This window comes from Rhodococcus sp. P4_B6, from assembly GCF_056402215.1.
In genome coordinates this window covers 1-56,569 of the sequence record NZ_JBFUHV010000031.1, presented here as the reverse complement: position 1 = coordinate 56,569, position 56,569 = coordinate 1, and the positions used below count along the sequence as shown (strand labels likewise).

Sequence of the window (56,569 nt, the reverse complement as noted above, 5' to 3'; positions counted from 1 at the left end):
CTGGGAGAACGCTGCGTGCACGCTGGAAGGGCACTGTCAGCGCGGTTCGGGCCGCTCCTGGTAGCACTTGAAGCTCAGTGCGAGACGGCCACGCCCGTGCGTCATCGAGCGCAGGGCGACCGGGTAGTCGGTGACCTCGCTCGTGGGCACCGAGGCGATGACAGTGACCTCGCCGTCCCCTGCCGGTTCGGTGCCCTCGATCTGGCCGCGTCGCCGGCCGAGATCCGCCATCACGTCACCCTGCAGCGTCGAGGGCACGGTGACCTCGACGTGGTCGACGGGTTCGAGGACGAGAGTGCCCACCTTGTCGATGGCCGCACGGAGGGCGAGCGCCCCTGCCATCCGGAAGCTGAAATCGTCGGAGTCGACCGAATGATGCTTGCCGTCGAGGACGGTGGCGCGCAGGTCGACGAGCGGAAACCCGTGCCTGCCTCCGCGTCCCATCGATTCGGCGATCCCCTTTCCGACCGCGGGAATGAGGGATTTGGGTATCACACCGCCACGGGTCTCGTCGACGAACTCGTAGCCCTTGTCGCGGGGGAGCGGCTCGAAGCGGACCGTCGCCACCCCGAACTGGCCGTGGCCGCCGCTCTGCTTCTTGTGGCGGCCCTCCGTCTCCACGGTGCCGAGCAGTGTCTCGCGGTACGCGATCTTGACCGGTTCGGTCAGAAGGGTGATGCCGTACCGCCGCTTCAACCGGGTCAGCGCCACCTGCACGTGCACGTCGCCGGCGCCCCGGACCACCGTCTGGTGGGTCTCGCTGTCGCGCGTGACCTCCAGCGTCGGGTCGTCGCTGACGAGTTCGGCCAGGGCTGTCGCGAGTTTGTCCTCGTCGCCGGCGCTCTCGGCGGCCACCGCGAGTCCGTAGACGGGACGGCGGTGCACGATCGGGGGGACGGTGAGCGGTGAGCCGATCGGCGCGAGGGTGTCGCCCGTCGAGACATCGGTGAGTTTGATGGCGCCGACGATGTCGCCGGCCTCCGCGCTGTCGATCGGGGTGTGTTTGCTGCCGAGGACGCGAAGGAGATTGTGCAGGCGCTCCTTCGCGCCGGTGCGCTGGTTGATTAAGACATCGTCCGCGTGCACGCTGCCGGAGAGGATCTTCAGCAACGCCACCTGCCCGACGTATTCGTCGGTCTGCGTCTTGAAGACGTACGCGAGCGGGTCGCCGGACGGATCGCACCGCACCTCGGCGACCCGGTCCCCGTCACCGCGGACCTCGATGCCCGGGACCTCCGACGGTGCCGGCGCGATCCGGCACACGAAGTCGAGCAACCGGTCGACGGCGATCGCATCGACGGCCGACCCGCACAGCACCGGCCACAGCGAGCCCGCGGCGAAACCCGCGCGGAGCGCGTGCTCGAGTTCGGACACGGAGATGTCCTCGCCGTCGAGGTACTTCGAGAGCAGGTCGTCCTCGATCTCGACGACGTCCTCCACGAGATGCTCGTGCTGTTCGTGTTCGCGGTCGGCGATGTCGGCGGGCAGTTCGTCGCTCGTGTTCGCGGACCCGCTGTCGTAGAGGATGACGTGCTCGGTGAGGAGGTCGGCGACGCCGGTGAACGCGGACGCCTCGCCGACGGGCAGGTCGACCGGTTCGACTCCGGACCCGAAATGGTCGCGGATCCCGGCCAGGACGGCGTCGAACGACGCCCGTTCCTTGTCCATCTTGTTCACGAACAGGATGCGCGGGATGGCTCGCTCGGTGGCCGCCTGCCACAGCAGTTCGTCGTTCACCTGCAGACCGCTGACCCCGTCGATCACGAACACGGCGACGTCGGCGACCCGGAGCGCCGTCATCGCGTCGCCGGCGAAATCGGCGTAGCCCGGCGGGTCGAGAAGATTGATCCGGTAGTCGTTCCAGGAGAACGAAGCCAGGCCGAGCGTCAGCGACTGGGTGCGGTCGTGTTCCTCCGGTTGGGTGTCGAGCACGGTGTTGCCGCTCTCGACACGTCCGGGTCGCGTGACGACACCGGCGCGGAAGAGCATCGCCTCCGCGAGCGTCGTCTTCCCGTTGCCCTGATGCCCCACCAGAGCGATATTGCGGATCAGATCCGTCTCGGTCGTCACTGCTACCCCCACCATGTCGTACGGGTCGCTCCCGACGATACCGCGCGCGCGACCGGTGGCGAGGCGTTATCTTCCACGTGAAGAGGTGGTCGCGACCTCGGTCCGCCACACCCGACACCGAATGGAGACCGCATGGCTTCGGCCGAGTTCCTCGTCGAACGTTCCACCGTCATCGATGCGAGCCCCGACGTTGTTCAGCCCCTCCTCGACGACTTCCGGAAGTGGCAGGCGTGGTCGCCGTGGGAGGACGTCGATCCCGATCTGAAGCGCACGTACTCCGGCCCGGATTCGGGAGTGGGCGCATCCTACGCCTGGGAGGGCAATCGCAAGGCGGGTTCGGGACAGATGGTGATCACCGAGTCGGTGCCCGGCTCGAAGGTCGTGCTCGACCTGACCTTCCTCAAACCGTTCAAGGCGGAGAACGTCACAACGTTCCTCCTCGAACCGAACGGCGCGGGCACGACCGTCCGCTGGCAGATGACCGGCAAGAACAACCTTTTCTTCAGGATCGTGGGAGTCGTCTTCCCGATGGACAAGATGGTGGGTAAGGACTTCGAGAAGGGGCTCGCGCAGCTGAAGGCGGCGGCCGAGCAGCGTCAGTAGTCCTTTCCCGTTGCCAGTTCGAGGTCGGTCATGGTCTTGAACCGGGGTGTGCCGTCGCTGTCGTTGCGGGCCTGTTCCATCACGAGGCGGGCCGACCTTCCCTTCAGGTGGAGGGTCGCCACCTGATCACCGAAGAACGGTCCGGCGACCTTGGACCAGTCGAGAGGAACGGGCGGCACCCGCGACACCCGGCCCAGGATGAAACGCACGGTCCGCTCGGTGGCGCGCCGCCACGAGATCCGGAACGTCACGTTCATGGCGGCCGGTACGTAGTTGTGCAGGGGCGAGCACGTCAGCTGATAGACCAGTGACTGCAGCGGTTCGGGGTAGTGCGCCTGCGCGGCGTAGGCGTGGTGGACGTCGCCGGACAGCACCGAGATGGTGGACGGCGCGCGCCCACCCGGCCCGGCCCGGTGACCTCTGCCGACGTCGGCGAGGAGCCGGGCGAGCCGGTCGAACGAGTCACGAAACGCAGCCCAGTGCTCCAGGTCCGCCGCGCGCCGGATCTTCTCGGCCCAGGCCGCCACCCGCGGGCCGCGGGATCCGGCGGCGAGGCGTTCGTCCCAGGACTCCAGGTCGTGGAGGGCGCGGGGCAGCAGCCACGGCAGCGACGTCCCGACGAGCAGGTGGTCGTAGTCGCCCTCGGTCTGACGCTCGATCCAGGAGAACTCGGGGTCGGACACCATCTCGCGGCGACCACCGCAGAGGATGCGCCCGCACCGCGAGTCGATGACGAGCAGCCTCGCGACTCCGAGGTCGCGGCGATACGACCACTGCGTGCCCTTCGCGCCGTCCGCCTCCTCGTCGGCGGCGGACGCGAACTCCCGGAGCATCGGTTCGACGTCGCCGCCGTGCTTCCGAACACGTTGGTACAGATCGTTTTCGGCGAGGAGGCTCGGCGACAGGTTCCCGAGGTGCTGATAGACCCAGTACGACGACAACGCGCCGACGATACGCTCCTCCCACCACGACGTCGCCTCGACGTCGTCGCGCCAGGACTCGGAGGTGTTCCAGTCGTCCCGCACGTCGTGGTCGTCGAAGATCATCGACGTGGGCACCGTGGACATCAGCCAGCGCACCTGAGGGTCCGACCATGATTCGGCATACAGCCAGGTGTATTCCTCGAAGTTGCGCACCTGCGGGCCGGGTGGCTCCTTCACGTCGTGGATCTCGGCGACGCGCGCCTCGGTCTCGGGGGAGAGTTCGTCGGCATACACCTGGTCCCCGAGCAGCAGCAGGGCGTCGGGCCACCGGTCCGGGGACTGTCCGGCCATCCGCACCGCGTAGGCGTCGAGGGCGTCGGCGCCGAGGTGCCGGTTGTCCTCCGTCGTGGACATCGTGGCGAACCGGCACGATCCGAACGTCAGGACGAGGGTGTCGTCGTCCTCGCGGAGCGTGCGGATCACCGACGGGACGGCATTCGGCAGCGGCCACACCGGACGGCCGTCGAGGGTCACGTCGTACGGAGTGGTCGATCCCGGTCCCAGATCGTCCACGACGACGAGCGCGTAGTGGTGACCCGAGACGTTCCACGTGCGTTCCTCGTGGCCGAGGACCCGGACGGTGCACGGCTCCGACGTCTCGACCCACACCGTCGCGTCAGATGTGCCGACATGTCTGAGCAGCGGTCCCAGAATCAGCTCCGCCACTTTCGTCACCCTGCCGGATTCTTCGCGCGTGACCGGTACATGCGATAAGCCTACGGATCCCCGCGCGACCGCGAGGAAGCTTCTGCCCGAAGGTGACGTTCGGCGGAATATTTGTTTCACTAGGCGGAGTCGAGGCTCGGTAGCTGGGTGAAGTCAATGCCGATCTGATGTTGCACAGGGTTCGCCGGGCAGACCCATTTCAGCTCAGATAGACCTTCCACGGGTTGGAGACGCATGTAACGCTCGGTCGGGCACCAAAGGCAGCGTGCCCTCGGAACTGTGAGAAAGGTCTGTCCTTCGGTGTCCCTCTCGAGGGCATAGCCTGGTAACCCGAACCGAAATGGTCGAAATCTTGTTGCGCTCAATGTGAGATTTATCGTCAGGGCAAATCCGCTCAACGCGACAATTGCACAGGCCACGATGGTCGCAATGTAGTTGCTTTGATTCGACTTCAGATTCACGATGGCAACTAGAATTCCTAGTGACACACCGACGACTGACAACCAATTATCCGGTAACCACACGCGGCGTTTCACTTGACGGTGCATCTCAGTTCGGTGTTCGAACGGATCGTTTGGAGTCTTGCCGACGATGAAGTTGCCGCCGGCAGTGATGTCGTTACCTGCCTGTATTCCGTCGTTGTTGGATCCGAAGTGGAGCGTCGGTGGCAGCACCTCAGTGGCGGAGGAAAATCCTAGATTTGGTGAACCGCAACCGCAGTATTCGTAGTCCGCCGGTGGTGTACGTCCGCATTCGCATTCGATCGACATTCTTCCCCCAAGTTTCCAAAGATCTGATGTAAGTAATCGGCGATATGTTGACAGACGTGACCGACAAGTACGGTCGCGAGGCCGGTCCCGCGCGAGGACGAAACGCTGCTGTTGGTTAAGTCCTGATCGAAGGTCGGGTTACAGGGCCAGCTGCTACCACTTTGGTATCATCGGCATATGGCCATGACATTGCGACTGACGGAGGAGCAGGAGCGTGCGCTGACGCTTCTCGCCGACGCTCAAGGCGTCAGTAAGCAGGAAGCGACGGTTCGCGCGATCCTGGAGGCTGCCGCTCGGCACACCCATGACGAGCGGGTTCGCGCTCTGTCCCGCCGCGGCCGCGACCGGTACGCCACCTTGCTGGACCGCCTCTCGCGGTGACGATCGACTATCTGACTCTCGAGGACTTGCTCTCGCTGGCTGAGGATCTCGGCGTTGCGTCGGTCCGGGATCTCGGGCTGCTCGACTCGGCGGCCCACCGTCCGCAGGCGTCGTTGCTCGGCCAAGAGGTGTATCCGTCGATTCACGACAAGGCGGCCGTCCTGCTCGAGTCCTTGACGAGGAATCATGCCCTCGTTGACGGGAACAAGCGGCTGTCCTGGTTGGCGGTTCACGTGTTCTACGGATTGAACGGCTATGACCTGGATGCTCCCGAAGGTCCGGCATACGACTTGGTCATCGCTGTTTCGAGCGGGGAGTGGGGGTACCGGGAGGTGTCGCCCCAGCTCGCCGAATGGGCACATTCCGTCTGAGTGTCGCTTCCTGAAGATGCTTGTCGGACAGGATGTGTCGGCGGGTTCCGCTAGCGTGTCGCGCATGGCTGAACCAGTGAAGGGTCCCGCGTCCTATTTCCCGTCGATCGAGAAGAAGTACGGTCGGCCGATCAGTGAATGGCAGACGCTCATCCGGTCGTCCGAGCTGACCAAGCACATGGAGTTGGTGAGTTGGCTGAAGTCCGAGCACGGCCTCGGTCACGGCCACGCCAACGCGCTGGTCGCGCACACCCTGAAGGAGGACGCCGCCGGCTGACGGGCCACCGGCGGAAGCTCGCCGCGATGAATCCGGAATTTTGCCGCGGGATATCATTCCGACGAATCTGGTGTCGAGGGTTCTGCGTTCGAAGGGAATCGAAGTGAGCACGAAAATCGAACAACTGGAGTTCCAGGCGGAGACCCGCCAGCTCCTGGACCTCATGATCCACTCGGTGTACTCCAACAAGGACTCGTTCCTGCGGGAGCTCATCTCCAACGCCTCGGACGCGCTGGACAAGTTGCGTCTCGAAGCGTTCCGCAACAAGGACCTCGACGTCGACACGTCGGATCTGCACATCGAGATCGAGGTGGACGCGGAGAAGCGCACGCTCACGGTCCGCGACAACGGCATCGGCATGTCCCACGAGGAGGTCGTCGACCTCATCGGCACGCTGGCCAAGTCCGGCACCGCGGACCTGCGCCGCAAGTTGCGGGAAGCGAAGGACGCCGCTGCCTCCGAGGAACTGATCGGACAGTTCGGCATCGGTTTCTACTCGACGTTCATGGTCGCAGACAAGGTCACCCTGCTGACGCGGAAGGCCGGCGAGAGTGAGGCCACGCGCTGGGAGTCGAGCGGCGAGGCCACGTACACGATCGAGGCCGTCGACGACGCCCCGCAGGGCAGCTCCGTCACCCTGCACCTCAAGCCCGAGGACACCGAGGATCACCTGCACGACTACACGTCGGTATGGAAGATCAAGGAACTCGTCAAGCGTTACTCCGACTTCATCGCGTGGCCGATCCGGATGGACGTCGAACGCACGGTCCCCGCGGAGGGCGACGGCGGGGACGAGGTCACCACGACGTCCGAGACGATCAACTCGATGAAGGCGCTGTGGGCGCGCTCGAAGGACGACGTCTCCGAGGACGAGTACAAGGAGTTCTACAAGCACATCGCCCACGCCTGGGACGAACCGCTCGAGGTCATCCCGATGAAGGCCGAGGGCACGTTCGAGTTCCAGGCCCTGCTGTTCATTCCGTCTCACGCGCCGTTCGACCTGTTCATGCGGGACGGGAAGACGGGTGTGCAGCTGTACGTCAAGCGCGTCTTCATCATGGACGACTGCGACCAGTTGATGCCGGAATACCTTCGCTTCGTCAAGGGTGTGGTCGACGCTCAGGACCTCTCCCTCAACGTCTCCCGTGAAATCCTGCAGCAGGACCGGCAGATCCGTGCCATCCGCCGCAGGCTCACCAAGAAGGTCCTCACCACGATCAAGGACCTGAAGGCCGAGCGGCCCGACGACTACCGCACGTTCTGGGCAGAGTTCGGCCGCGCGGTCAAGGAAGGCCTGATGTCGGACAGCGACAATCGGGATGTGCTGCTGGGTATCTCGTCGTTCGCGTCCACCCACAGCGAGGAGGAGCTGACCTCGCTGGAAGACTACGTGTCGCGGATGAAGGACGGTCAGGAGCAGATCTTCTACGCGACCGGCGAATCCCGGCAGCTGCTCGAAAGCTCACCGCACATGGAGGCCTTCCGTGCGAAAGGCTTCGAGGTGCTGCTGCTCACCGACCCTGTGGACGAGATGTGGGTCGGTGCGGTTCCGGAATTCGAGGGCAAGTCGTTCCAGTCGATCGCCAAGGGTGAGGTCGATCTCGACACCGAGGAAGACAAGAAGGCACACGAGTCGGAGCGGGAGGAGCAGGAGAAGGACTTCGCGGGCCTGCTCTCCTGGATGGCCGACGCGCTCACCGAGCAGGTCAAGGAGGTGCGGCTGTCGACGCGGCTGACCACGTCACCGGCCTGCATCGTCGGCGACGCGTTCAGCATGTCCCCGGCACTCGAGCGGATGTACCGGGCGTCCGGGCAGCCGGTTCCCACTACGAAGCGCATCCTCGAGCTGAACCCTGCCCACCCTCTCGTCACCGGGCTGCGGGAAGCACACGGCGAGCGCAACGAGGATCCCGCGCTGGGGGAGACCGCGGAGCTTCTCTACGGGATGGCGTTGCTGGCCGAGGGCGGCGAACTCGACGATCCCGCCCGGTTCACCACGATGCTCGCCAACCGTCTCGCCAGGACGGTGTAATTCCCCTTGCTGGTATTGGTCACGGGGGGAACAGGTTTCGTCGGGGCGTGGAGCGCGAAGGCGGCGGTGGACGCCGGTCACCGGGTGCGCTTCCTCGTGCGGGATCCTGCTCGCCTCGTGACCAGCGCGGCGGCGCTCGGGCTCGACACGTCCGATCACGTGGTCGGTGACATCACGGACGCCGCGTCCGTGCGGCGTGCCCTGGACGGCTGCGATGCCGTCATCCACGCCGCGGCCGTCGTCGCGGTCGACCCGCGTCGCGCGGAGGAGATGCTGCAGACCAACCTTGCCGGCGCGCAGAACGTGCTGGGAACGGCGGTCGAACTCGGCCTCGATCCGATCGTCTACGTCTCGAGCATCGCCGCGTTGTTCCAGCCGGGGGCCCGGCTGCTCACCCCCGACCTCCCGGTGTGCGGGCCCCCCGACGCCTACGGCCGCAGCAAGGCGCGCGTGGAGCAGTACGCGCGTGACCTGCAGGCCGACGGCGCACCCATCGCGATCACCTACCCGGGCATGATCGTCGGCCCGCCCGCGGGAAAGCAGTTCGGCGAGGCCGCCCAGGCAGTCGAGGCCGCCGTCCACCTGCGGGGTCTGCCCGGGCGGGGCGCCGCATGGACGATGGTCGACGTGCGTGAGGTGGCCACAGCGCACGCCGCCCTCCTCCAGTCGGGGAGCGGCGCCCGCCGGTTCATGCTCGGAGGTCCCCGGATCCCGATCGCCGGGATCGCCGACATGCTGGCCACGATCACCGGCAGACGGATGGGCGTGTACCCGGTGCCGGACGTCGCGTTGCGTCTGGTGGGCAGACTCGTGGACGCGATCGACCGGTTCGTCCCCTTCGGCACTCCGATCTCTGAGGCCGCGATGGAGTACTACACGCGGATGCCCGACACGGACGACCGGCCGAGCGAAACCGAACTCGGGGTGAAGTACCGCGATTCGGCGGAGACCCTGGCCGACACCGTCGCCGGGCTGACGGAGGCGGGCCGACTGTGAGTGCGGAGGCGGGCCGACTGTGAGTGCGGAGGCGGGCCGGCTGTGAGTGCGGAGGCGGGCCGGCTGTGAGCTTCACCCGCGCGGAGTTGGAGTCGTTCCGGGACGCCGAGGTTCCGGACCTCATCGGACCGGGCTGCCGCCTGCTGTTCGTCGGTATCAACCCGGGACTGTGGACGGCCGCGACCGGGGCGCATTTCGCACGTCCGGGCAACCGCTTCTATCCGGCTCTGCTGGGCGCCGGGATCATCGAGCGACCTATCGATCCGACGGCAGGCATGTCGGACGCGGATCGCGACCACCTGATCGAGCGGGGCGTCGGCATCACCAATCTGGCCCCGCGTGCCACGGCGAAAGCCGACGAACTGACCGGCGAGGAACTGGCCGTCGGCGCCGAGCGCCTGCGCTCCTTCGTCCGCGACACCGCTCCCAGGGTGGTCGCCGTAGCCGGAATCACCGCCTATCGCACGGCATTCGGTGAGCGTGCAGCGAAGAAGGGCAAACAGCCGAGCACCCTCGAGGGTGCAGAGTTGTGGCTGGTGCCCAATCCCAGCGGGCTCAACGCCCACGAAACCGTCGCCACCCTCGCCGCGTCGTACCGGGAGGCGGCGATCGAGGCCGGAATCGTCTCGAGCTGACCGGGCAGGTCGCTAGGCTGCGGAGATGACCGTCGTCTACAACCTCCTCTTCGTCTGCCACCTGCTCGGCATGGCCGCCCTCGTCGGCGGCTATTTCGCGGTGCTCGCAGCGCCGCGGATCTCCGAGGTGATGGTGTGGGGTGCGCGGCTCCAGTTCGTGACGGGACTGATCCTCGTCGGGCTGGGGGAGGCCGCACTGGACAAGGACTACAACCACATCAAGATCGGCGTGAAGCTTCTGCTCTCCCTCGTGGTGGTCGCGCTCGCCGAGATCGTCCGGGGCAAGCAGAAGCGAGGGCAGGAGCGCCCGAACCTCGTGCACGTGGTCGGTGGGCTCGGCATCGTCACCGTGCTCGTGGCGGCCCTCTGGACCTGATCCCGCGCCCGTTCACTTCTTCGGTGGGGCAAGGAACTTCATCGCCAACCGCTGCGCGGACTCGGGCATCCGGTCCTTCACGGACATCGCGAACTCGCCGGCCTTCGTGCGCACCGACGTGCCCCTCCCGAACAGCCGGTTGAACGCGGATCCTTCGGTCGGCTGATCGAAGTGCAGCGGCGGGGCGCCGTCCGCGGCGCCGAGTGCACGCCCGATCACCATCCGCTGAATCTCGCTGGTGCCCTCGAAGATGGTGTACAGCTTGGCGTCCCGATACCACTTCTCGACGGGATGGTCACTGATGTACCCCCACCCGCCCATCGTCTGCAGCGCACGTTCGGTGGTTCTCACCGCCACCTCCGACGCCGCGAGCTTCGCCATCGAGCCCTCGCCGTGACGGAACTCCACGCCTGCCGCCGCCATCCACGACGCCCGCCACGTGAGCAGCCTCGCGGCGTCGATCTGGGTCGCGAGGTCGGCCAGCGGAAACGCGATGCCCTGGTTGTCGATGATCGGACCGCCGAACGCCTCCCTCCGGTTCGCGTACTCGGTGGCGTACTCGAGCGCGGCGCGGGCGATGCCCAGCGCCTGAGCCGCGACCATCGGACGTGTCTGCTCGAACGTGCCGAGGGTGGCCGATTTCCGCCGCGGCGCGCCGGTGGCCACCTCCTCCTGCACCTCACGGGCCTTCCGCATGCGGTGCTGCAGTTTGTCGTCGCCCCCGAGCAGGTGGTCGGCGGGCACCCGCACCCGGTGGAACTTCAGCTCCGCCGTGTGCGACGCACGGCAGCCCAGCTTGTCGAGCTTGCGGACGAGTTCGATCCCCGGGTTTCCGCCGGGAACCACGAACAGGGCCTGCCCCCGATGCCCCAGCTCCGGGTCGACGGTGGCGTTCACGACGTGCACGTCGGCGATGCCGCCGTTGCCGATCCACATCTTGTGGCCCTCGATCACCCAGTCGTCGCCGTCGCGCGTCGCGGTGGTCCGCAGATTGCGGACGTCGCTGCCGCCCTCGGGTTCGGAGATGCACAGTGCGGCGAGTTTCAGGTCGCCGGGCTCGCCGAAGCATTCGGGTGCCCAGCGCAGCATCTGCTCCGGCGTCGCGGCCTGTCCGATCGACGACAGCGCCAGCGCGGGCATCACGATGGCGAGGCCGATTCCGGCGCATCCCCAGAACAGCTCCTCCATGAACAGGGGGAGGGACAGGCCGGTCGGGTCGCCGATCAGGTCGCGATAGAACAGCGGACTGTAGAAGCCCTCTTCCGCGGCCTTCTCGAGGACGTCCCACGGGAACTCCTGCGCGCGGTCGTGCTCGGCGGCCACCGGCCGGATCACGTTCTCCGCGAAAGCGTGCGTCCGCTCGACGAGGTTCTTCTGCGCGGGGGTGAGCGCGAGGCTGAAAGTCATGGCAGTCCCTCGGTTGCCGTGTTGGTGTGCACCAACGTAACACTCACGGTCTTCGAGAACCGTGGATCACAAAATCCTGAGGAGTAGGACAGCAATCCCATTATCTGATCGGAGTTGCTAGCGTCGAGGGATGGACGGCGACGAGACGGTCTACACCCACGGCCACGACGAGTCGGTGCTGCGGAACCATCGATGGCGCACCGCCGAGAACTCCGCCGGCTACCTGCTTCCGCATCTGCGCGGAGGCCTGACGCTGCTCGACGTCGGGTGCGGGCCGGGCACGATCACCGCCGACCTCGCGGGACTCGTCGCGCCCGGAGCAGTCACCGCCGTCGAGATGAACGACGAGGCGCTCTCGCTCGCGCGCAACGAGTTCACCGAGCGGGGAATCGCGAACGTCCAGACCGTCGTATCGGATGTCCACGCACTCGACTTCCCCGACGACAGCTTCGACGTCGTGCACGCGCATCAGGTCCTGCAGCACGTCGGCGATCCGGTGCAGGCGCTGCGCGAGATGAAGCGGGTGTGCCGACCCGGCGGAATCGTTGCCGCCCGCGACGCGGACTACGGCACCTTCACGTGGTATCCGCCGACACCCGAACTCGACGAATGGCTGGCGCTCTACAAGGCCGTCGCCCGGGCGAACGGCGGTGAACCCGACGCCGGCCGTCGCCTGCGGGCGTGGGCGCACGAGGCCGGTCTCGGCGACGTCGTGAACACGGCGAGCACGTGGTGTTTCTCCTCCGACGAGGATCGCGAGTGGTGGGGTGGGTCCTGGGCCGACCGCTCGCTGCGGTCGGCCTACGCGGACCGGGCGCTCGCGCTGGGGCTCGCCACCGAGGCAGACCTCGACCGCATCGCGGCCGGCTGGCGTGCGTGGGTGCGGGAGAACGACGGCTGGTTCGCGCTCCTGCACAGCGAGATCCTCTGCCGGGTGTAGTGCACCGCGAAGCGAAATTCTCGCGACCGGCGCCCGGGAATGGAACACTCGCCCCATGACGACGTTGCGCGTGGGTCGACTGTGGTTGCCGGGGCTGATGGTGATTCTGATCGGGCTGGTGTTCGCGCCCGGTGCCTCCGCGGCCCCGGATCGAGCGGTCTTCTCCGGAGACTCGGACCAGGTGATCACCGTCTACGCCCCGTCGGCGGGGTCGGTGAGCGCCGAACTGACCGCCTGGGAGCGGGGCTCGGACGGCACGTGGCAGGTGTTCGCGGGTCCCGTCGCCGCCGACGTCGGCGCGGAAGGAATCGGTGCGGCGAACGAATTCTCCACCCGCACCCCCGCCGGTGTCTTCCCGCTGTCGCAGGCGTTCGGCCGGCAGCCCGCTCCGGCGACGGCGATGCCGTACTTCCAGTCGGATCGGCGTGACTGGTGGGATTCGAATCCGCTCTCGCCGACGTACAACACGCACGTCCGGCAGGACGCGAGCCCCGGCGGTAACAGCGAGAACCTCTACTCGGCCGGACCGCTCTACGACTACGCGCTCGCGATCGGGTACAACGCCGCCCGCATCCCCGGCCTCGGTTCGGCGATGTTCCTGCACGTCACGGACGGCACCACCACTGAAGGGTGCGTCGCCGTCGACCGCGGCACGCTGACGACCCTCCTCGGCCGGCTCGACCCGGCAAAGAATCCGGTGATCGAGATCGCCGTAGGCGCTTCGCACCCGTGAGTGGTTGACGAGTGTCTGGACTCGTCAACCACTCACGGGCGGCGGAGCCGCCTACAGGCCGGGGCGCTTGCCGATGGTGAGGGTGGGGGTGGAGACGCCGGCGAAGAAGTCCTCGCCCTTGTCGTCGACCACGATGAACGCGGGGAAGTCCTCGACCTCGATCTTCCAGACCGCTTCCATGCCGAGCTCTTCGTACTCGACGATCTCGACCTTCTTGATGCAGTCGAGGGCGAGACGCGCCGCGGGACCGCCGATGGACCCCAGGTAGAAGCCGCCGTAGGACTTGCATGCGTCGGTGACCTGCTTGGACCGGTTGCCCTTCGCGAGCATCACCATGGAGCCGCCCGCGGCCTGGAACTGATCCACATAGGAGTCCATTCGACCGGCGGTGGTGGGGCCGAAGGAACCGGACGCCATGCCGTCGGGGGTCTTGGCCGGACCGGCGTAGTACACCGGGTGGTCCTTGAGGTACTGCGGCATCTCCTCGCCGGCGTCGAGCCGTTCCTTGATCTTGGCGTGGGCGATGTCGCGGGCGACGACGAGCGGGCCGGTGAGCGACAGCCGTGTCTTCACCGGGTGCTTGGACAGCTCGGCGAGGATCTCGGGCATCGGCTTGGTGAGGTCGATCTTGACGGCGGCGCCCTTGCCGGTGCCGGAGATGCCGTCGGTCTCGGCATCGAGCTGGGCGTCGGTGACCTCGGGGAGGAACCGGCCCGGGTTGAACTCCAGCTGCTCGAGGAAGACGCCCTCGGGGGTGATCTTCGCTTTGGCCTGGCGGTCCGCCGAGCAGGACACGGCGAGAGCGACGGGCAGCGAAGCGCCGTGGCGGGGGAGGCGGATGACGCGGACGTCGTGGCAGAAGTACTTGCCGCCGAACTGTGCGCCGATGCCGATCTGACGGGTCAGCTCGAGCACCTTCTCCTCGAGTTCGAGGTCGCGGAAGCCGCGACCGGTGATCGCGCCCTCGTTGGGGAGTTCGTCGAGGTAGTGCGCGGACGCGTACTTGGCCGTCTTCAGCGCGAACTCCGCGGACGTGCCGCCGACGACGATCGCGAGGTGGTACGGCGGGCAGGCTGCGGTGCCGAGGGCGCGGATCTTCTCCTCGAGGAACCGCATCATGCCGTCCGGGTTGAGGATCGCCTTGGTCTCCTGGAACAGGTAGGACTTGTTGGCGCTGCCGCCGCCCTTGGCCATGTACAGGAACTTGTACGTGTTCTCGTGGCCGGTCGCCGTGTCGGCGTAGAGCTCGATCTGGGCGGGGAGGTTGCTGCCGGTGTTCTTCTCGTCCCACATCGTGATCGGCGCGTTCTGCGAGTACCGCAGGTTGAGCCGGGTGTAGGCGTCGTAGACGCCGCGCGCGACGGCCTTCTCGTCGTCGCCGGGGGTGAGGACGTGCTGGCCGCGCTTGCCCATGACGATCGCGGTGCCGGTGTCCTGGCACATCGGCAGCACGCCTGCGGCGGAGATGTTGGCGTTCTTCAGCAGGTCGAGCGCCACGAACTTGTCGTTGCCCGACGCCTCGGGATCATCGAGGATGCTCGCGAGCTGCGTCAGATGGTCGCTGCGCAGGTAGTGCGAGATGTCGTGGAGTGCGGTCTCGGTGAGCAGGCGCAGCGCCTCGGGCTCGACGGACAGGAAGGTGCGGCCGCCGGGTCCTTCGACAGTCGACACCCCCTCGGTGGTCAGCAGCCGATATTCGGTGGGGTCCTCACCGATCGGCAGCAAGTCCTCGTAGAGGAAGTCGGCCATTCTATCTCCTGGACAGCTGGTTGTGTGAAGTTCGTCTTCAGGCTAGACGCGGGCTCCGGCGGCCCTGTGACGCGGGGGCATGCTTTCACCTGCACAGTGGCGTGGCTCACAGAGTTCTCACAAGTAAATCCGTACACTTGACTGGATGCTTGAACACGGAACGAGATCGGCCGGCCGAATGACCCTTGCAGTCCAGGACGCCGGAGCCGCCGACGACGAGACGTCCGGTGCACGTGCCAAGCGGCCCGTACTGCACGCCTACCTCGACATCGCGATCGTGGTGGTCGTCCTCGCGGCCACGAATCTGATCGCGCACTTCACCACCGCGTGGGCCAGCATCGCGACCGTTCCCATCGCCGCCGTCGTGCTGCTCGTGCTCACCCGGCGCCGCGGACTCGGCTGGGCAGAACTGGGGCTCTCGCCCCGGCACTGGCGCAAGGGGTCGCTGTACGCCCTCGCGGCGATGGGCCTCGTGATCGGCGTCGTCGCGATCGGTGCCGCCCTGCCGATCACCCGGCCGTTCTTCATGGCCGACCGGTACGCCACGATCTCCGGCGCCCTGATCGCGTCGATGATCGTCATCCCGCTGCAGACCGTCATCCCCGAGGAACTCGCGTTCCGCGGCGTGCTGCACGGCACCCTCGACCGCGTGTACGGCGCCCGCGGCGTCTTCGCGGCGGGATCGCTGATGTTCGGTCTCTGGCACATCGCGTCCTCGCTGGGACTGACGTCGGGCAACAAGGGATTGTCGAGCTTTCTCGGCGGCGGCGTCCTCGGGCAGGTGCTCGGGATCCTCGCCGCGGTGGTCGCCACCGCGGCCGCGGGCATCGTGTTCACCTGGCTCCGCCGCCGCAGCGGCAGTCTGATCGCGCCCATCGCGCTGCACTGGTCGTTGAACGGCGCGGGTGCGCTCGCGGCCGCCGTCGTGTGGCACACGACCATGGCCTGAGCAGGGTCAGGTCTCCGGGGCGCCGAGCCACTCGAGCAGCTTCTCGTACACCGACTCGTGGTTGAGCATCGTGAAGTGATTCGCGGGTGCGAGGTGCATGCCGTTTTCATCGCGGAAGCCGATCATCCGCGTCCGGTTCCGTCCGGACGCGGACGGCACGAGCACCATGCCGTCGCCGAGCAGGCGGCCCAGCGGATGCCGCGGGCTGCGGGTGATGGTCGCGGAGACGAAGCAGTACGTCACGCCGTCGAGGAGGGGGACCTCGCTGATGGCCGCGGCACGGAGGGCGTCCGGGTCGCGACCGCGCCAGTCCTCGTCGACGAGCGAACCCTGATTCAGATCCCGGATGCCGGCGCTCCTCCGTTGCAGGAGTCCGGAGATCGCCCGCGTCTCGGGCAGTGCGGCCAGGCCGGCGCTCGCAAAGTGGACAGCCTGCTCCAGCGGGGCGCCGAGGTGAGGTGAGCCGAGGCTCACGACCTGCCGCACCCGCCGCACCCACGGGCGGTCGTCGAGGTAGGCGATTCGGCAGGCGCTGCGGGCGACGAGGCCGCCCATGGAATGCCCCACGAGTGCGATCGACTCGACGTCCACGGGCCAGTGCTCGGTGACCGCGTCCAGAAGGTCGGACAGGCTCCTGCCGTTGTCGGAGATGTGCCGGCCGGAGTTGTAGCGGATCTGCAGCGCCGTGTATCCCAGGTCGGTCTCGAGTCGTTCACCGTAGGTCGGGCGGCCGCCCAGCGACCACGCGTCCTCGGTCTCGACGAGTCCGTGCAGGAAGACGACGATGCGGCCGCGGGCGTGGGGGAAGGCATCGGCGAGCGTGGACTCGGCCGCCGTGAGTGCGACGCCGCCTACCCGTATCGCCAGGGGTTCGGCGAGCACGGACCCCTCCGATTCCAGTACGTCGCCGATCAGCCCCTGGATCGCGGCGATGGCCCGGGCTCCGCGGCGCGTCTGGGACGGCGGGACGTTCTCCGCCGACGGGAAGTCGAGGAACTGTCCCGCGAGGGAACCCCCGAGTCGGGCGGTGTCGGCGACGAGCGCATACACGGCGGCGGTGATCTCGTCGTGGAGCGCCTTTGCGGGGAGGGCGTGGGTGCCGACGCCGAGCCGTACTCCGGCGAAGACCCGGTCCGCGACGGCGCGGTGGATGCTGCCGAGGCCGCCGGCGGCGGCCCCGATTTCGTCGAGGGCCAGCCGGGCGAGTGCCCGCACCTCGGAGCGGCGTCTGATCTGCGGGTCGGTCACGAGATTTGAGTGTACGCATGTGCACTGAGATGTGCGCGTGCTGCGAAACCGCCGAAATGTGCAGCGCGCGCGATTATTTCGCGAATAAACCAACGGTGAAACGGAAATGTTGATCGTGCGAATGGCGAATCAATTGGTCGACCGACCAATTCCGGGGAAAATGCTGGTGACGCGAATAATGAACATGTTCACGTCGCGAATTATTCATCGTAATAGATACGTGATCGACACGATCGTGACGCTGCCGGCAACGCCGCGACGGGGCCCRCGCGCCTGAGCGCACGAACCCCGTCGCGGGTGTTCAAGTCTTGTGCCAGCGGAAATGCTAGCCAAGCGTGGCTGCGGCCGCCGTTGCGGCGTCTGCGCCACCGCCCAATGCGTCGGCGGAACCCGAGAAGAAGTCCAGGGCACCGGCGAGGTCGGAGAAGGCGGAGAAGAATTCGGACAGGAAGGCGAGATCCATGCGTGTAACTCCTTGCTCGGTTGTGGGCATTTATGTTGGCGCTGAGCGGGCGCCGGATTCATTCCTACCGTTATTGAAATGAGATCGCAATCCGTGGAATTAACCGAATTGAAACGGAAGGCGAATCAACGGTTTTTGGGCAGGTGAGAAGCCTGTGTCCGGATTCACATCCGTCCGAGAAATCTCACGATGTGGGAGCCTGGGCCGTGTTCGAATCCCACCTTCGAGGGTGCGGGCGGGGCTATCCTCGTCCCACGACGTGTAGCGCTTTCCGGACATACGGACGTATAGGGGAAACCATCATGCGCAAGACCATCGTCACCGGCATCGCGGTCGCGGCCCTCGCGCTGCTCGGCGTGGCCGGCTGTTCCAACGACTCGAACGAGGCTCCGATCGCGACCACGACGACGGCCTCCGCGTCCGATCGGGTGGAAGGCGCGATCAGCAGTGTGCAGGCCACGGCGTCGTCCGCCGTGAACACCGCGCGCGAGGCCACCCAGAACGCGATCAACTCGGCCATCGCGGCGGTCCCGATCGGATTCGAGTCGGGAACCGCCGAACTCAACGCCCTCTCGGACGTGACCGTCAAGGCGGTGGCCGCCGCGATGAAGGCGGGCGACGCCAAGATCGCGATCGAGGCGTACGCCAGCAACACGGACGAGGCGGCCGCCGAACTCCTCGCCGACCAGCGCGCTCAGGCCGTCGCGAACGCCCTCGAGGCGCAGGGGGTCGACAAGAGCCGCATCTCGACCGAGGGCACGGCGAACCCACCCGAAGGCGTGAACGTCGATCAGGTGGAGATCACCGTCGAGGACAGCTGACCGGCGCGGTCAGTGCAGGACCGCCCGGTGCTCGTTGCTGTACGGGATGTGCTCGGCGGTCCTGCCGTCGCGGAGTTTGAGCACCCACTCCGGATCGGACAGCAGTGCGCGGCCGACGGCCACGAGATCGAACTCGCCGTTCTCGTACTGCCGGAGCAGGCGGTCGACACCGGCGGTGTTCGAGGCGCCGTCCGACGTGAAGGCCGTCGTGAACACGTCGTCGAGACCCACCGAACCGACCGTGATCGTGGGCAGTCCCGTCAGCCGCTTGGTCCATCCGGCCAGGCCGAGTTCGCCGTCCTCACCGGACAGCTCGGCGAAGGCCGGGTCCCAGTGCCTGCGGGTGGACGGGTGCAGCACGTCGACACCGGCGGCGACGAGGGGCGTCAGCACGGCCGCGAGTTCGTCGGGGGTCTGCGCGATGCGCGAATCGTAGTGGTTCGACTTCCACTGGGAGAAGCGGTAGACGATCGCGAAGTCGTCCCCGACGGCCTCGCGGATCGCTGCGACCACCTCGACCGGGAACCGGGTGCGGGCCTCGAGAGATCCGCCGTAACCGTCGGAGCGGACGTTCGTGCGGTCCCACAGGAACTGGTCGAGCAGATAGCCGTGGGCGCCGTGCAGTTCGATGCCGTCGAAGYCCACGTCACGCGCGTTGACGGCGGCCGCCACCCAGGCCTCGCGCAGCGCGTCGAGATCGGACCCGGTGAATTCGCGTCCCAGCCGGGTTCCGTCCAGCGCGATTCCGGACGGGCTGGCCGTCGTCACCTCGGGGTTCATACGCGGCTGCGGGCCGCGTTCGACGCCCAGATGCCACAGCTGCGGGATGATCTGCCCGCCCTCCTCGTGGACCGCGTCCACCACGGACTTCCAGCCCGCGAGGCTGTCCTGTCCGTAGAGGAGCGGCACCCGGGTGTGGGATCCGGCTACGGGGTCCGGAATGTACGTCCCCTCGGTGATGACGAGACCGACCCCGCCCGCCGCACGCCGGCGGTAGTACGCCGCCACGTCCTCCCCGGGAATGCCGTCAGGGGAGAAAGCCCTGGTCATGGGTGCCATCGCGAAGCGATTCCGGGGCTGGAGGGATTTGACGGCGAACGGCTCGAAGAGGCCGTCCACGGGCAGAGGTGTTTCGGTCATGCCTGTCTGTAACCGATCGCGGTTACGCACTATTCCTGCATATGACCTGCTGCGTAGTTGTAATCTGAAGTCACAGTCGACACTCGCTGCCGGCGCATGGGCACTCGCCCGCGCCCGGTCTGACGGGAGGGTGCACTGATGGGCACGAACGACGGAAAACCTGCCGATCTGGTGCTGTTCGGTGACGTGGTCACCATGAACGACGCCGCGCCGCGCGCTCGGGCGGTCGCGGTGCGGGACGGGCGGATCGCCGCCGTCGGCAACGACGCCGCGGTGTTTCCGCTGATCGGACCGGCAACGATCGCGGTCGACGTGCACCGCGCCTGCATCCTCCCCGGGTTCGTCGAGGCGCACGGTCACCCGCTGAACTCGGCGGTGCTGCTCGGCGAACCGGTGGTGGACATCAGACCGGTGACCATCGCCGACGCCGGCGAGGTGGTCGACGCCGTCCGCCGCGCCGTGGACGAGCACCCCGACGGCGCCGTGCTCAACGGCTGGGACCCTCTGCTCCAGAAGGGGCTGCCGGAACCGTCCCGGGAATGGCTCAATTCCGTCGCTCCAGACACCTCCCTGGTGATCCTGCACAACACCGGTCACGTGGCGTATTTCAACGACGTCGCCGCCCGGGAAGCCGGATTGTCCAAGAAGACACCGGACCCGGAGGGCGGCAGCTTCGGTCGCGACAAGTCGGGCGACCTGAACGGTTCGGCGTTCGAGGCGCCCGCGGTGATGGCGGTGGCAGCCTCGATCCTCGACGGTGCGTCCACCCGGCTGCCGGAACTCCTCGCCGCGGAATGCGCGCGGATGAACGCGGCAGGCATCACCACCGCGAGCGAGATGGCATTCGACCCACGCTTCCGGAGCGCCCTGACCGCGATCGCCCGGTCCGGTGCTCTCACCACCCGGCTGCGGCTGTACGAGATGTCGAACCCGGAGCGCTCCACGGACGTGTCACCCGGAGTGGGCGACGACCTGCTGCGCCAGGTGGGTATCAAGATCTGGTCGGACGGCTCGCCGTGGGTGGGCAACGCGGCCACGAGTTTCCCGTATCTCGACACGGACGTCACCCGGTCGCTCGGCCTCGCCGGATCGCGCGGCAAGGCCAATTACACCGCGGACGAGATACTCGAGATCAGCAAGCCGTACTTCGAGAACGGCTGGCAGATCTCCTGCCACGCCAACGGTGACGCCGCGGTCACCCTGGCCCTCGACGCGTGGGAGCGGATGCTCGCCGAGTCGCCGCGCGACGATCACCGACTGCGACTCGAGCACGTGGGGGCGATGACCCCGGAGCAGTTCCGCCGTGCGACCGAACTCGGCGTCACGTGCAGCCTTTTCGTCGACCACCTCTACTACTGGGGCGACGTGCTCGTCGACGACCTGTTCGGTCCCGAACGCGGAGCATGTTGGGCCGCTGCAGCTTCCGCGATCGCGGCGGGTCAGCGGATCTCGTTCCACAACGACGGTCCCGTGACCCCGACCAACCCGTTGCGCAACATCGCCGACGCCGTCACCCGCCGCACCCGGTCGGGACGGGTGCTCGCCCCCGAGGAGCGGATCTCGGTCCCGGACGCCTTGCGTGCGGAGACGATCAACTCGGCGTGGCACCTCCGGAGCGAGGACGCGATCGGGGCGATCGTCCCCGGGCTGCACGCCGATCTCGTCGTGCTGTCGGCCAACCCGCTTCTGGTGGATCCCGACGACATCGCGGACCTCGAAGTGCTCGCCACGATCCTGGAGGGTCGAACGGTCTTCGGAAAGCTGGAGTGATCCGGGTGGCGTCCTGGTCGCGGGCTCTGCGGTCGATCGGGGCGCCGGCCGGAGCCTGGATCCGCACCGCGGGCTACACCCGCAAATGGCTGGTCCTCGGTGTCGTCATCGGCATCGTCGCCGGGCTCGGCGCGGTCGTGTTCTACGTCGCGCTGTCGGAGGCGACGCAACTGCTGATCGTCGACATCGGCGGGTACCACCCGCCGACCGCGGCCGGTGACGGCGGCGCGGGCGGCAGCAGGGAGTTCACCAGACCGTGGGCGATTCCGCTCGTGGTGTGCCTGGGCGGTCTCGTGTCGGGCATCCTCGTGTTCACCCTGGCCCCCGAGGCCGAGGGGCACGGCACCGACGCGGCGATCGAGGCCGTGCACCGGGACCCCCGCATGATCCGCGTCCGCGTCGTGCTGGTGAAGCTGGTCGCGTCGGCGATCACGATCGGGTCCGGCGGGTCCGGCGGTCGAGAGGGGCCGACCGCGCAGATCTCGGCGGGTTTCGGATCGCTCCTCGCCCGCAGGCTGGACCTGTCCCCGCGGGACGGCCGCATCGCCGTGGCGATCGGCATCGGCTCCGGCATCGGCGCCATCTTCGGCGCCCCGCTCGGCGGTGCGGTGCTGTGCTGCACCATCCCGTACAAGGAGGACTTCGATTTCGAGGTGCTCGTGCCTGCGCTGGTCACGTCGATCGTCAGTTACACCGTGTTCGGCAGCTTCCTCGGCTTCGGGCCGCTGTTCGGGTACGCCGCCCAGGACTACGTCTTCGACACCCCGRCCCAGTTGGTGTGGTTCGCGCTCATCGGTGTGCTCGGCGGCCTCATCGGATTGCTGTACAGCGGGACGTTCTACACCGCCGTCGACCTCACCCACCGCCTGCCGGGCAGCCGGATCGTCAAGCCGGCGGTCGGCGGGCTGCTCGTCGGACTGATGGCACTGGTGCTGCCGGAGGTGCTGGGCAGCGGATACGGCTGGATCCAGCAATCGATGGCCCGCGACGACCTCGCGGCCATCCCGCTGTGGGTGGTGCTGTTGTTGCCGTTCGCGAAGATCCTCGCGACGTCGCTGTCCATCGGATCCGGTGGATCGGGCGGCATCTTCGGTCCGGGCATGGTGATCGGGGCGTTCACCGGCGCCGCGGTGTGGCGACTGCTGGAGCCGATCGCCCCGGGCGTCCCCGACAATCCGGCGCCCTTCGTCATCGTCGGCATGATGGCGTGTTTCGGGAGCATCGCCCGCGCGCCGCTCGCGGTGATGCTGATGGTTGCGGAGATGACGGGAAGCATCGGCGTGCTCGTGCCGGGGATGATCGCGGTCGGACTCGCCTACCTCATCGTGCGCCGATCGGGGAAGACGATCTACCGGGCGCAGCTCGAGAACCGGGCGGAGGCTCGCCTCGCCCAGGGATGATCGGATCGGAGTCCGTGTGCGGAGTGCCCGGAGGATCCGGGTCCGTGTGCGGAGTGCCCGGAGGATCCGGGTCCGTGTGCAGAGTGCCCGGAGGATTCGGGCATGCTTGTGGCCATGACTGTTCACGTTCCTCAGTACGTCGACCTCCTCTGGCCAGCGCTTCAGGCTGCCATTGCTCTCGGTGGTTCGGCGTCCAACGAGGAGCTCGACAGCGCAGTCGTTGAGCGAGAAGGTCTTTCGTCCGACGTGCAGGGCGTGCTGCACGGTGACGGTCCGAGCACCGAGATCGAGTACCGGCTGGCGTGGGCCCGCACCTACCTCAAGGGGATGGGTCTGCTCACCAACAGCCGTCGCGGGGTGTGGAGTGTGACGGAGAAGGGCCGCGAGGTCGCCGAGAGCGAGATCCGCCCGTTGCACGCCGAGTTCTCCGCCGAGAACCGCAAGAAGAATGCCGCCCGCAAATCGGCGAAGGCCGCATCCCGGAGGAACGACGAACCGGACGCCAACATCGCCGAGGCCGAGAACGACGCGGACTGGAAGGACCTGCTGCTCGACACGGTACTGAAGATGTCGCCGCCTGCGTTCGAGCGGCTGACCCAGCGGTTGCTGCGGGAGGCCGGATTCTCGAGCGCGTCCGTTACCGGTCGCGGCGGCGACGGCGACATCGAGGGCCTCGGCGTGTACCAGTTGTCGTTGCTCAGTTTCCCCGTGTTCTTCCAGTGCAAGCGCTACAGCGGCAGTGTCGGCGCCGGGGCGGTGCGCGATTTCCGTGGCGCGATGGCGGGTCGCGGCGAGAAGGGTCTGCTCATCACGACCGGAACCTTCACCGGTGACGCCCGCACGGAGTCCAAGAGGGACGGTGCCCCGCCCATCGACCTCATCGACGGCGACCGGCTGTGCGACCTGTTGAAGGAGCATTCACTGGGGGTGCAGACCACGACGCGTCTCGTCGAGGACGTCGAGGTCAGGTCCGATTACTTCCACTCGCTCGAGCCGAAATGATCATGGTCGGGTCACCTCTCCGGATCATGGTCGGGTCACCTCTCCGGGCCCCGGACACTCTTTCCCGTTGCGGTATGGCCACGAAGCGATCACGCAGGCTCTGAAGCGGTGCCGACGGCGTTCTCCCGTGTGTAAAGAGGAAGTTAAATGCACATGTCACTGACGTGAAGAGCGACCGAGGGAAGTCGACATGACGACCACATCGCCGTGGCCGTTGAGGCGCCGCACCGTACGGCCACCGGCGGGGATGCTGGCGGACCGGCGATTCGGGGTGCTCGTCGACCAGTTCTTCCGGCTCTTCCACGACGTCGGCCAGGGCGGCGGTGCGCTGGCCGTCTACCTCCACGGTGAGCCGGTCGTCGACGTGTGGGCCGGGTGGGCGAGCCGCAACACGTTCTGGCAGGAGGACACGGTCACCCTCACGTTCTCCACGGGCAAGGGCGTCGCGTCGACCGTGCTGCACCGTCTCGCGGGACGCGGGATCATCGACTACGACGCCCCGGTGGCGCAGTACTGGCCCGAGTTCGCCACCGCGGGCAAGGACGAGATCACGGTGCGCGAACTGCTGTCGCACCGCGCCGGACTGCACCGCGTTCGCGGACTCGTTCCGGGCCCCCTGAGTCTGATGGACCATGGCCTGGTCAGTGCCGCCCTGGCCGCGGCGACCCCGGATCGGCGGCGGCTGAAGACCCCCGGCTATCACGCCGTGACATTCGGCTCGCTGGTCGCCGAACTGACGTCCCGTGCGGCCGGAACACCGTTCACCGAACTGGTGCGCACCGAGGTCGCCGAACCGCTCGGGGTGAAGGAATTCTGGTACGAGGTGCCGCCCGCCGAGCGGTCCCGCATCGCGAGGACCTTCCCGCACATCAACCCGTTCGGTGTTCCGTGGGGTGCGACGTCGTTCGCGATGGCGCGGCTGCCCGGTCTCCGCAACGTCGCCGACGCCGGCATGCCCGCCGGTTTCGACGCCCTCGTCCGCAACCCTGCGATCCACGACAGCGTGATGCCGGGATGGAACGGCGTGTTCAGTGCCCGCGCCCTGGCGCGCATGTACGGGGCGCTGGCCAACGGCGGAACCGTCGGCGGTGTCGAATTCCTCCCGCCGGAGGTCGTGGCGCAGCTGAGCCAGGTGCAGACCACGGCCCGCGACTACGTACTGGGCATACCGATGAACTGGCGGCTCGGCTACCACGCGGGAATGGTCGCGCGCCGCAAGCAGCCGTCGAATACGTTCGGGCACTACGGGTTGGGTGGGTCTGGCGCGTTCGCCGACGCCGACACGGGTCTGTCGATCGCCTTCGTCACCAACCGGCTCGGCAACATGCTGACCCCCATCGCGGATCTCCGCCTGCCGAAGCTCGGTTCCACGGCGCTCGCCATCGCGGAGAGACTGTAGCCGGGCAGCTGCGGCCGCCGGCCAAACCAATTCGATTTCGACGCGCCGTTTTTCGATCGACGCGAGCCGCCGGTCTGGAAGGCGGGGGACCGGTAGCATCGTCTCCGTGACCGACGCGACCGCCCACACCAGCCGTTCTGATCGGTTGCGTGTCCTCGTCTACAGCGACGACGCGAGCACCCGCCAGAAGGTCGTGCTGGCGTTGGGGAAGCGTCCGCACCCCGACCTTCCGGAGCTGGAGTACGTCGAGGTGGCGACGGCGCCCGTGGTGATCCGGGAGATGGATGCCGGCGGCATCGACCTGGCCGTCCTGGACGGCGAGGCGGTGCCCGCGGGCGGGATGGGGATCGCCAAGCAGTTGAAGGACGAGATCGACGAGTGCCCGCCGATCCTGGTCCTGACCGGACGTCCCGACGACGCCTGGCTGGCCAGCTGGTCGCGCGCGGAGGCCGCGGTGCCGCACCCGCTCGACCCGATCCGGTTGTCCGAAGCGGTCATAGCGCTGCTCCGCACCCGACTCTCTGCTTAGGGTCTCCTGACTTCCGATTCCGCCGTCCGAAGGCGCATCGAGCGCCTGTCCCGCAGCGGTTTTCCGCATTTCCAGATCGCCTTGAACTCGCTCGGTCAAATCGGCCGGGCCCGACGACTTCCCTTGTACGCTGTGGCATAACTCACAAGAGCGTAGCTTCGGAAACGACCGCCCGGGAATCGGGCGGACAGGCTCGGGAAGAGGGGAGCTGAGACGGCGTGAATGTCTACGTGCCGATCCTCGTGCTCGGGGCGATTGCGGTCGCGTTCGCGGTGTTCTCCGTGATCGTGGCGAGGATCGTCGGTCCGAGACGCTACAACCGTGCCAAGCTCGACGCCTACGAGTGCGGGATCGAGCCGACGTCCTCGCCGCTGGGCGCGGGCCGCATCCCGGTGAAGTACTACCTGACGGCCATGCTGTTCATCATCTTCGACATCGAGATCGTGTTCCTCTATCCGTGGGCTGTTCATTTCGACGCCCTCGGCTTCTTCGGTCTCGGGGCCATGGCCCTGTTCATCTTCAATGTCTCCGTCGCCTACGCGTACGAGTGGCGGCGTGGCGGTCTCAGTTGGGACTGATCGGTCCCGTCAGCGATCGAAAAGCTAAGTCGGAAGAGAAGAGTCGGATATGGGCATCGAGGAGAAGCTGCCGAGCGGCTTCCTGCTGACCACGGTGGAGGGGCTTGCGGGCTACGTCCGGAAGGGCTCGCTGTGGCCCGCCAGTTTCGGGCTCGCGTGCTGCGCGATCGAGATGATGGCCACCGCAGGCGGACGCTTCGACATCGCCCGCTTCGGCATGGAGGCGTTCCGTGCCTCACCCCGGCAGGCCGATCTGATGATCGTCGCCGGCCGGGTGAGCCAGAAGATGGCGCCGGTGCTGCGGCAGATCTACGACCAGATGGTGGAGCCGAAGTGGGTGCTGGCGATGGGCGTGTGCGCGTCGTCGGGTGGGATGTTCAACAATTACGCGATCGTGCAGGGTGTCGACCACATCGTCCCTGTCGACATCTACTTGCCGGGGTGCCCGCCGAGGCCCGAGATGCTGCTGAACGCGATCCTCGCGCTGCACGAGAAGATCCAGCAGATGCCGCTCGGTGTTCACCGGGAGGAGGTGGCGCGTGCGGCTGAGCAGGCCGCGCTGGCCGCCACCCCCACCATCCAGATGAAGGGCCTGCTCCGGTGACGGCGCGCGCAGCGAGGGAGCGGAGCAACCCGAGCAAGTGCCGGAGCCGTGCGGTCTGGACTGAGGAACGAGGGAGCGTAGCGAGTGAGTGACGAGGGAAGACCGCACGACCAAGCTCCGGCACCCGCGAGCGCAGCGAGCCATGTCCCAGAGCAGATCGGTGTGCGTAAGGGTTTGTTCGGGGTGCGGGGTAGTGGGGATACGTCGGGGTATGGGCGGTTGGTGCGTCCGGTGTTGTTGCCGGGGAGTACGCCGCGGCCGTTCGGCGGGTATTTCGACGAGGTGGCGGATGGGTTGGGGGCGGCGCTGGCGGAGTCGGGGGTGGGCTTCGAGGTGGCGGTGGAGTCGGTGGTGGTGTTTCGGGGTGAGGTGACGTTCGGTGTGCGGCGCGAGTTCTTGGTGCCGGTGGCGCGTGCGTTGCGGGATGAGCCGGATCTGCGGTTCGAGATGTGTCTGGGTGTGAATGGTGTGCATTTCCCGCAGGATGCGGGCCGGGAGTTGCATGCGGTGTATCCGTTGTTGTCGATTACGCACAATCGGCGGATCCGTCTGGAGGTGGCGGTGCCGGATGGGGATCCGCATATTCCGTCGTTGTACGACGTGTATCCGACGAATGATTGGCACGAGCGGGAGACGTACGACTTCTTCGGGATCGTGTTCGACGGTCATCCGTCGTTGACGCGGATCGAGATGCCGGATGACTGGCCGGGTCATCCGCAGCGGAAGGACTATCCGCTCGGCGGTATCCCCGTCGAGTACAAGGGCGCGGAGATCGCGCCGCCGGACGAGCGGCGGGGGTACAGCTGATGAGCGAGGACACGGTTTTCACGGTTGCCGGTCAGGACTGGGACGAGGTTGTCGATGCGGTGAAGGCGGCGTCGGAGGACGCGGGTTCGGGGAGCGGTGAGGAGCGCATCGTCGTGAACATGGGTCCGCAGCATCCGTCGACGCACGGGGTGCTGCGGCTGATCTTGGAGATCGAGGGTGAGACGGTCACGGAGGCCCGGTGCGGGATCGGCTATCTGCATACGGGGATCGAGAAGAATCTCGAGTATCGGACGTGGACGCAGGGCGTGACGTTTGTGACGCGGATGGATTACCTGTCGCCGTTCTTCAATGAGACGGCGTATTGCCTCGGTGTGGAGAAGTTGCTCGACATCACGGATCAGGTGCCGGAGCGGGCGAGTGTCATCCGGGTGATGTTGATGGAGCTCAACCGCATCTCCTCGCATCTGGTGGCGCTGGCCACGGGCGGGATGGAGTTGGGTGCGGTGACGGCGATGCTGTTCGGTTTCCGGGAACGTGAGTTGGTCCTGGATGTGTTCGAGTTCATCACGGGGTTGCGCATGAACCATGCGTATATCCGGCCGGGTGGGTTGTCGCAGGATCTGCCGGAAGGGGCGGTGGAGAAGGTCCGCGAGTTGCTCACGTTGATGCCGGAGCGGTTGCGGGACATGGAAAATCTGCTGAACGACAACCGGATCTGGAAAGGGCGCACCAAGGGCATCGGGTATCTCGACCTCACGGGGTGCATGGCGCTCGGCATTACGGGTCCGATGTTGCGTGCGACGGGTCTGCCGCACGATCTGCGGAAGTCGCAGCCGTATTGCGGGTACGAGAATTACGAGTTCGAGGTCAGCACCGACACCGGGTGCGACGCGTACGGCCGCTACCTGATCCGGGTCGACGAGATGAAGGAGTCGCTGAAGATCGTCGAGCAGTGTCTCGACAAGTTGCGGCCGGGGCCGATCATGGCGGAAGACAAGAAGATCGCGTGGCCTGCGGATCTGACGTTGGGCCCGGATGGTCTGGGTAATTCGCCGGAGCATGTCCGCGAGATCATGGATTCGTCGATGGAGTCGCTGATCCATCATTTCAAGTTGGTGACAGAGGGTTTCCGGGTGCCGCCGGGCCAGGTGTATGTGGCGGTGGAGTCGCCGCGGGGTGAGCTCGGGGTGCACATGGTGAGCGACGGCGGCACGCGCCCGTTCCGGGTGCATTTCCGGGATCCGTCGTTCACGAATCTGCAGTCGGTGGCGGCCACGTGTGAGGGCGGCATGGTGGCGGATGTGATTGCCGCGGTCGCGAGTATCGATCCCGTCATGGGGGGAGTGGATCGATGACCGAGCGAACCGCACCGGCGCAACCACCTGTTTTCATCGAGTTCGGGCCTCGGCCGGAGGAGAACGGCCGGCTGGTGCGGCCGGGTGCGCGGGAGGAGTATCCGCCGGAGATACGGGCGCGGCTCGACGCCGACGCCGATGTCGTCGTCGCGCGTTATCCGAATTCGCGTTCCGCGCTGCTGCCGCTGTTGCATCTGGTTCAGGCGGAGGACGGGTGCATCACGCCGGCGGGGGTCGAATTCTGTGCCGGCCGGCTCGGGTTGACCGGAGCCGAGGTGGCCGCGGTGGCGACGTTCTATTCGATGTACCGGCGCGAGCCGACGGGCGACTATTACGTGGGGGTGTGCACCAACACGTTGTGCGCGGTCATGGGCGGCGACGCGATCCTCGCCGCGCTGGAGGAGCATCTCGATCTGCCGCACGGTGGCACGTCCGCGGACGGCAAGGTCACGTTGGAGCACATCGAGTGCAACGCGGCGTGCGATTACGCCCCGGTGGTGATGGTGAACTGGGAGTTCTTCGACAATCAGACCCCGGAGTCGGCCCGCTCGCTCGTCGATTCCCTGCGGTCGGGGGCCCGGGTGTCGCCGAGCCGCGGCGCGACGCTGTGCACGTTCCGGGAGACCGCCCGCATTCTCGCCGGGTTCCCTGACGAGCGTCCCGGTGCGCTCGAGGAGGGCGGCGCCGCAGGCGAAGCGACACTGGCCGGCCTGCGCGTTGCGCGGGAACGGGGGATGACGGCGCCTGATCCGGCGGAGACGTCCCTCGTCCCGGAGCCGCAGGCACGGGACACCGAGGCGGTGGCGGCCGAGTCGACGAAGGACGAGCCGGCGCCTGCCCCGTCGGCGACGGTGCCTCCGGATCGCTCCACCTCCGAAACGAACCCGGCTGCGACCGACCCGGGACGGAAGGGAGACTGACATGCCGCTGACCCCGGTCCTGAGCCGCTACTGGGACGAGCCCGAATCCTGGACCCTCGACACGTACCGTCGCCACGACGGGTACGAGGGCCTGCAGAAGGCGCTGCGTATGGAGCCGGACGAGGTCATCGCGACGGTCAAGGAGGCCGGTCTGCGCGGTCGCGGCGGTGCCGGATTCCCGACCGGCATGAAGTGGTCGTTCATCCCGCAGGGCGACGACAAGCCGCACTACCTCGTGGTCAACGCGGACGAGTCCGAACCGGGCACCTGCAAGGACATGCCGCTGATGCTGGCCACGCCGCACGCGCTCGTGGAGGGCGTCATCATCGCGGCGTACGCGATCCGCGCCGGTCACGCCTTCATCTACGTGCGCGGCGAGGTGGTGCCGGTGCTGCGCCGGCTGCAGGCCGCGGTCGCGGAGGCGTACGCGGCGGGCTACCTAGGCAAGAACATCCTGGGTACCGGGTTCGACCTCGAGTTGGTCGTGCACGCGGGTGCCGGGGCGTACATCTGCGGCGAGGAGACGGCGCTGCTCGACTCGCTGGAGGGGCGCCGCGGCCAGCCGAGGCTGCGTCCGCCGTTCCCCGCGGTGGCCGGTCTCTACGCGTCCCCGACCGTCGTCAACAACGTCGAGTCGATCGCGAGCGTCCCGCCGATCATCGTGAACGGTATCGAGTGGTTCCGCTCGATGGGCAGCGAGAAGTCGCCCGGGTTCACCCTCTATTCCCTGTCGGGGCACGTGACCACACCCGGACAGTACGAGGCTCCACTGGGAATCACGTTGCGGGAGTTGCTCGAGTACGCGGGCGGCGTCCGCGCCGGGCATCGGTTGAAGTTCTGGACGCCGGGCGGTTCGTCGACGCCGATCTTCACGGACGAGCATCTCGACGTCGCTCTCGACTACGAGGGTGTCGGCGCCGCCGGGTCGATGCTGGGCACCAAGGCCCTGCAGATCTTCGACGAGACCACGTGTGTGGTGCGCGCCGTGCTCCGCTGGACCGAGTTCTATGCGCACGAGTCGTGCGGCAAGTGCACGCCCTGCCGGGAGGGCACCTATTGGCTGGTGCAGATCCTGGAGCGGCTCGAGCGGGGGGAGGGGACCGATGCGGACCTGCAGAAGTTGCTCGACATCGCGGACAACATCCTCGGCAAGTCGTTCTGCGCTCTCGGTGACGGTGCGGCGAGCCCGATCATGTCCTCCATCAAGTACTTCCGCGACGAGTACCTCGCGCACTTCGAGCAGGGCGGCTGCCCGTTCGACCCGCATCAGTCCACGCTCATGGCTGGAGTAGACGCGTGATGTGGCACCGGGGCCGCGCGGTCTGGACCGAGGAGCGAGGGAGCGCAGCGAATGAGTGACGAGGGAAGGGCGGGCGTGAAAGCCCCGGTGCCCGCGAGCGGAGCGAGCCCTCACACAGTGAGCGTTGTCATCGACGGGGTGGAGGTGAGTGTTCCCAAGGGCACGTTGGTGATTCGTGCCGCGGAGATGATCGGTATTCAGATCCCGCGGTTCTGCGACCACCCGTTGCTCGATCCGGTCGGCGCCTGCCGTCAGTGCCTCGTCGACGTGGAGGGGCAGCGTAAGCCGCTCGCCTCCTGCACCACGACCGTCACCGACGGCATGGTTGTCCACACCCAGCTCACGTCGCCGGTCGCCGACAAGGCGCAGAAGGGGGTGATGGAGTTGCTGCTGATCAATCATCCGCTGGACTGCCCGGTGTGCGACAAGGGCGGCGAGTGCCCGTTGCAGAATCAGGCGATGTCCAACGGGCGCGCGGAGTCGCGTTTCGGGGAGATCAAGCGCACGTTCCCCAAGCCGATTCCGCTGTCCACAGAGGTCCTTCTGGACCGGGAGCGGTGTGTGCTGTGCGCGCGGTGCACCCGGTTCTCCCAGCAGGTTGCGGGGGATCCGTTCGTCGAGCTGATGGAGCGGGGTGCGCTGCAGCAGGTCGGGATCTACGCGAAGGAACCGTTCGAGTCGTACTTCTCCGGCAACACCGTCCAGATCTGCCCGGTGGGCGCGCTGACGGGTACCGCGTACCGGTTCCGGGCCCGCCCRTTCGATCTGATCTCCAGCCCCAGTGTGTGCGAGCACTGTGCGAGCGGTTGCGCCCAGCGCACCGATCATCGGCGGGGCACGGTGTTGCGGCGGCTGGCGGGCGACGACCCCGAGGTCAACGAGGAATGGAATTGCGACAAGGGGCGGTGGGCGTTCGCCTACGCCACCCAGGCCGACCGGATCACCACCCCGCTGGTCCGCGGCGGCGACGGCACGCTGGCGCCCGCCTCCTGGTCGGAGGCCCTGGCCGTCGCTGCGCGGGGACTGACCGCGGCGCGGGGCAGTGCGGGTGTTCTCGTCGGTGGTCGGTCCACGTGGGAGGACGCCTACGCCTACGCGAAATTCGCGCGAACGGCGCTCGGCACCAACGACATCGACTTCCGCAGTCGCGCACACTCCGGTGAGGAGGCCGACTTCCTGGCGGCCCGGGTGGCGGGGCAGCGACTCGCGGTCACCTACGACGATCTCGACGCCGCGCCGATCGTTCTCCTCGCCGGGTTCGAGCCGGAGGAGGAGTCGCCGATCGTGTTCCTCCGCCTGCGCAAGGCGGCGCGCACGAAGGCCGTTCCGGTGTACTCGATCGCCCCGTACACGTCCCGCGGCCTCGAGAAGGTGTCCGGCAGACTGCTGCGGGCCGCGCCGAATGCGGAACCGGAGGTCCTCGACGGACTCCGCACGGGTGATGCGGACCCGGGGGTCACCGAGTTGCTTCGCCGACCGGGTGCGGTCGTCGTGGTGGGGGAGCGGCTCGCCGCGGTGCCGGGGGCACTGTCCGCCGCGGTCCGGCTGGCCGACGCCACCGGTGCCCGGCTGGCCTGGGTGCCGCGACGCGCCGGTGAACGCGGCGCACTCGAGGCGGGCGCGCTGCCCGGACTGCTCCCGGGTGGCAGGCCGGTGGGCGATCCCGAGGCCCGTCGGCAGGTCGCGTCGGTGTGGAATGCCGCGGATCTACCGGACACCGCGGGCCGCGACACCGCGAGCATCCTCGCCGCCGCCGAATCGGGGACGCTGGGGGCGCTGGTGATCGGCGGTGTGGAGATCGACGACCTCCCCGACCCGCAGGCCGCGACGGCGGCCGTCGACGCGGCCGGCTTCGTCGTGAGTCTGGAACTGCGCCACAGTGCGATCACCGACCGCGCGGACGTGGTGTTCCCCATCGCACCGGTCATGGAGAAGCCGGGCACCTTCGTCGACTGGGAGGGCCGCACCCGGGATTTCGACGCCGCACTCCGCGGCACCGGGGCGATGCCCGATCAGCGTGTGCTCCACGCGATCGCCGGCGAAATGGGTGTCCCGCTGGGTCTTCCCGACGCGGCGACCGCACGGCGGGAACTCGAACGGCTCGGCGCCTGGGACGGTGACTTCCCGGATCCGCCCGACGTCCCGCAGTCCCCACGGCGGGACCCCGGGGCGGGGGAGGCGGTGCTCGCCACGTGGCGGATGCTGCTCGACTCGGGGCGGTTGCAGGACGGGGAACCGCACTTGGCGGGCACGGCGCGCACCCCGGTCGTGCGGATGTCCGCGGCGTCGGCGGCCGAGACGGGTGCCGGTGACGGAGATCCGGTCACCGTCGCGACGGAACGAGGCGAGGTGACGTTGCCGTTGGTGATCACCGACATGCCGGATCGGGTGGTGTGGCTGCCGCTCAACTCGCCCGGCTCCGCGGTCTACCGCCAACTGGCCGCCGGGGCGGGAACCGTCGTGAACGTACGCCGCGCCGCAACCACCAACGGGATCGCCCCGGGAGGTGCGCTGTGACGATCGCGGCCGTCTACCCCGACCCGGCACTGTTCGGGCACGACCCGTGGTGGCTGGTTCTGGGCAAGGCGCTGGCCGTCTTCGTGTTCCTCGTCCTCACCCCGCTTCTGACGATTCTGGCCGAACRCAAGGTCATGGCCTGGATGCAGATGCGCGTCGGCCCGAACCGGGTGGGCCCGCGGGGCATGCTGCAGAGCCTCGCAGACGGCATCAAGCTCGCCTTGAAGGAGGGGATCGTCCCGAAGGGTGTGGACAAGCCGATCTACATAATCGCGCCGATCATCGCCGCGGTGCCCGCGTTCATGGCGTTCGCGGTGATCCCGTTCGGCCCTGCGGTGTCGATCTTCGGGCACTACACGCCATTACAGCTGACGGACCTGCCGGTGGCCGTGCTCTACGTCCTCGCAGCCACGTCGATCGGCGTCTACGGCATCGTGCTCGCCGGCTGGGCGTCCGGCTCCACGTACCCGCTGCTGGGAGGTCTGCGCTCGACGGCGCAGGTGATCTCGTACGAAATCGCGATGGCGTTGTCGTTCGCGGCCGTCTTCCTGGACGCAGGAACGATGTCCACGTCGGGCATCGTCGCCTCCCAGGAGCACACCTGGTACATCTTCCTGCTGCTGCCGTCGTTCCTCATCTACGTCACCTCGATGGTGGGTGAGACCAACCGGGCGCCCTTCGACCTGCCCGAGGCCGAAGGCGAACTGGTCGGCGGGTTCCACACCGAGTACTCCTCGCTGAGCTTCGCGATGTTCATGCTCGCCGAGTACGTGAACATGGTGACCGTCTCGGCGCTCGCCACCACCCTGTTCCTCGGCGGCTGGCACGCACCGTTCCCGCTCAGTCTGTGGGACGGCGCGAACTCCGGTTGGTGGCCGGTGCTGTGGTTCACGCTGAAGGTCTGGGGTTTCCTGTTCGTGTTCGTCTGGTTGCGCGCCACGCTGCCCCGGCTGCGGTACGACCAGTTCATGGGTCTCGGCTGGAAGATCCTGATCCCGATCTCGCTGGTGTGGGTCATGATCGTCGCCACCGTCCGGGCCTTCCGCAACGACGGCTACGACGCCCGGACGATCACCCTCGTCGTCGCGGGCCTCGTCGTGGCCCTCGTCGTGGTGGCGCTGCTGTGGAAGCGTCTGCGTCCGGGCCGCGTTCACGCACCAGAGAAACCGGTCGAGCCGCGCGACCGCGCCGAACTGTCCCCGGAGACACTCGAACCATTCGACCCCATGGCCGGTGGATACCCGGTTCCGCCGATGCCGGGTCAGACGCTACCCGCGTTCCGGCGCACGCCCGTCTCCGTCACCGGCGCGCCCTCCACCGGCTCGACTCAGGAGAACAGCGATGACTAAATTCCTCGGCCCCATAGCGGGATTCGGCGTGACCTTCTCCACGATGTTCAAGAAATCGAACACCGAGTTCTACCCGGAGGAGAAGACGCCGACGGCGCCCCGCTATCACGGCAGGCATCAGCTCAACCGGTACGCGGACGGCCTGGAGAAGTGCATCGGGTGCGAACTGTGCGCCTGGGCGTGCCCCGCCGACGCCATCTTCGTCGAGGGCGCCGACAACACCGACGAGGAACGCTTCTCGCCCGGCGAGCGGTACGGCCGGGTGTACCAGATCAACTACCTGCGCTGCATCGGGTGCGGCCTGTGCATCGAGGCGTGCCCGACACGGGCGCTGACCATGACGAACGAATACGAGATGGCCGACGACAACCGGGCGGGGCTGATCTACGAGAAGGATCGGCTGCTGGCCCCGCTCGAGTCCGGCATGGTCGATTCGCCGCACCCGATGGCCCCGGGAACCACGGCCGAGGACTACTACCGCGGCACGGTGACCGGGGGAGCGGCGCCCGCGTCGCAGGACGAGTCCGAGGCGGACGACACGGCGGGGGACAGGCCGTGATCGAGGGAGGAGAGCCGACGTGGTGAACACGATGCCGTCCGCGGTCCAACTGGTCGCGGAACCCTTCACCCAGACCTCGACCGGCGAGGGCGTGCAGTTCTGGGTCCTCGCGACCGTGGCCGTGATCGGCGCGCTCGGAGTGGTCAGCGCGACGAAAGCCGTCTACTCGGCGATCTTCCTCGCCACGACCATGATCATCCTGGCCGTGTTCTACATCGCCCAGGGCGCGCTGTTCCTCGGCGTCGTGCAGATCGTGGTCTACACCGGAGCGGTCATGATGCTGTTCCTGTTCGTGCTCATGCTCATCGGCGTCGATTCCTCCGAATCCCTCGTCGAAAACCTGCGCGGTCAGCGGGTGGCTGCGATCGCCGCGGGGCTGGGATTCGGTCTCCTGCTGATCGGCGGCCTCGGAAGTGCGTCCGTCTCCGCGTTCACCGGTCTCGACCAGGCCAACGCGGCGGGCAACGTCCAGGGGCTGGCCGAACTCGTCTTCGTCCGGTATGTGTGGGCCTTCGAACTGACCGGCGCCCTGCTGATCACCGCGACCATCGGTGCCATGGTGCTTGCCCACCGGGAACGGTTCGAGCGGCGGAAGGATCAGCGCGAGCTGTCCCAGGACCGTGTCCGCGAGGGCGCCCGGGTCACGCCGCTACCCAGTCCCGGGGTTTACGCGCGGCACAACGCCGTCGACATCCCGGCGTTGCTGCCCGACGGCACGTTCTCCGACCTCTCCGTCAGCCGGTCGCTCGACCGGCGGCCGAGCATGCCCGCCCGGGCACTGGGCACCGCGGACGTCGCGGCCCCCGAACCCGCCGCGACCGAAGACGGTGGTGGGCGATGAACCCCGAGAACTACCTCTACCTGTCGGCGCTGCTGTTCACGATCGGTGCCGCCGGGGTGCTGATCCGCCGCAACGCGATCATCGTGTTCATGTGCATCGAACTGATGCTCAACGCCTCGAATCTGGCGTTCGTGACGTTCGCCCGGATGCACGGCAACCTCGACGGGCAGGTCTTCGCGTTCTTCACGATGGTCGTCGCGGCCGCCGAGGTGGTCGTCGGTCTGGCGATCATCATGACCATCTTCCGTTCCCGCCGTTCGGCTTCCGTCGACGACGCCAACCTCCTCAAGAACTGACGGGTCCCCGATGACGCACATCCTCGAGAAGGTGACTTTGCCCGACGACACCCCGATCGGCGGTGCGGCATGAGCGGAACGCTGTCGTCGGCGGTGTGGCTACTGCCGGTTCTGCCGCTCCTCGGCGCCGCCGTGCTCCTGCTGGTGGGCAGGCGCAGCGATGCGTGGGGTCATCTCCTCGGCTGCGTGACGGCGCTGGCCTCGTTCGCACTCGGCCTCGTCTTCTTCGTCGACATGCTGGGCCGGGACGCCGCCGACCGGGTGGTGCACCAGATCCTGTTCAGCTGGGTGCCGGTCGGCGAACTCCAGGTGGACTTCGGTCTGCAACTCGACCAGCTGTCCGTGTGCTTCGTGCTGCTGATCACCGGTGTCGGCTCGCTGATCCACATCTATTCGGTCGGTTACATGGCGCACGACCCGGAGCGCAGGCGGTTCTTTGCCTACCTCAACCTGTTCCTCGCGGCGATGCTGCTGCTGGTGCTGGCCGACAATTTCCTGGGACTGTACGTCGGGTGGGAGGGCGTCGGTCTCGCGTCGTACCTGCTGATYGGGTTCTGGCAGTACAAGCCGTCCGCGGCGGCCGCGGCGAAGAAGGCGTTCGTGGTCAACCGGGTCGGCGACATGGGGCTGATCCTCGCGATCATGATCATGTTCTCGACGTTCGGTTCGATCGAATTCGCCGACGTGTTCACGCGTACCGACGCCGCGAGCGAGGGCGTGCTCACCGCGATCGGGCTCGCGCTGCTGCTCGCCGCCTGCGGCAAATCGGCGCAGGTCCCGCTGCAGTCCTGGCTCGGCGACGCGATGGAGGGCCCGACACCGGTGTCCGCGCTCATCCACGCCGCGACCATGGTCACGGCGGGTGTGTACCTCATCGTCCGCTCCAACGCGATCTTCGACCTGGCGCCGAACGCCCAGCTCGGCGTCGTGATCGTCGGCGCGGTGACCCTGCTGTTCGGCGCGATCATCGGCTGCGCGAAGGACGACATCAAGAAGGCGCTGGCGGCGTCGACGATGAGCCAGATCGGGTACATGGTGCTGGCCGCCGGACTCGGACCGGCCGGGTACGCGTTCGCGATCATGCTGCTGCTCACCCACGGCTTCTTCAAGGCCGGCCTGTTCCTCGGCGCGGGCTCGGTAATGCACGGCATGAACGACGAGGTGAACATGCGCCGCTACGGCGGTCTGCGCACCGTCATGCCCATCACGTTCGTCACGTTCGGGCTGGGATACCTGGCCATCATCGGGATTCCGCCGTTCTCCGGCTTCTTCTCCAAGGACAAGATCATCGAAGCGGCGTTCGCCGCCGAGGGCGTGCAGGGCGTCGTCCTCGGAACGGTCACGCTGCTCGGCGCGGGACTCACCGCCTTCTACATGACCAGGGTGATGCTGATGACCTTCTTCGGACGCCGCCGATGGGCACCAAATTCCCACCCACACGAATCGCCAGGGGTGATGACGGTACCGATGATCCTGCTCGCGGTGGGTTCGGTCGCCGCCGGCGCCCTGCTCGCCGTCGGCTCCTCCCTCCAGCACTGGCTGGAACCTGTCGTCGGCGCCCACCACGGCGAGCCCGCCCTCCCCGTGTGGGCGATCACCGCACTCACGCTGGTGGTGGTGCTCGCGGGAGTCGCGGTGGCCTACCGGCAGTACGCCCGGCAGCCGATCCCCGACGTCGCGCCGACGGACGTCACCGCGCTCACCGTCGCGGCCCGGCGGGACCTGTACGGCGACGCGTTCAACGAGGCGGCACTGATGCGTCCCGGGCAGGAGTTGACGCGAACGCTCGTGACCGTCGACGACCGGGGCGTCGACGGCGCCGTCAACGGGTTCGCCGCGCTCGTCGGCGGAACGTCGGTGCGGGTGCGGCGTCTGCAGACCGGGTTCGTCCGGTCGTACGCCCTGTTCATGTTCGCGGGTGCGGCGCTTCTGGTCGCCACGATGCTGGTGAGGCTGTGGTGAGCGGCTTCCCGTGGCTGACGGTCCTGTGGGTGCTGCCACTCGTCGGTGCCGGTGTGGTCCTGGCCTTGCCCGTCGACAGGCGCGCGCTTGCGAAATCGGTCGCGGTCGGTGTGTCCGTGGTGGTCCTGTGCCTGGCGGTCGTGCTGGCGATCCGGTTCGACCCGACCGGCGAGCAGTACCAGTTCGTCGAATCGCATGCCTGGATCCCGGCTTTCGGCACCCGGTACATCCTGGGCCTCGACGGCATCGCGCTCGTCCTGGTCCTCCTCACCGCCGTTCTGGTGCCGCTGCTGTTGCTGGCGGGGTGGAACGACGGCGACTCCGCTCCCGACTACGACCGGCGGCGGATGGCGCACACGTACGTGGCGCTGACGCTGATGGTCGAGGCGATGGTGATCGTCTCGTTCACCGCCCTCGACGTCCTGCTCTTCTACATCTTCTTCGAGGCCATGCTCATCCCCATGTACTTCCTGATCGGAGGATTCGGCGGGGCGGGGAGGGCGTATGCCGCGGTGAAGTTCCTGCTGTACAACCTGTTCGGCGGCCTGATCATGCTGGCGGCCGTCATCGGGCTGTACGTGGTGACGGCGCGCCAGGACGCGTTCGGCGGCGGCACCTTCGACTTCCGGGTGATCGTCGCGGAGGGTCTGGACGCCGACCCCGGTGTGCTGAAGGCGCTGTTCCTCGGGTTCATGTTCGCCTTCGCGGTCAAGGCCCCGCTGTGGCCGTTCCACACGTGGCTGCCGGGCGCGGCGGTGGAAGCCACCCCGGCCAGCGCGGTGCTCATGATGGCCGTCGTCGACAAGGTCGGCACGTTCGGGATGCTGCGGTTCTGCCTGCAGATGTTCCCGGACGCGTCCGCGTACTTCGCGCCGTTCGTCACGGTGCTGGCGGTGATCGGCATCATCTACGGCGCGGTGCTGGCCATCGGACAGACCGACGTGATGCGACTGATCGCGTACACGTCGATCTCGCACTTCGGGTTCATCATCCTCGGCATTTTCGCGATGACGAGCCAGGGGCAGGCCGGATCGACGCTGTACATGGTCAACCACGGCATCTCGACCGCGGCGCTGTTCCTGATCGCCGGGTTCCTGGTGTCCCGGCGCGGCACCCGCCTCATCGCCGACTACGGCGGCGTGCAGAAGGTCGCTCCGGTGATGGCGGGCACGTTCCTCGTGGCGGGGCTGGCCACGCTGTCGCTGCCGGGCCTGGCGCCCTTCATCAGTGAGTTCCTCGTCCTGGTCGGGACGTTCTCGCGGTACCAGATCGCTGCCGTGGTCGCGACTCTCGCGCTCGTCCTCGCGGCGATCTACGTGCTGTGGCTCTACCAGCGGATGATGACGGGACCGCTGAAGGAGGGCAACGAAACGGTACGCGATCTCGTGCGCCGTGAGATCGCGGTCGTGGCACCGCTGATCGCCTTGCTGCTCGTCCTCGGCGTCTACCCCAAGCCGGTGCTGGACGTCATCACCCCCGCGGTGAGCCACGTCCTCGTCACCGTCGGTCAGCACGATCCTGCCCCCACCGTCGCCGGGCAGGACCCAGAGGGAGGCACACCCTGATGAGTACCTCCGAATTCGTCCTCGCCCAGTCCGCGCCGTTGCCTGCGCCGGACATCGAATACGGCCAGCTGGCGCCGATGTTGATCGTGTTCGGCGTGGCTGTGGCCGGTGTGCTCGTGGAGGCGTTCCTGCCCCGGCGCGGCCGCTATTCGAGCCATCTCGTTCTCGCGCTCGGCGGACTCACCGCGGCATTCGTGGCCGTCGTCCTGCTGGCCGGAACCCGCGACTCGGTGGTCGGGGGAGCGGTGGCCGTCGACGGTCCGACGCTGTTTCTCCAGGGCACGATCCTGCTGATCTCGATCCCGGCGATCCTGATCATCGCCGAGCGGAGCGTCGACAGCGGGGTCGGCGCTGCGACCGCGGAGGTCACGGCCGTCCGCGGGGCGGAGCCCGAAGGCGGAACCGACGCCTTCACCCCGCAGGCGTTCGCCGTCCCCGGCAGTGTCGCCGAGCGGGAGGCCACCAGGAACGCCCCGGGGCACACCGAGGTCTTTCCCCTCACGCTGTTCGCGGTCGGCGGGATGCTCCTGTTCCCGGCGTCCAACGACCTCCTCACCATGTTCGTGGCGCTCGAGGTGCTCTCGCTGCCGCTGTATCTGCTGTGCGGGCTGGCGCGGCGCCGCCGTCTCCTGTCGCAGGAGGCCGCGATGAAATACTTTCTGCTCGGGGCGTTCTCGTCGGCGTTCTTCCTGTTCGGGGTGGCTTTGCTGTACGGCTACGCGGGCACCGTCGCGTTGCCGGGGATCGCCGACGCGCTCGCCGAGGGCGCCGAGGACCGGACGCTGGCGCTGATCGGCACCGCGCTCCTGTCGGTGGGACTGCTGTTCAAGATCGGCGCGGTCCCGTTCCACTCCTGGATCCCCGACGTCTATCAGGGTGCGCCGACACCGATCACCGCGTTCATGGCGGCGGCCACCAAGGTCGCGGCCGTCGGGGCGATGCTGCGCATCTTCTACGTCGCGCTGCCCGACCTCCGCGCGGACTGGCGGCCGGTGATGTGGGGCGTCGCCATCCTCACCATGGTGGTCGGTGCCGTCATGGCGGTCACGCAGAACGACGTCAAGCGGATGCTCGCGTACTCCTCGGTCGCGCACGCCGGATTCATCCTCACCGGTCTGGTCGCGGCCAACCGGGCGGGTCTGTCGTCCACCATGTTCTATCTGCTGGCCTACGGATTCAGCACGCTCGGCGCGTTCGCCGTCGTCACACTCGTGCGGGACAGCCGGGGCGAGGCGACGGACCTGTCCCGTTGGGCGGGGCTGGGGCGGCGTTCGCCTCTGGTGGGCGGGGTCTTCGCCCTGTTCCTGCTCGCGTTCGCCGGAATCCCCTTGACGAGTGGGTTCGTCAGCAAGTTCGCGGTCTTCCAGGCCGCCATCGAGGGCGGTGCCGTTCCGCTCGTCCTCGTCGGCGTCGTCAGCAGCGCGATCGCGGCGTTCTTCTACGTCCGGGTGATCGTCCTGATGTTCTTCTCGGAACCGCAGAGCGACGCCCCGACGATCGTGGTGCCCAGCATGTTCACCGCCGCCGCCATCGCGGTGGGAGTGGTGGTGACGGTGGTGCTCGGAATCCTGCCGCAGGGGGCGCTGGAACTGGCGGACCAGGCCGCGGTGTTCTTCCGCTGACCCGGCGGTGCCGGCGGGTCGCGAGTGTTCGATGTGACGGATGTAGTCCAAGTGGCTGGCGGGACCCGTGTGAGTGTGGTGGAATGCAAACCGGACAACATACCGACTGAGCGAGAGTGAATGTCGGAGACACGCCGGAGCGCGACCGATCGGATATGGGGGCGACAGTGCAGATTTCTCGGAGAGACCTGTTCCGGTACGCGGCAGCGGGATCCGCCGTGGCCGGGATCGCGGCGCTCACGTCCACCACGTCCTCTGTCGCCGTCGCGAAGGCGGACAGCCTCGGCATCCTGATCGACTACGCGGGCGGCGTGCCTTCGGCGGACGCCATCCTCGAGGCCGGATACGACGGCGCCATCCGCTACGTGTCGGATCGCCGTCCCGGCGCCGAATGGATGGAAGGCAAGCCGATGCTCGCCGACGAGGCGCAGGCGCTGCTCGACGCCGGACTGTCCGTCGTCTCGTGCTATCAGTTCGGCAAGGGGCCGACCGCCGACTGGCGCGGCGGGCTCGAGGCGGGCAAACGGCACGCGGAGCGCGGGCTCGAATTGCACCTCGCCGCAGGCGGTCCCGAAGACCGCCCCATCTACGCGTCCATCGACGACAATCCTTCGCCCGCAGATTTCCTCACCATGATCGCCCCGTACCTCGCCGGGTGGGAGTCGGTGGTCGGCAAGGGCAACACCGGCATCTACGCCAACTCCAAGACCCTGGATCTGGCGGTACTCGCCGGGCTCGGGTCGTGGTACTGGCAGCACGACTGGGGCACGCCCGAGGGGTACGTGCACCCGTCGGCGCACCTGCATCAGTACGAGATCGACGCGAGCAACGTCGACGGCGTGGGCATCGATCTCAACGACATTCTCAAACCCGACTACGGGCAGTGGTGACCGGTCAGGCTGCCGGTCGATCACCCGTCTTCGAGAGCCACTGCCGCGCGTCTTCTGGTAGGTTGCCTGCGGATTCCGCTGCGCGGCACCACTTCTTGGCGGTGGCGAGAAAGTTCATCGGGTTGTACGCGTCCTCTTCGCGCGACCACAGGTTGTCGCCGGCGTAGTGGAGGATCGTGATGTTGGCGGCGGCGTGCCGCGAGCCGTCGCCGGGATCCTCCATGGGGTTGTCGATCTCGCAGATCACCCATCCGCGGTCTTCGTCGATCACGTACCAGTTCGCCGGGAACTCGGTCATCCGGCTTCCGGGGAAGGCCGACATGGTGCGCGTGACCCAGGTGCGAATGGCCTCGCGTCCGGCGAAGTGCCCGAACGCGTGCTCGACGTACGTGGCGTCCTCCGTGAAGAGGTCGGCGAATCCGTCCCAGTCTCCGAGTTCGACGCAGCGGCTGACGGTTCGCTGGTAGTGCGCGAACGCCTCGTCGAGTTCGGCGCGACTCCACGGCATGGTGCATCCCCTTCTCTCGTCCGGCACCGCGTCTGCGTGCCTCGAAGAATGAGAACACGTTTCAGTTCTGTTGTGGGGTGTTTTCCAGTGGATGGGATCGTTGAAACGCCACCCGAGTCGACTCCGATTACCTGTTGTCACTCGTTTCACTCTGGAACCCGGAGGTTCTGCCATGGATCTGCTGATCAATGTCGTGTACACCGTCGCGTCGGTTCTCTACACCGCGCTGTTCGTCAACGGATCCTGATTGGCTCCCGCGGTACCGGAATGTGCACGCTACACATGATGTGTATGATGCACAATGATGTCCCGGTCGAGGTAACCGTGCCTCGGGCAGAATGACGGTAACTCTGGGAGGTGCCGGTGTCCGATCGCGACGAGGTGGTGGCTGATGTCGAGAACGAATTGACATTGCTGTCGCGCTATCACGCCCACGCGCAGCGGGCGGGATTCCAACTCGACCGTTCCGCCTACTTGCTTCTCGGACGCCTGGAACTGGAACATCCGCTCAGCCTGAAACAGCTCGCCGAGGCGTTCCGGCTCGACATCTCGACGATCAACCGGCAGATCGGCGCGCTGCTGAAGCGCGGACTCGTCGAGCGGGTCCCCGACCCGGACGGGGGAATGGCCCGCAAGGTCGAGGCCACTGCGCGGGGGCTCGAGCAGCTTCACGCAGACCGGGCGCTCGGCAGGAACGGTGTCGAACGCATCATCGCCGAGTGGAGCGACCACGACCGGGGTGAGCTGCGCCGCCTGCTGACCAAATTCAACGGCGAGATCGAGAAGTACGACGGCAACTCCTGGCCGCGCGCCGGCCGGACGACCTGACCGGACGTCGTCAGGACTGGACGTGCGCGGTCGCGTCCCGGGCGAGGTCCGGTTCGTCGGCGATGACCGTGAGGTGAGGGTGCTCGGGCGGCGCGTCGTGCCAGCCCTTCCACGACAGCAGAGACCACCGCGACAGCCCCGACAACGCCGATCCGAGGCTGGCGAACGAGGCGGTGCTCAGTGCAGAGCCTGCCGATCCGACGGACCCGATCGAGAGCACCGAGCCGACACTCCCGATCGACAGGACCGAATAGGCGGAACCGATCGAGAGGATCGATCCTTCCGAACGGATCGACAGGATGGAACGCCGGGCGTGTCGCGATCGCAGTGAGTGGTCCGTTGTGTGATGCGTCGAGGGCATTCCTCGGTCTACCACGGTGGCGCCGTCGGCAAACAGTGAAGCGGCGCAGACATGAGCGAGGGGCCCTCCGGAAAGTCCGGAGGGCCCCTCGCTCGTTCAGCTGTGAAGTGCTACGCGACCTGGAACATGCCGACGGTGGGGAGGAAGCTGCACGTGATCGGCGCCGCGCCCTCCTTCTGGGTCGTCAGTCCGCCCGACACGACCGCGAGGACGCGGCCCGGGCCGGTGTCCGCGATCGCCGACAGGGTTGCCGGTCCGTCGGGGTTGATCTTGGCCTCGTTGGTGAGGTTCTGAGTGGCGCGCCGCTGGTTGTCCAGGTTGATCCACGTCACGGTCAGCGGTTCGGGCTGTTCGGCGGCAACGGAACTGGTTCCGAGGGCGGTGAACACGAAACCGGCCTGACCTGCCTTGGGGCCGGGCGGGGGCAGCTGGGCCGGGCCGGGGACCGCGAGCGCGGTGCCGACCGAGTCGGCGCCCTCGCCGATGCAGCCCTTGCCGATGGTCGGGTAGAGGAACTGCGCGATGACGGGCGCGTTCTCCTTCGGGATCTCGGGACCGCCGCCGCCACTGCCGTCGAGGAACGTGATGACGCGTTCGAGGGTGGACTTGAGTTCCGGCGGGATGCCGGGGGACTCGAGAAGGTTGCGGGCCTGGTCCAGGATCGCGTCCTGGGGTCCTGCGGCGATGTCTTCGGTACCAGCGGCTGCGCCGATGATGGCGGGTGCGAACGACGCGAGCATCTCCACGGGGATGCCTTCGGGCACGGGCGGCGGCGTCGGCTGCGCGATCGCCTGGGCCGGCACTGCCATAGCGGCTGCTGCGGCAACGGCGAGAGCAGTTACTGCTCTGCGCATACCTCGGGTTCGAAGCACAGTCTCCCCATCCTTAGTCATAACAGCGTGGACGACAAAACAATCCACGTCTGACGGCTCGGGGGGTCACTCTATGTACAGCGCCCCCGGGTTGTACAGCTCACGAGTTCGTTCACCGGTAGCTGCGGCACCCCGGTGGGAGTGTATGGCATACAGACCCCGACGGTGATCCTCCGGTGACGATAGCTTGTGGCACGTGTGGTTCGTGTGATTGGTGATGCAACTGTTACGCACGGCTACGGACACCTCGGAGGCAGCGGGCGGCGCCGTCTACGCTGTGCGGGACCGTTTCGGGATCGGCTGAGACATCTACACACCTCACGGGAGAGCGCCACACTGTGTCCGACCATGCAGCGTCCGACGGCGGAGCAGCCTCCGACGACCCGACTTCCGAGCGTTCACCCACGTCCACCCGGGGAACATCCGCCCTGCACACCTTGTTGCGATGCGCGCCTGTTCTTCTCGTGCTGTCGGTGCTCGGGCGGATGGCGTGGACGCTGTTGAGCCCCAACGGGATGAACCTCGTCGACCTGCACGTCTACGTCGACGGTTCCGAGGCGCTTCACGGTGGCAGTCTCTACGACTTCACCTATTCGGAAGTGACACCGGACTTTCCGTTGCCGTTCACCTACCCGCCGTTCGCGGCGCTCGTCTTCTTTCCCTTGCACTACCTGCCGTTCCCGCTGGTCGGGGTCGGCTGGCAACTGCTCACCATCCTCGCCCTGTACGCGCTGGCGCGCATGAGTCTGGGGCTCGTGCTCGGCGATGCCGCGCGCAGCCCGCACTGGCGTGCGGTCGCGGTGTTGTGGACCACGGTCGGGGTGTGGGTGGAGCCGGTGCGCACCACGCTGGACTACGGCCAGATCAACGTCTTCCTGGCCCTGCTCGTGATGACCGCGGTCCGCAGTTCCCGGTGGTGGCTGTCCGGTGCGCTCGTCGGATTCGCCGCCGGGATCAAACTGACCCCGGCGATCACCGGCCTCTATTTCCTGATGCAACGCCGCTGGAAGGCCGCCGTCTTCTCCGGGGTCGCGTTCGCCGCGACCGTCGGAGTCAGTTACCTGCTGATCGGCTCGGAGGCGCGGGAGTACTTCACCCACCTGCTCGGTGACGCGGATCGCATCGGGCCGGTCGGCTCGGTCTGGAATCAGTCGCTGCGCGGCGCGTTGTCGCGGCTGCTCGGGTACGACGTCGAGACGGGCGTCCTCTGGCTGCTGGCGGTGGCGGTCACCGTCGTCCTCGCCGGCCTGGCCTGGCGGGCGATCGCCCGGGACGATCGGCTCGGCACCCTCATCCTTGTCGAGCTGCTGGGGTTGCTCGTCTCACCGATCTCGTGGTCGCACCACTGGGTGTGGGTGATCCCGATGCTGATCTGGTTGCTGCACGGCCCCTACGGTTCGATGCTCGGCACCCGGATCCTCGCCGGGTACTGGCTCGTCACCACTCTCATCGGCGTGCCCTGGGTGCTCAGCTTCTTCCAGGACTCGATCTGGCTGATCTCCCGGCCCGCGGTACTCGCGTGGCTGGGCACCGTCGACGTCGTCGGCGCGTTCGGTGTCTACCTCTGGGTGGCCTACGCCGGGCGACGCACGAAGCGTGCCACCGCGGCCGTCGGCGAGATCAGCCCGCCAGTGAGTCGATCTGCGCAGCAAGATCCAGATCCAGCTGCGTGAGACCGCCCGCGGAATGCGTCGACAGCGTGTAGGTGACCTTGCGCCACCTGATGTCGATGTCCGGATGGTGGTTCGCGGCCTCCGCCGCCTCCGCGACCTTCCGGACCAGCTCCACCGCTTCGGGGAAACTCGGCGACTCCACGGTGCGGACGAGGGAATCACCCGCCCGCTGCCACCCGGGCAGTCCTGCGAGCGCGGTGTCGATCTCTCCGTCTGACAGCAACTCGGCCATACCTCATGATGGTGCCGTGCCCGAGGAACGTGCAAGACCTGTCGAGAACACCGGTGAAGTGGTGGCGGCCGCGATCATCGTCGACGGCCGGCTGTTGCTGGCACAGCGGACGCGGCCCCCGGAACTCGCCGGACTGTGGGAGCTGCCCGGCGGCAAGGCGGAGGCGGGGGAGAGCCCCGAGGACGCGCTGCGCCGCGAACTGCGGGAGGAACTCGGGGTCGAGGTGTCAGGCGGCGACCGGATCGGTGACGACGTGCCGCTGCCCGACGGCCGGGTGCTGCGCGCGTACCGCGTCGAACTGGTGTCAGGAACACCCGCCGCGCTCGACCACGCGGAACTGCGATGGGTGGACGGGCGGGAACTGGGCGAGATCGACCTCGTCGGCAACGACCGCGGATGGGTGCCGGACCTGCGGCTGCACCTGAACGGGTGGGCCTGACCTCACGCCGCGCGGGCCTTCTTGAGCCCCTTCTTCAGGTCCTTCTTGGACGCGCCCTCGTTCTCGAGCTTCTTCATGCGCATGATGACGACCGGGCACTTGATGCACCGCGTCTTGCTGCGGCAGCACTTCTTCTTCGGCTTGAGACCCGAGACCTTGCTGGCCTTCACCTTGCCCATACTCGGCTCGGCCTTCCTACTCCGGTGAACGCCGGTATCCGCCGGCTCCGCTCAGGTTAGCGTCCCCTCAGCTTTCGACCCCACCGCACACGCGAGAAGGGCCGAATTCGACGTGGCGCAGATCACTTTACGCTGGTCGGGCATGCCCCGCGAAGCCGGCGATGCGCGAAGTAGCCGTTCGGGCGGGTAGTATTCACGTGGCCGCGATGCCTGTACTGGGCGATTTACCATCGCCTCGACGAGGATTCTGAATCGAGATGACAAGGCGGCCGCCAGAAAGCCGTGCGAGGGAACTTTCGCGTGGCCGAATCAACTCAGCCAGGAGAGCCACCGCGTGACCATCACCAGCTTCCGTAACGTTGCCATCGTCGCACACGTCGACCACGGCAAGACCACTCTCGTCGACGCCATGTTGCGTCAGTCGGGGGCATTCGAGGAGCGCGCCGAACTGGTCGATCGCGTGATGGACTCCGGCGACCTCGAACGCGAGAAGGGCATCACCATCCTCGCGAAGAACACCGCCGTCCACAAGCACCACGGCGACGGCAGTGTCACGGTCATCAACGTCATCGACACCCCCGGTCACGCCGACTTCGGCGGCGAGGTCGAGCGCGGCCTGTCCATGGTCGACGGTGTCGTCCTGCTCGTCGACGCCTCCGAGGGCCCGCTGCCGCAGACCCGCTTCGTCCTGCGCAAGGCGCTCGCCGCGTCACTGCCCGTCATCCTGGTGGTCAACAAGACCGACCGTCCCGACGCCCGCATCGAAGAGGTCGTCTCCGAGAGCCACGACCTGCTGCTCGACCTGGCCTCCGACCTCGACGACGAGGCCGCAGAAGCCGCCGAGCTCGCCCTCGACCTTCCCGTTCTGTACGCCTCCGGCCGTGAGGGCAAGGCGTCCAAGGTTCAGCCCGAGAACGGTCACGCGCCGGACGCAGAGAACCTCGACGCCCTGTTCGAGGTCCTCCTCAACTACGTGCCCGCGCCCAAGGGCAACGTCGACGCGCCGCTGCAGGCTCACGTCACCAACCTCGACGCGTCCGCGTTCCTCGGACGTCTCGCGCTGGTCCGCATCCACAACGGCGAGCTGACCAAGGGGCAGACGGTCTCCTGGTGCCGCGAGGTCGACGGCGAGCCCGTCGTCACCAAGGCCAAGATCACCGAACTGCTCGCCACCGTGGGCGTCGAGCGCCAGCCCGCCGAGAAGGCCGTCGCCGGTGACATCGTCGCGGTCGCCGGTTTCGCCGACATCATGATCGGCGACACCCTCGCCGACCTGGAGAACCCGGTGCCGCTGCCGCGGATCACCGTCGACCAGCCCGCCATCTCGGTGACCATCGGCACCAACACCTCGCCGCTCGTCGGCYGGGTCAGCGGACACAAGCTGACGGCCCGCATGGTGAAGTCGCGCCTCGACCAGGAACTGGTCGGCAACGTCTCGCTCAAGGTTCTCGACATCGGTCGCCCCGACGCCTGGGAGGTCCAGGGTCGTGGTGAGCTCGCGCTCGCCATCCTCGTCGAGCAGATGCGCCGCGAAGGCTTCGAGCTGACCGTCGGCAAGCCGCAGGTGGTCACCCGTCAGGTCGACGGCAAGGTGCACGAGCCCTTCGAGGAGCTCACCATCGACAGCCCCGAGGAGTACCTCGGCGCCATCACCCAGCTCCTCGCCAACCGCAAGGGCAAGATGGTGCAGATGGCCAACCACGGCGCGGGCTGGGTCCGGATGGAGTTCATCGTCCCGTCGCGCGGCCTGATCGGTTTCCGCACCGACTTCCTCACCGAGACCCGCGGCACCGGTATCGCGAACGCCGTCTTCCACGGCTACGCACCGTGGGCAGGCGAGATCCGCGCCCGCCACACCGGCTCGCTCGTCTCGGACCGCACCGGCTCGGTCACCCCGTTCGCGATGATCCAGCTCGCCGACCGCGGAACGTTCTTCGTCGAGCCCGGCGCCGACACCTACGAGGGCATGGTCGTGGGCATCAACCCGCGCCAGGAAGACCTCGACATCAACGTCACCCGCGAGAAGAAGCTGACCAACATGCGTCAGTCCTCCGCCGACGTGATGGAGACCCTCGCCAAGCCGATCAAGCTGGAGCTCGAAGGCGCGATGGAGTTCTGCGCCGGCGACGAGTGCGTCGAGGTCACCCCGGAGGTCGTGCGGGTGCGCAAGGTGCACCTGTCGGCCACCGACCGTGCCCGTGAGCGTTCGCGTTCCAAGGCCCGCGACAAGGCGGCCCTGTAGTCGGCACGTCCGACCACGTCAAACACAACCGGGCGAATGTACCTTCGATCGATCGTCGACCGAAGGTACATTCGCTCGTGGGTTTCCGGAGCCTTCCGGTATCTCTGAGGAAAGGCGGCGCGGTGGGTGCTGGGGGTCGACTCGAGAGAGTCCAGGCAGTTCGGGGACTTCGGGCAGTTCGGGGAGTTCGGGGCCGAAGGCGCGGGAACGGTGCGGCAGTGACCGCACTCCTGCTGGCACTGTCGACGGCGGTACTCACGTCGTGCACCGCCGATCCGCCTCCGCCGGTCGAGAGCACCGACAGCCCCAAGCCGACGGTGTCGCCGACCGAGAAGCAGCCCGTCGTCGTCGCGATCGACGACGTGGGCAGCGGATTCAACCCGCACCTGCTGTCGGACCAGTCGCCGGCGAACTCCGCGGTCAGCGCCCTTGTCCTGCCGAGCCCGTTCCGGCCGGTGCCCGACCCGGCGCACCCGGGCGGCAGCATCTGGATTCCCGATTCCTCCCTCGTCATCTCCGCGGACGTCACGTCGCAGGAACCGTTCACCGTCACATACCAGCTGCGCAACGAAGCGCAATGGTCCGACGGCGCGCCCATCGCCGCCGAGGACTTCCGCTACCTGTGGCAGCAGATGATCAGCGCCCCCGGCGTGGTCGACCCCGCCGGCTACGACCTGATCCAGGACGTCCGGTCCTCGGGTGGCGGCAAGACGGTCACCGTCGTGATGAAGGCCGCCTACCCGGCGTGGCGTGAACTCTTCACCGACCTGCTGCCGTCACACCTCATCAAGGACTCCCCGGGCGGTTTCGCGACCGGACTGGCCGAGAACATCCCGGTGTCGGGCGCACACTTCCACATCAAGTCGATCGACCGCGGCCGCGACGAGATCCTGCTCGAACGCAACGACCGGTTCTGGGACAAGCCGGCGACCCCCGACCAGATCCTGATGCGCCGCGACGGCACCCCGTCGCAGCTCGCCGACTCGATGCGCAACAACGACACCCAGATCGTTCAGATTCACGGGGGCACAGCGACTTCCGCTCAGCTCGCCGCGATCCCGACGGTGCGGACCGGTGCGTCGTTCCAGCCCCGCGGACTCGACCTCACGCTGAACGGCCGGGTGCCCGAACTCGCCGACGTCCGGGTGCGGAAGAGTCTGCTGAACCTGCTGGACACCGAACTGCTCGCCGTCGTCGGCGCAGGCAGCGAGGCCTCGGCGGTCCCGGCGCGCTCGCAGGTCTACGCCCCGTCCGATCCCGGCTACAGCGCGACCGCACCCGCGCGGCCGAGCCGCGAACAGGTGCTGGCGCAGCTGGCCGAATACGGCTACGTCGCCGAAACACCTCCGGGCACCGTCGTTCCCGCAGGTACGGTGCCGCCCACCCGGCTCGTCCGCGAGGGCGTCCCGCTCACGCTCGTCATCGGGACACCCGAGGGCGACGACACCGCGAGCGCCGTCGCCAACACGGCGGCCGACCAGTTGCGCGGCGCCGGCATCGACGCGACCGTGACGTCGCTGCCCGCCGAGGAGTTGTACGGGGAGTCGCTGAGCAAGGGCGACATCGGAGCGGTTGTCGGCTGGTCGCGCGCCGGGTCCGACCCGGCGACGGCGCTGGCATCCCGGCACAGCTGTCCGCCCGCAGTGGTCGCGACGACCCAGCCGAACACCGAAACCGCCGGCCCCGAACGTGATTCGGTGTCGGAGGCCGAGGCCCCGTCCAACCTGTCGGGAGTCTGCGACCCCACTCTGCAGCCGTCCATCGACGCCGCGCTGCGCGGAGTCGGTGACGTGCCACAGGCCCTCGCCGACGCCGATCGCAGGCTCTGGGACCTGGCCGCGGTGCTGCCGATCATGCAGGACCGCACGCTGGTCGCGGCCGGGCCGGGCGTCGACGGGGTATCGCTGACGGGCGCCGTGCCGGTCGGAATATTCAGTGACGCAGCAGACTGGAGCAGGATCAAGGAATGAGTGAGCGGCGACTTCTGCTGGTCCATGCCCATCCCGACGACGAGACCCTCACCACCGGCGGCACCATCGCGCGCTACGCCGCCGAGGGTGCCGACGTCCACGTCCTGACGTGCACGCTCGGCGAGGAGGGTGAGGTGATCGGCGACGAGTGGGCGCACCTGGTCGCCGGCGCCGCCGATCAGCTCGGTGGGTTCCGGATCGGCGAGCTGACGTCCGCGCTGACGTCTCTCGGTGCGGGACGGCCACGATTCCTCCTGGGGGCGGGACGCTTCCGTGACTCCGGCATGGCGGGCACGGCGTCGGCGGCGAACCCGCGCGCCTTCGTCAACGCCGACCGCGACTCGGTGACCRCGGCGATCGTGGCGGTCATCCGCGAGGTGCGGCCGCACGTCGTCGTCACGTACGACCCGGACGGCGGATACGGGCACCCCGACCACATCCAGGCGCACGGGATCGTCACGGCGGCCGTCGAGGCGGCGGGAACGGAACAGTTCCCCGACGCGGGCGTCCCCTGGGAGGTCGCGAAACTGTACTGGACGGTGACCGAGGCGAGCGCGCTCGAGGCGGGACTCTGCCGGATCGGCGACCTTCCCGACGGCTGGCGGCTGCCGGAGCCCGGCGAGTTGCCGAGCGTGCCGGCCGCCGACGTGACGACGGTGATCGACGTGCGGGGTTTGCTCGACGCGAAGCGGAACGCGCTGTCGGCGCACGCCACCCAGGTGACCGTGGCGCCGAGCGGCACCGAGTACGCGCTCTCCAACGACATCGCGCAGCCGATCCTGGTGGAGGAGCATTTCGTGCTGGTCCGCGGCGCCCTCGGGGATCGGGACGCCGACGGCCGGGAGCGGGACCTCTTCGCTGGCGTGAGTCTCTGACCGCAGGTGTCTGTGACCGGCGTTACGTATTACACTGTGGCGCACGTCACGCAGCGGCCGCGGTCGAGTCCGCGTGGCACCCGTCAGGAGAGGCGATAGATGTACAACTGGGATGTTCAGAACGCCATCGTCGCGTTCGTCGATACGCTCCGGCCCTCGTGGCCGGCCCAGCACGACCTGTACTACAGCGTGCTGTACGGATTCGCCGACATGCAGAGCCATTTGCTGACCCTGCTGGGCTACCCGCCCGTCGCCTGATCCACTATTGACACATGACCGTCGGCACCGCAGCGAAACCCGGGCACCTCGACGCCGTGGGGAGGGTCACCCTCGCGCTGCTGGTGTTCGACGGTTTTCTGTGCGCCGTCCTGTCGGTGCTGTTCCTACCCAGCTACCTCGGTGCCACGCCGTTTCCGATCAGCATTCTCGTCGCCGCGGTCGCCAATCTGGCGCTGGTGATCGCCGCCCGGTCCACGACCGGCCGGATCAGGTCGGGAGTGCTGCCGCTCGCCGGCTGGGGGGCCGGTTTCCTGCTCTGCATGTTCGGCGGGCCGGGCGGCGACGTGCTCATGCTCGCGTCCGTCTGGACGCTCCTGCTCCTGATCGGCTCGCTGCTCCCCGCGGCGGTCTACCTGTGGAAGGTCAGTGCCAAAGCGGCTTTCGGGACTGTTTCGCCTCCGGAACGCGAGGGTACGCGGTAGCGACCAGCAGTCTGCTGAAGGAGCATCGCGATGACAGAACAGAACTTCACGACCGACGACGCCGGTATCCCGGTCACGAGTGACGAACACTCGCTCACCATCGGGACGGACGGGCCCATCCTCCTCCAGGACCACTATCTGATCGAGAAGATGGCCCAGTTCAACCGCGAACGCGTTGCGGAACGCCAACCGCACGCGAAGGGGGGCGGGGCGTTCGGACGGTTCGAAGTTACCGAGGACGTCTCCGCGTACACGAAAGCCGATCTCTTCCAGCCTGGGAAGAAGACGGATCTGCTGATCAGATTCTCGTCCGTCGCCGGCGAGCGCGGCAGCCCGGACACGTGGCGCGACCCTCGCGGGTTCGCCGTGAAGTTCTACACCGAGCAGGGCAACTACGACATGGTCGGAAACAACACGCCCGTCTTCTTCGTCCGCGACCCGATGAAGTTCCAGGACTTCATCCGCTCGCAGAAGCGGCGCGCCGACAACAATCTTCGCGACCACGACATGCAGTGGGACTTCTGGACGCTGTCCCCGGAGTCGGCGCACCAGGTCACCTGGCTGATGGGCGATCGGGGCATCCCGCGCACGTGGCGGCACATGAACGGGTACTCCAGCCACACGTACATGTGGGTGAACGCCGCCGGCGAGAAGTTCTGGGTGAAGTACCACTTCCACACCGACCAGGGCATCGAGTTCTTCACGCAGCACGAGGGCGACCAGATGGCGTCCGTCGACACCGATTACCACACACGGGACCTGTGGGAGCACATCGACGGCGGCGAGTACCCGAGCTGGACGCTGAAGATGCAGATCATGCCGTTCGAGGATGCGGACGACTACCGGTTCAACCCGTTCGACCTCACCAAGGTGTGGCCGCACAGTGACTACCCGCTGATCCCCGTCGGCAGAATGACCCTCGACCGCAACCCCACGGACTACCACTGCGAGATCGAACAGGCCGCGTTCGAACCCAGTAATCTGGTTCCCGGCATCGGACCGAGCCCGGACAAGATGCTCATCGGCCGGCTGTTCTCCTACCCGGACGCCCACCGCTACCGGATCGGCGCCAATTACAAGGAACTGCCCGTCAACCGGCCGCACGTGCCCGTCCACTCGTATTCGAAGGACGGCAACATGCGGCACCACAACCCCGGGGACCCGGTGTACGTGCCGAATTCCAAGGGCGGCCCGCACGCCGACCCGTCGCAGGTCGGCGAGACCGCCACCTGGTATGGCGCCGGCGACATGGTCCGCTCGCCCTACGCACTCCACAAGGAGGACGACGACTGGGGTCAGGCCGGGACGATGGTCCGTGACGTGCTCGACGACGCCGCCCGGGACCGCCTGGTGGACAACATCGTCGGCCATCTGCTGAACGGTGTCAGCGAACCGATCCTGGCGAAGGCGTTCGAGTACTGGCGCAACGTCGACAAGACGCTCGGCGACCGGATCGCCGACGGGGTGTCGACGAAGCAGTCCGAGACCGATCCCAAGGTGGGGGAGCAGGCCAATCCGGCGCGCAGCAGCGCGCAGGCGAAGGCCTAACGCTCGAACGCCACCGGGTGCCGAGGCTCGTACAGCATCATCTCTCCCGCTCCGGGGATCTTCAGCGAGGTGGTGAGGCCGTACCCGTCGTCGCGGACTCCGCGGGTGAACTCGGCACCCTTGGCCTCGAGTTCCGCCACGGTCGACTCGATGTCTTCGCACATCAGCGAGATCTCGTGATGCGGCCGGGTCGACCACGGCTCACCGCCCCGATCGTCCGAGGTGGGATGCACACCCATCTCGGACGGCCCGGTGCGGAAGATCAGCCAACCGCCGCCGGCGTCGACGTGCGCCCAGCCCAGCACGTCGCGGAAGAAATCGCGGGCGGCCTCGGCGTCGTCGGCGTAGACCAGAGTGTGCACAGCTGTGATCATGTGGGCAGCTTAGTGCGATTCGTCCGTCACACTGAGAGAATGTCGAACGACGAACTTTCCGGACTGACCATCGCCGTCACCGCGGAACGCCGGGCCGCCGAGTTCATCACGCTCCTCGAACGGCACGGCGCCACCATCGTCCACACCCCGGCCATCCACGTGCTACCGCTCGTCGACGACTCCGATCTGCGCGCCCGCACCGCCGAGATCATCGCGTCGCCGCCAGACCTCCTCGTCGTCAGCACCGCCGTCGGATTCCGGGGGTGGCTGGACGCGGCACGGGCCTGGGACGAGGAGGGTGCGCTGCTCGCCGCCCTGCAGTCGGCGCGGATCATCACCCGCGGTCCCAAGGCGAAGGGCGCCGTGCGCGGCGCAGGCCTGCGTGAGGAGTGGTCGCCCGACACCGAATCGTCCGAGGAAGTGCACGAACACCTCGTGGCCCAGGGCGTGCGCGGACTGCGCGTCGCGGTCCAGTTGCACGGCACCATCACCGAATGGGAACCGATGACCGACCTCAGCGTCTCCCTCGCCGGCGCCGGGGCCGAGACGACGGCCGTGTCGGTGTACCGGTGGATCCGACCCGAGAACCAGCAGCCACTGCTGACGCTGCTCGACCGGATCGTCCGCGCCGAGGTCGACGCCGTCACGTTCACCAGTGCGCCCGCCGTGTCCTCGCTGCTCAGCACCGCGAAGGACACTGACCGGGTCGAGGCCCTCCTGCAGGCGTTCCACGGTCCGGTCGCACCCGTCTGCGTCGGTTCCGTCACGGCCTCGCCGCTCACCGTCCTCGGGGTGGACACCATGCAACCCGCCCGCCCCCGGCTCGGCAGCATGGCCAAATACATCATCGAGGAGCTCCCGAAGCGGCGCTGACGGTCCTCCCCACCGGACGAACGGGACGTCCGTTGCGTCAGATCGAACGGGCGTCCCG

General features: G+C 67.5%; 56 protein-coding genes. 42 read left to right on the top strand and 14 right to left on the bottom strand.

The window, feature by feature from the left end:
• Positions 1–36: 36 nt before the first annotated feature.
• Entirely contained in the window at positions 37–2,070 is a 2,034-nt protein-coding gene (gene fusA / locus AC1DWT_RS17540) for an elongation factor G (protein WP_477921555.1), read from the bottom strand.
• A gap of 132 nt (positions 2,071–2,202) precedes the next feature.
• Here fusA and AC1DWT_RS17535 point away from each other — a divergent pair, with 132 nt between their 5' ends.
• Positions 2,203–2,673: an SRPBCC family protein gene (locus tag AC1DWT_RS17535; protein ID WP_072940624.1), complete on the top strand. Its 471-nt coding sequence runs from the start codon at positions 2,203–2,205 to the stop codon at positions 2,671–2,673.
• Here the strand turns inward: AC1DWT_RS17535 and AC1DWT_RS17530 are convergent.
• Together AC1DWT_RS17530 and AC1DWT_RS17525 are read right to left on the bottom strand one after the other, a co-directional pair.
• Positions 2,667–4,322, bottom strand: a complete 1,656-nt coding sequence (locus tag AC1DWT_RS17530; protein ID WP_072940621.1) for an alkaline phosphatase D family protein — start codon at positions 4,320–4,322, stop codon at positions 2,667–2,669. The two genes, AC1DWT_RS17535 and AC1DWT_RS17530, sit on opposite strands and share 7 nt — an antisense overlap.
• 119 nt (positions 4,323–4,441) lie before the next feature.
• Positions 4,442–5,092, bottom strand: a complete 651-nt coding sequence (locus AC1DWT_RS17525; protein WP_477921553.1) for a hypothetical protein — start codon at positions 5,090–5,092, stop codon at positions 4,442–4,444.
• A 177-nt stretch (positions 5,093–5,269) separates the two neighbouring features.
• Here AC1DWT_RS17525 and AC1DWT_RS17520 point away from each other — a divergent pair, with 177 nt between their 5' ends.
• The 7 genes from AC1DWT_RS17520 (at position 5,270) to AC1DWT_RS17490 (ending at position 10,160) form a co-directional block, all read left to right on the top strand.
• Positions 5,270–5,473, top strand: a complete 204-nt coding sequence (locus AC1DWT_RS17520; RefSeq protein WP_072940618.1) for a CopG family transcriptional regulator — start codon at positions 5,270–5,272, stop codon at positions 5,471–5,473.
• A complete protein-coding gene (locus AC1DWT_RS17515) occupies positions 5,470–5,844 on the top strand; it encodes a type II toxin-antitoxin system death-on-curing family toxin (protein WP_072940616.1) in 375 nt (124 codons plus the stop codon). The genes AC1DWT_RS17520 and AC1DWT_RS17515 overlap by 4 nt, the downstream gene beginning before the upstream one ends.
• 64 nt (positions 5,845–5,908) lie before the next feature.
• Positions 5,909–6,121 carry a DUF4287 domain-containing protein gene (locus tag AC1DWT_RS17510; RefSeq protein ID WP_072940613.1) on the top strand — a complete coding sequence of 71 codons (213 nt, stop codon included), beginning with the start codon at positions 5,909–5,911 and terminating at the stop codon, positions 6,119–6,121.
• Between the two features lie 103 nt (positions 6,122–6,224).
• Complete coding sequence (gene htpG, locus AC1DWT_RS17505) at positions 6,225–8,153, top strand: molecular chaperone HtpG (RefSeq protein ID WP_477921550.1); 1,929 nt, start codon at positions 6,225–6,227, stop codon at positions 8,151–8,153.
• A 6-nt stretch (positions 8,154–8,159) separates the two neighbouring features.
• Complete coding sequence (locus tag AC1DWT_RS17500; protein ID WP_095861114.1) at positions 8,160–9,149, top strand: SDR family NAD(P)-dependent oxidoreductase; 990 nt, start codon at positions 8,160–8,162, stop codon at positions 9,147–9,149.
• Positions 9,150–9,214: 65 nt separating this feature from the next.
• The gene (locus AC1DWT_RS17495; protein WP_095861113.1) at positions 9,215–9,784 is read left to right on the top strand and encodes a mismatch-specific DNA-glycosylase; all 570 of its coding nucleotides are present in this window, start codon (positions 9,215–9,217) and stop codon (positions 9,782–9,784) included.
• A 25-nt stretch (positions 9,785–9,809) separates the two neighbouring features.
• Complete coding sequence (locus AC1DWT_RS17490; RefSeq protein ID WP_072940606.1) at positions 9,810–10,160, top strand: hypothetical protein; 351 nt, start codon at positions 9,810–9,812, stop codon at positions 10,158–10,160.
• Positions 10,161–10,172: 12 nt separating this feature from the next.
• On the opposite strand, the gene AC1DWT_RS17485 is transcribed toward AC1DWT_RS17490, so the two are convergent.
• Positions 10,173–11,567 (bottom strand): acyl-CoA dehydrogenase family protein, encoded by a 1,395-nt coding sequence (locus AC1DWT_RS17485; protein ID WP_477921547.1) that lies wholly within the window; start codon positions 11,565–11,567, stop codon positions 10,173–10,175.
• A gap of 130 nt (positions 11,568–11,697) precedes the next feature.
• Between AC1DWT_RS17485 and AC1DWT_RS17480 the strand changes: the two genes are divergently transcribed.
• Together AC1DWT_RS17480 and AC1DWT_RS17475 are read left to right on the top strand one after the other, a co-directional pair.
• Positions 11,698–12,507 carry a class I SAM-dependent methyltransferase gene (locus tag AC1DWT_RS17480; RefSeq protein WP_477921545.1) on the top strand — a complete coding sequence of 270 codons (810 nt, stop codon included), beginning with the start codon at positions 11,698–11,700 and terminating at the stop codon, positions 12,505–12,507.
• 55 nt (positions 12,508–12,562) lie between these two features.
• The gene (locus AC1DWT_RS17475; RefSeq protein ID WP_206015097.1) at positions 12,563–13,240 is read left to right on the top strand and encodes a L,D-transpeptidase family protein; all 678 of its coding nucleotides are present in this window, start codon (positions 12,563–12,565) and stop codon (positions 13,238–13,240) included.
• Between the two features lie 51 nt (positions 13,241–13,291).
• On the opposite strand, the gene AC1DWT_RS17470 is transcribed toward AC1DWT_RS17475, so the two are convergent.
• Positions 13,292–14,989 carry a fumarate hydratase gene (locus tag AC1DWT_RS17470; protein WP_072940593.1) on the bottom strand — a complete coding sequence of 566 codons (1,698 nt, stop codon included), beginning with the start codon at positions 14,987–14,989 and terminating at the stop codon, positions 13,292–13,294.
• A 178-nt stretch (positions 14,990–15,167) separates the two neighbouring features.
• Here AC1DWT_RS17470 and AC1DWT_RS17465 point away from each other — a divergent pair, with 178 nt between their 5' ends.
• The gene (locus AC1DWT_RS17465) at positions 15,168–15,938 is read left to right on the top strand and encodes a CPBP family intramembrane glutamic endopeptidase (protein WP_072940590.1); all 771 of its coding nucleotides are present in this window, start codon (positions 15,168–15,170) and stop codon (positions 15,936–15,938) included.
• A 6-nt stretch (positions 15,939–15,944) separates the two neighbouring features.
• On the opposite strand, the gene AC1DWT_RS17460 is transcribed toward AC1DWT_RS17465, so the two are convergent.
• Entirely contained in the window at positions 15,945–17,186 is a 1,242-nt protein-coding gene (locus AC1DWT_RS17460) for an esterase/lipase family protein (RefSeq protein ID WP_477921543.1), read from the bottom strand.
• Between the two features lie 325 nt (positions 17,187–17,511).
• Entirely contained in the window at positions 17,512–17,649 is a 138-nt protein-coding gene (locus AC1DWT_RS17455; RefSeq protein WP_167372164.1) for a hypothetical protein, read from the bottom strand.
• 302 nt (positions 17,650–17,951) lie between these two features.
• Here AC1DWT_RS17455 and AC1DWT_RS17450 point away from each other — a divergent pair, with 302 nt between their 5' ends.
• The gene (locus AC1DWT_RS17450) at positions 17,952–18,470 is read left to right on the top strand and encodes an OmpA family protein (RefSeq protein ID WP_072940585.1); all 519 of its coding nucleotides are present in this window, start codon (positions 17,952–17,954) and stop codon (positions 18,468–18,470) included.
• A 9-nt stretch (positions 18,471–18,479) separates the two neighbouring features.
• Here the strand turns inward: AC1DWT_RS17450 and AC1DWT_RS17445 are convergent, their stop codons facing one another.
• Entirely contained in the window at positions 18,480–19,610 is a 1,131-nt protein-coding gene (locus tag AC1DWT_RS17445; protein WP_477921540.1) for an NADH:flavin oxidoreductase, read from the bottom strand.
• 138 nt (positions 19,611–19,748) lie between these two features.
• Between AC1DWT_RS17445 and AC1DWT_RS17440 the strand changes: the two genes are divergently transcribed.
• The 20 genes from AC1DWT_RS17440 (at position 19,749) to AC1DWT_RS17345 (ending at position 42,836) form a co-directional block, all read left to right on the top strand.
• Positions 19,749–21,380 (top strand): amidohydrolase, encoded by a 1,632-nt coding sequence (locus AC1DWT_RS17440; RefSeq protein ID WP_072940580.1) that lies wholly within the window; start codon positions 19,749–19,751, stop codon positions 21,378–21,380.
• Positions 21,377–22,780, top strand: coding sequence for a chloride channel protein (locus AC1DWT_RS17435; RefSeq protein WP_477921538.1), 1,404 nt, complete (start codon positions 21,377–21,379; stop codon positions 22,778–22,780). The genes AC1DWT_RS17440 and AC1DWT_RS17435 overlap by 4 nt, the downstream gene beginning before the upstream one ends.
• 102 nt (positions 22,781–22,882) lie before the next feature.
• Positions 22,883–23,782, top strand: a complete 900-nt coding sequence (locus AC1DWT_RS17430) for a restriction endonuclease (RefSeq protein ID WP_005253670.1) — start codon at positions 22,883–22,885, stop codon at positions 23,780–23,782.
• A 190-nt stretch (positions 23,783–23,972) separates the two neighbouring features.
• A complete protein-coding gene (locus AC1DWT_RS17425; RefSeq protein WP_477921536.1) occupies positions 23,973–25,181 on the top strand; it encodes a serine hydrolase domain-containing protein in 1,209 nt (402 codons plus the stop codon).
• Positions 25,182–25,287: 106 nt separating this feature from the next.
• Positions 25,288–25,710 carry an Rv3143 family two-component system response regulator gene (locus AC1DWT_RS17420; protein WP_072940574.1) on the top strand — a complete coding sequence of 141 codons (423 nt, stop codon included), beginning with the start codon at positions 25,288–25,290 and terminating at the stop codon, positions 25,708–25,710.
• 218 nt (positions 25,711–25,928) lie between these two features.
• Positions 25,929–26,288 carry an NADH-quinone oxidoreductase subunit A gene (locus AC1DWT_RS17415; RefSeq protein WP_015889709.1) on the top strand — a complete coding sequence of 120 codons (360 nt, stop codon included), beginning with the start codon at positions 25,929–25,931 and terminating at the stop codon, positions 26,286–26,288.
• Between the two features lie 49 nt (positions 26,289–26,337).
• On the top strand, positions 26,338–26,892 hold the full coding sequence (locus AC1DWT_RS17410; RefSeq protein ID WP_005574811.1) for a NuoB/complex I 20 kDa subunit family protein: 555 nt from the start codon (positions 26,338–26,340) through the stop codon (positions 26,890–26,892).
• A gap of 84 nt (positions 26,893–26,976) precedes the next feature.
• Positions 26,977–27,699 (top strand): NADH-quinone oxidoreductase subunit C, encoded by a 723-nt coding sequence (locus AC1DWT_RS17405; protein WP_095861107.1) that lies wholly within the window; start codon positions 26,977–26,979, stop codon positions 27,697–27,699.
• Complete coding sequence (nuoD, locus tag AC1DWT_RS17400) at positions 27,699–29,015, top strand: NADH dehydrogenase (quinone) subunit D (RefSeq protein WP_072940570.1); 1,317 nt, start codon at positions 27,699–27,701, stop codon at positions 29,013–29,015. Before AC1DWT_RS17405 ends, nuoD begins: the two co-directional genes overlap by 1 nt.
• Positions 29,012–29,935: an NADH-quinone oxidoreductase subunit NuoE gene (gene nuoE / locus AC1DWT_RS17395; protein WP_072940567.1), complete on the top strand. Its 924-nt coding sequence runs from the start codon at positions 29,012–29,014 to the stop codon at positions 29,933–29,935. Before nuoD ends, nuoE begins: the two co-directional genes overlap by 4 nt.
• A 1-nt stretch (position 29,936) precedes the next feature.
• Positions 29,937–31,235, top strand: a complete 1,299-nt coding sequence (gene nuoF, locus AC1DWT_RS17390; protein WP_477921532.1) for an NADH-quinone oxidoreductase subunit NuoF — start codon at positions 29,937–29,939, stop codon at positions 31,233–31,235.
• Between the two features lie 51 nt (positions 31,236–31,286).
• Entirely contained in the window at positions 31,287–33,752 is a 2,466-nt protein-coding gene (locus AC1DWT_RS17385) for an NADH-quinone oxidoreductase subunit G (RefSeq protein ID WP_257015379.1), read from the top strand.
• On the top strand, positions 33,749–35,101 hold the full coding sequence (gene nuoH, locus AC1DWT_RS17380) for an NADH-quinone oxidoreductase subunit NuoH (RefSeq protein WP_477921529.1): 1,353 nt from the start codon (positions 33,749–33,751) through the stop codon (positions 35,099–35,101). Before AC1DWT_RS17385 ends, nuoH begins: the two co-directional genes overlap by 4 nt.
• Entirely contained in the window at positions 35,094–35,660 is a 567-nt protein-coding gene (gene nuoI / locus AC1DWT_RS17375; protein ID WP_072940556.1) for an NADH-quinone oxidoreductase subunit NuoI, read from the top strand. Before nuoH ends, nuoI begins: the two co-directional genes overlap by 8 nt.
• 31 nt (positions 35,661–35,691) lie before the next feature.
• Positions 35,692–36,501, top strand: a complete 810-nt coding sequence (locus tag AC1DWT_RS17370) for an NADH-quinone oxidoreductase subunit J (protein WP_276142044.1) — start codon at positions 35,692–35,694, stop codon at positions 36,499–36,501.
• Entirely contained in the window at positions 36,498–36,797 is a 300-nt protein-coding gene (nuoK, locus tag AC1DWT_RS17365) for an NADH-quinone oxidoreductase subunit NuoK (protein ID WP_005239116.1), read from the top strand. Before AC1DWT_RS17370 ends, nuoK begins: the two co-directional genes overlap by 4 nt.
• Before the next feature lie 69 nt (positions 36,798–36,866).
• Positions 36,867–38,759: an NADH-quinone oxidoreductase subunit L gene (gene nuoL / locus AC1DWT_RS17360; RefSeq protein WP_095861104.1), complete on the top strand. Its 1,893-nt coding sequence runs from the start codon at positions 36,867–36,869 to the stop codon at positions 38,757–38,759.
• A complete protein-coding gene (locus AC1DWT_RS17355; RefSeq protein ID WP_179377540.1) occupies positions 38,756–40,324 on the top strand; it encodes an NADH-quinone oxidoreductase subunit M in 1,569 nt (522 codons plus the stop codon). Before nuoL ends, AC1DWT_RS17355 begins: the two co-directional genes overlap by 4 nt.
• The gene (gene nuoN, locus AC1DWT_RS17350; RefSeq protein ID WP_072940547.1) at positions 40,324–41,946 is read left to right on the top strand and encodes an NADH-quinone oxidoreductase subunit NuoN; all 1,623 of its coding nucleotides are present in this window, start codon (positions 40,324–40,326) and stop codon (positions 41,944–41,946) included. The genes AC1DWT_RS17355 and nuoN overlap by 1 nt, the downstream gene beginning before the upstream one ends.
• Before the next feature lie 155 nt (positions 41,947–42,101).
• The gene (locus AC1DWT_RS17345; RefSeq protein ID WP_072940544.1) at positions 42,102–42,836 is read left to right on the top strand and encodes a DUF1906 domain-containing protein; all 735 of its coding nucleotides are present in this window, start codon (positions 42,102–42,104) and stop codon (positions 42,834–42,836) included.
• A gap of 4 nt (positions 42,837–42,840) precedes the next feature.
• On the opposite strand, the gene AC1DWT_RS17340 is transcribed toward AC1DWT_RS17345, so the two are convergent.
• Complete coding sequence (locus AC1DWT_RS17340; protein WP_072940541.1) at positions 42,841–43,344, bottom strand: nuclear transport factor 2 family protein; 504 nt, start codon at positions 43,342–43,344, stop codon at positions 42,841–42,843.
• 357 nt (positions 43,345–43,701) lie between these two features.
• On the opposite strand from AC1DWT_RS17340, the gene AC1DWT_RS17335 reads away from it, so the two are divergent.
• The gene (locus AC1DWT_RS17335) at positions 43,702–44,172 is read left to right on the top strand and encodes a MarR family winged helix-turn-helix transcriptional regulator (RefSeq protein WP_477921525.1); all 471 of its coding nucleotides are present in this window, start codon (positions 43,702–43,704) and stop codon (positions 44,170–44,172) included.
• A gap of 10 nt (positions 44,173–44,182) precedes the next feature.
• Here AC1DWT_RS17335 and AC1DWT_RS17330 read toward each other — a convergent pair whose 3' ends face one another.
• Positions 44,183–44,533: a hypothetical protein gene (locus AC1DWT_RS17330; protein WP_072940536.1), complete on the bottom strand. Its 351-nt coding sequence runs from the start codon at positions 44,531–44,533 to the stop codon at positions 44,183–44,185.
• A 110-nt stretch (positions 44,534–44,643) separates the two neighbouring features.
• Positions 44,644–45,387 carry an Rv1157c family protein gene (locus AC1DWT_RS17325; RefSeq protein ID WP_072940533.1) on the bottom strand — a complete coding sequence of 248 codons (744 nt, stop codon included), beginning with the start codon at positions 45,385–45,387 and terminating at the stop codon, positions 44,644–44,646.
• Positions 45,388–45,743: 356 nt separating this feature from the next.
• Here AC1DWT_RS17325 and AC1DWT_RS17320 point away from each other — a divergent pair, with 356 nt between their 5' ends.
• Entirely contained in the window at positions 45,744–47,078 is a 1,335-nt protein-coding gene (locus AC1DWT_RS17320; RefSeq protein WP_072940531.1) for a mannosyltransferase, read from the top strand.
• Here AC1DWT_RS17320 and AC1DWT_RS17315 read toward each other — a convergent pair.
• Entirely contained in the window at positions 47,026–47,310 is a 285-nt protein-coding gene (locus tag AC1DWT_RS17315) for a 4a-hydroxytetrahydrobiopterin dehydratase (RefSeq protein ID WP_015889728.1), read from the bottom strand. The genes AC1DWT_RS17320 and AC1DWT_RS17315 overlap by 53 nt on opposite strands.
• Before the next feature lie 58 nt (positions 47,311–47,368).
• On the opposite strand from AC1DWT_RS17315, the gene AC1DWT_RS17310 reads away from it, so the two are divergent.
• Positions 47,369–47,749 carry a (deoxy)nucleoside triphosphate pyrophosphohydrolase gene (locus tag AC1DWT_RS17310; protein WP_072940528.1) on the top strand — a complete coding sequence of 127 codons (381 nt, stop codon included), beginning with the start codon at positions 47,369–47,371 and terminating at the stop codon, positions 47,747–47,749.
• Between the two features lie 2 nt (positions 47,750–47,751).
• Here the strand turns inward: AC1DWT_RS17310 and AC1DWT_RS17305 are convergent, their stop codons facing one another.
• Entirely contained in the window at positions 47,752–47,919 is a 168-nt protein-coding gene (locus tag AC1DWT_RS17305; RefSeq protein ID WP_167372117.1) for a hypothetical protein, read from the bottom strand.
• A 343-nt stretch (positions 47,920–48,262) separates the two neighbouring features.
• Here AC1DWT_RS17305 and typA point away from each other — a divergent pair, with 343 nt between their 5' ends.
• The 6 genes from typA (at position 48,263) to AC1DWT_RS17275 (ending at position 55,264) form a co-directional block, all read left to right on the top strand.
• Entirely contained in the window at positions 48,263–50,170 is a 1,908-nt protein-coding gene (gene typA / locus AC1DWT_RS17300) for a translational GTPase TypA (RefSeq protein WP_477921524.1), read from the top strand.
• 122 nt (positions 50,171–50,292) lie between these two features.
• Positions 50,293–52,140: an ABC transporter family substrate-binding protein gene (locus AC1DWT_RS17295; protein ID WP_371851549.1), complete on the top strand. Its 1,848-nt coding sequence runs from the start codon at positions 50,293–50,295 to the stop codon at positions 52,138–52,140.
• Positions 52,137–53,015, top strand: coding sequence for an N-acetyl-1-D-myo-inositol-2-amino-2-deoxy-alpha-D-glucopyranoside deacetylase (gene mshB, locus AC1DWT_RS17290; protein ID WP_477921522.1), 879 nt, complete (start codon positions 52,137–52,139; stop codon positions 53,013–53,015). The genes AC1DWT_RS17295 and mshB overlap by 4 nt, the downstream gene beginning before the upstream one ends.
• A gap of 99 nt (positions 53,016–53,114) precedes the next feature.
• Entirely contained in the window at positions 53,115–53,273 is a 159-nt protein-coding gene (locus tag AC1DWT_RS17285) for a hypothetical protein (protein WP_005239161.1), read from the top strand.
• Between the two features lie 14 nt (positions 53,274–53,287).
• Positions 53,288–53,716, top strand: a complete 429-nt coding sequence (locus AC1DWT_RS17280) for a hypothetical protein (RefSeq protein ID WP_072940514.1) — start codon at positions 53,288–53,290, stop codon at positions 53,714–53,716.
• Between the two features lie 30 nt (positions 53,717–53,746).
• On the top strand, positions 53,747–55,264 hold the full coding sequence (locus tag AC1DWT_RS17275) for a catalase (RefSeq protein WP_477921521.1): 1,518 nt from the start codon (positions 53,747–53,749) through the stop codon (positions 55,262–55,264).
• Here AC1DWT_RS17275 and AC1DWT_RS17270 read toward each other — a convergent pair.
• The gene (locus AC1DWT_RS17270) at positions 55,261–55,638 is read right to left on the bottom strand and encodes a VOC family protein (RefSeq protein WP_072940508.1); all 378 of its coding nucleotides are present in this window, start codon (positions 55,636–55,638) and stop codon (positions 55,261–55,263) included. The genes AC1DWT_RS17275 and AC1DWT_RS17270 overlap by 4 nt on opposite strands.
• A 39-nt stretch (positions 55,639–55,677) precedes the next feature.
• Here AC1DWT_RS17270 and AC1DWT_RS17265 point away from each other — a divergent pair, with 39 nt between their 5' ends.
• A complete protein-coding gene (locus AC1DWT_RS17265; RefSeq protein WP_072940505.1) occupies positions 55,678–56,511 on the top strand; it encodes a uroporphyrinogen-III synthase in 834 nt (277 codons plus the stop codon).
• The last annotated feature ends 58 nt before the right edge of the window (positions 56,512–56,569 follow it).

Coding starts and splice junctions, on each gene's coding strand:
- AC1DWT_RS17315 (WP_015889728.1), bottom strand. CDS start 47,310: ATGGCCGAGTTGCTGTCAGACGGAGAGATCGACACCGCGCTCGCAGGA.
- nuoE (WP_072940567.1), top strand. CDS start 29,012: ATGACCGAGCGAACCGCACCGGCGCAACCACCTGTTTTCATCGAGTTC.
- AC1DWT_RS17270 (WP_072940508.1), bottom strand. CDS start 55,638: ATGATCACAGCTGTGCACACTCTGGTCTACGCCGACGACGCCGAGGCC.
- AC1DWT_RS17410 (WP_005574811.1), top strand. CDS start 26,338: ATGGGCATCGAGGAGAAGCTGCCGAGCGGCTTCCTGCTGACCACGGTG.
- nuoN (WP_072940547.1), top strand. CDS start 40,324: ATGAGTACCTCCGAATTCGTCCTCGCCCAGTCCGCGCCGTTGCCTGCG.
- nuoI (WP_072940556.1), top strand. CDS start 35,094: ATGACTAAATTCCTCGGCCCCATAGCGGGATTCGGCGTGACCTTCTCC.
- AC1DWT_RS17330 (WP_072940536.1), bottom strand. CDS start 44,533: ATGCCCTCGACGCATCACACAACGGACCACTCACTGCGATCGCGACAC.
- AC1DWT_RS17285 (WP_005239161.1), top strand. CDS start 53,115: ATGTACAACTGGGATGTTCAGAACGCCATCGTCGCGTTCGTCGATACG.
- AC1DWT_RS17370 (WP_276142044.1), top strand. CDS start 35,692: ATGCCGTCCGCGGTCCAACTGGTCGCGGAACCCTTCACCCAGACCTCG.
- AC1DWT_RS17275 (WP_477921521.1), top strand. CDS start 53,747: ATGACAGAACAGAACTTCACGACCGACGACGCCGGTATCCCGGTCACG.
- AC1DWT_RS17450 (WP_072940585.1), top strand. CDS start 17,952: ATGCGCAAGACCATCGTCACCGGCATCGCGGTCGCGGCCCTCGCGCTG.
- AC1DWT_RS17265 (WP_072940505.1), top strand. CDS start 55,678: ATGTCGAACGACGAACTTTCCGGACTGACCATCGCCGTCACCGCGGAA.
- AC1DWT_RS17325 (WP_072940533.1), bottom strand. CDS start 45,387: ATGCGCAGAGCAGTAACTGCTCTCGCCGTTGCCGCAGCAGCCGCTATG.
- AC1DWT_RS17475 (WP_206015097.1), top strand. CDS start 12,563: ATGACGACGTTGCGCGTGGGTCGACTGTGGTTGCCGGGGCTGATGGTG.
- AC1DWT_RS17525 (WP_477921553.1), bottom strand. CDS start 5,092: ATGTCGATCGAATGCGAATGCGGACGTACACCACCGGCGGACTACGAA.
- AC1DWT_RS17510 (WP_072940613.1), top strand. CDS start 5,909: ATGGCTGAACCAGTGAAGGGTCCCGCGTCCTATTTCCCGTCGATCGAG.
- nuoF (WP_477921532.1), top strand. CDS start 29,937: ATGCCGCTGACCCCGGTCCTGAGCCGCTACTGGGACGAGCCCGAATCC.
- AC1DWT_RS17340 (WP_072940541.1), bottom strand. CDS start 43,344: ATGCCGTGGAGTCGCGCCGAACTCGACGAGGCGTTCGCGCACTACCAG.
- AC1DWT_RS17465 (WP_072940590.1), top strand. CDS start 15,168: ATGACCCTTGCAGTCCAGGACGCCGGAGCCGCCGACGACGAGACGTCC.
- AC1DWT_RS17425 (WP_477921536.1), top strand. CDS start 23,973: ATGACGACCACATCGCCGTGGCCGTTGAGGCGCCGCACCGTACGGCCA.
- AC1DWT_RS17345 (WP_072940544.1), top strand. CDS start 42,102: ATGGGGGCGACAGTGCAGATTTCTCGGAGAGACCTGTTCCGGTACGCG.
- AC1DWT_RS17485 (WP_477921547.1), bottom strand. CDS start 11,567: ATGACTTTCAGCCTCGCGCTCACCCCCGCGCAGAAGAACCTCGTCGAG.
- AC1DWT_RS17440 (WP_072940580.1), top strand. CDS start 19,749: ATGGGCACGAACGACGGAAAACCTGCCGATCTGGTGCTGTTCGGTGAC.
- nuoD (WP_072940570.1), top strand. CDS start 27,699: ATGAGCGAGGACACGGTTTTCACGGTTGCCGGTCAGGACTGGGACGAG.
- AC1DWT_RS17280 (WP_072940514.1), top strand. CDS start 53,288: ATGACCGTCGGCACCGCAGCGAAACCCGGGCACCTCGACGCCGTGGGG.
- AC1DWT_RS17455 (WP_167372164.1), bottom strand. CDS start 17,649: ATGGATCTCGCCTTCCTGTCCGAATTCTTCTCCGCCTTCTCCGACCTC.
- nuoK (WP_005239116.1), top strand. CDS start 36,498: ATGAACCCCGAGAACTACCTCTACCTGTCGGCGCTGCTGTTCACGATC.
- AC1DWT_RS17430 (WP_005253670.1), top strand. CDS start 22,883: ATGCTTGTGGCCATGACTGTTCACGTTCCTCAGTACGTCGACCTCCTC.
- AC1DWT_RS17490 (WP_072940606.1), top strand. CDS start 9,810: ATGACCGTCGTCTACAACCTCCTCTTCGTCTGCCACCTGCTCGGCATG.
- AC1DWT_RS17470 (WP_072940593.1), bottom strand. CDS start 14,989: ATGGCCGACTTCCTCTACGAGGACTTGCTGCCGATCGGTGAGGACCCC.
- AC1DWT_RS17480 (WP_477921545.1), top strand. CDS start 11,698: ATGGACGGCGACGAGACGGTCTACACCCACGGCCACGACGAGTCGGTG.
- AC1DWT_RS17535 (WP_072940624.1), top strand. CDS start 2,203: ATGGCTTCGGCCGAGTTCCTCGTCGAACGTTCCACCGTCATCGATGCG.
- AC1DWT_RS17520 (WP_072940618.1), top strand. CDS start 5,270: ATGGCCATGACATTGCGACTGACGGAGGAGCAGGAGCGTGCGCTGACG.